Origin of the sequence: Oceaniglobus trochenteri (genome assembly GCF_020529025.1) — a bacterium.
GTDB classification, from domain to species: Bacteria; Pseudomonadota; Alphaproteobacteria; order Rhodobacterales; family Rhodobacteraceae; genus Oceaniglobus; species Oceaniglobus trochenteri.
Genome location: NZ_JACNMM010000008.1, coordinates 1 through 56,692 on the forward strand (window position 1 = coordinate 1; position 56,692 = coordinate 56,692).

A 56,692-nucleotide genomic window follows, 5' to 3' on the forward strand; every position below is an offset into this window, starting at 1 on the left:
TATCGCCGACGCGGCACATCCGCAGCAGAGAGGACTTCGATCTCGGGTCTGAACTTATGGTCGGCCATAAGGTCGGACTTAGCACCGACGCCGAAATCCCGTCAGACGGCCTCCGCCGCAGGGATACCCAGCAACTCGCGGGTGTGGCAGTCGATCACCAATGCCAGGGAAGCCCAGCCGTCCTTGCCCGTCCAGATACGGGCAAGATCGGTCGACCACCTCTCGTTCGGCGCAGCCGCAACCGACGGCACGGCCTGGATACGGGGCCGCATGCCCACGGCACGCTTGCGCACCTGCCAGCCTTTGATCTGGAAGATCCTCTGCACCGTGTTCTTGTTGAAGCCCAAGAGCCAGGCCACGGTTCGATAGCCGAAGGACGGCTCTTCCTCGATCAGCTTCTTGATCGGCTCGCAAAAGCGGGCCTCGACCTTAGGCGCAGCCTTCACCGGCTTGTAGTAGACCGTCCGCCTCGGGATGCCGAACCAGGCACACAGCTTGGCGACCGACACAACGACGCCCTCGGCAATGAGGCCCTGCTGGATGCGACGGATCAATTCCCGTCCTGCGCATCCAGCAGGGCCTGCAGCTTTTTTCGCGCCCGCAGCTCCAGCATGGCCTCTCCATAGGCTTCCTGCAGGTCCCGGAGCTGCTTCTCGTATTGCTCGCGGATGTCGAGCGGGTTGGCGCGCAGCGAGTTCTCCATGCCGCGCTTGGCATCCTCAACCCAGCCCTCGATCTCGGAGGGCGTCAGGTCGAAGGACCGGCTTGCCTCCGACACGGTCGTCTTGCCTTGGATGATCTCGATGACGAGCGCCGTCTTACGCTTCGCCGTCCACCGTTTGATGCTGTCGTCCATCATCTTACTCATGGCTACGTTCTCCCTTGTAGCATGAGCAGGTTTTCACTGGGTCGATACAGAACACCGCGCCGAAATGCGGCGCGATCTGGTCGCGCTGGTATTCCTGCCAGAGGATCAGACCTTTGCTCGGAGCGACCGGTGCAGGGGCTGCATCTTCGGCGGCTTTCGCCAGACCGGTGCCCTCGGGCATGTCATATGTCACATCCCGCGCCTGGAGATATCGCAGCAGCCGCCAGTCCACGAGTTCCGAGGCGAGCGCGGCGAGGGCCGCGGTCTCGCCCTCGGTAAACGTGGTCTCGAACGTGCCCGGCCCCAACTGGAACCACTCCGTCTCGGCCAGGATCTTCAGCGGTTGCTGCATCACGAGCGCGCGCAGCCGGGGCACGTCGTCGGGACCCGCGCTCAGGTCCGCCTTGATCTGCGGGTTGCGCCGGGCCAGACGGGCAACGCGCTCCACCAGATCGCTCAGCGCGATCCGGCCCGGGAAGGCGCCCGCTTCGATCATCGCGCGCAGGATCAGCATCTTGTAGCTGCGGGTCATGCGGGTTGTCTCGATCTCGTCTAAAAGCGCGCGATGCGCGGTCCATGCGCTTCGCTGCGCGTCCGACACGTCTCCCATGTCGGCAACGAACCCGAGCCAGCCCGCATGCCCCGTGCGGCCGGCGTTGAAGCCCGCGTGCTGCACCTCAGACGCTGTGGGCCGTGTGCCGTGGCGCTCGCGGAAATCGCGGTAGAAGGCGGCCAGTTCCTCGCCATCGCGTGGCTGGCGGATCAGGGACCGCAAGATGTCGAGCGCCTGCAGGTCATAGGTCACCTCGCAGCCTACGGGGAACTGGATCAGCTTGTCGGTCAGCCGCTCCAGCGCCAGACGCAGCGCGCCGTCGCCTGCGCCTAACTTAAGGAGCGTGCGGAACTTGGTCAGGAAAATCCGGTGGTTGCCGATATAGTCGATGACGGCCAGATGCGTTTTTCCCGCCGACCTGCGCAATCCACGCCCCAATTGCTGCAGCCAGATCACCGGGCTTTCGGTCGGGCGCAGCATCAGCACGGTGTCGATCGAGGGCACGTCCACGCCCTCGTTAAACATGTCGACGGCAAAGACGATGTCGAGATCGCCGTCCTCCAGCGCCTTCAGCGCGCTCGCGCGGGGGGCGGAGGTGTCGCCTGAATGGACCGCCACGGCGCGGAGCCCTCGGGCCTGCGCGAAATCGGCCATGAAATCGGCATGGCGGCGGGACACGCAGAAGCCGATGGTCTTCGTGCCGCCGCGCTTGGCAAGCTGCTCAAGGGCGTTTTCGGCGCGGGCCTGGGTGGCGACCGCTTCGGTCAGCGCGGCCTCGTCGAAACGCCCGCTGCGCCAAGGGATCTGGGAATACTCGACCGGGTCGGGCACGCCGAAATAGTGGAACGGCGCCAGAAGCCCCCGGTCGATCCCGGACCAGAGATCGCATTCGTAAACGAGGTTTTCTTCGCAGAGACCCAGAAGGTCGCCACCATCGCTGCGGTCGGGCGTGGCGGTCAGGCCTAGCAGGAAGCCGGGCTGGAAATGATCGATGATCCGCCGATAGGTGGCGGCGGCCGCGTGGTGGAATTCGTCCACGACGATGTAGTCGAAGGCCCGCGGATCGAACCGGGTCAGGTGCGCGGCGCGCGCGAGGGTCTGGACAGAGGCGAAGACGATGTCAGCCTCGGCCTCCTTCTCCTCACCTGAGTAGCGCCCAAGCCGGGCGCGAGGCCGGACAGCGCGGAAGGCGGCCATGGCTTGGGTCAGGATTTCCTCGCGATGCGCCACGAACAGAACGCGGGCCGCATCCGCGCTGTCGAAGGCCGCAAGGAAGGTCTTGCCCAGCCCCGTGGCCAAAACCACCAGCCCGGCACCATAGCCCTTCGCCCGGGTCGCGCGCAGGACCGCCAGCGCCTCGGCTTGAACCTCGTGCGGGGTGGGGGCGGTTTCCGGGGCTTCCACCGGTGCGCCGGTGGCCGTGGGCTGGGGTGCGATGCGGCGCGCCTCGTAGGCGTCAATCCAGGCGGGCGTCAGTTCGGTCACCTCGGGCCGGGCCAGCAGCGCCTCAAAGGCCTCGCGGGCGGCCAGAAGCGGGGCGGGATCGACCGGATCGACATGGCGCAAGTTCCATTCGATGCCGTCAGTCAGCGCCGACCGGGACAGGTTCGACGACCCGACGATTAGCGCCCTGCCGTCGCCTGTGAAGGTGAACATCCAAGCCTTGGGGTGGAACGGGATCTGTGCGGCCTGGAACACATGCAGCCTGCGCGCGCCCTCAAGGTCGGAAATCAGCCGAAGCGCCGCCGGTTCCGTCACGCCCAGATAATCGCCGGTCAAGAGCCGCTGCTCGCCGCCACGGTCTAGCAGATCGCGCAGATGCGGCAGCACCAGCCTGACGCCGGAGGTCATCAGGAAGGACACCGACAGATCGACGGCGCGCGCCCGGTCGATCAGCGGGCGCAGATGGGCATGCAGCGCATCCTCGCCGCCCGAGATCAGCGGGCGATCATGGGGCATGCCCGGCAAGGGGCCGGGTGCCGCCAATGGCGGATCGAGGCGCAGGTGGACATGGCCGCCGGTCTCGACCAGCGTCACCCGCGTGGCCGTGCCCTCGGTCTCGAGGAGGGCCTGCGCCGCCCCGATCCTGGCAGCAAGGGCCGCTTGATCTGCGGCGGAAAGCTCCCGCCAGCGGGCAACATGACGACGGGGCGCAAGGGCAAGACCCGCGCCGTAACGGATCAGGATGACCTGGGCGTCGCATTCCACGATGGCGCTGGCGGCGGCATCGCAGACAGCACAGCCTGGGTTGCTTGACCCCTCAGCATCAACACCCGATCCGCCGGTCACGTCTTCTTCACCACTGCATTTACCCACACCTCCGACGTCCGATCCGGGCGACAATCACGGCTTTCCCAGATGTCAGGTTCATTGAACGCGCCGCATCCGTCCAGGAGCGCATCCAGACTTTCCGCCGTGATGTCGGTGAAGCGCCGTCCGTCCTTCACCCGCTCGCCGGTGCCGCGCTTGAAGGACAGGTAGAGCGCGCCGCCGGGAACCAGATGGGCAGCAAGGCGGTCGACGACTCCGGGCAGGTCCGCATCGGCCACATGCAGCAGCGAGGCGCAGGCCCAGATGCACTCGAACGAATGTTCCCAGGCGAAATCCTCGAAACGCATCAGTCGGGTCTCGACTGCCGCATGCGCTTGCGTGGCAGCAACCATGGCGGGCGAAGCATCGAAGGCCTTCACATCGTTGCCCAAGACGCGGAAAGCCAGCGCATCGCACCCCGACCCTGATCCGGCATCGAGAATTCGTGCTGGACCTTCCGCACGCGCAGGCACAGCCGCCAGAAACCGCTCCCTTGCGTCTGACATGTCGACGTCGCGCGTGGTCGCGATGAAGGTGATGGCGTGGCGGTCGTAGTAGTCGGCCAAAATGGCGCTCCAATCGGTCTGATCTCATATCTTCGCCAGAAATCAGAGATTTGACCAGGTGTGGTGCAGCGGTTTTCTTATCAAGGCCGAGTGCCATGCGATTAGGGGCACAAATGGGCAAATATGCTCTGCGGGTCATAATCATGGTTTATGATCAAGACGACATGGGTGAGACCTGTATAGCCTAGCCTATCCGCGCCTAACGCTCAGGCCGATGATGCGCGCCCTCGCATCTTCGAAACAGGCCATTAGTGCTTCTTCCCGGCCACCAAGGCCCTGCGCGCAATAAGGATTCAGAAACTGCCGCCCGGCAAAGAGCTTGGCATCCACGGGGCTCAGCGCCGACTCGTCGCACAAAGCTGCCCAGTTTTCAGAAATGGTCTCGATCTGGCCTGCGATGATCGCGGCAGCATGGTCTTCGCTCAATTGGAAATCGGTTGCCGCCGACAGGCAGGCGGCGAGTGTGCTCATCCGCGCCTCGTCCTTGATCAGCATCGCTTGGGTCGCCTCGTTGCCTGCGCGGCCCTGGGGGCAGATGTCATAGGCGGGCGTCAGCGTCAGCATCCTGCCGTCCCAGAACGCGGCATGGTTGCGCGCGTGATCGTCGGTGTTCCCGCATAGCACGTTGAAACAGATCCGGCCGTAAAGCTCACGCAGCGTTTCCTTCGGATCGGTGAAGCGGTGGCGGATCAACTCGGCAAGGTCCTCGTAGGACGCATAACGCGCTTCCATTTCGCCCAGACCCAGAATGGTCAACGCCGAGACCATGGCGCGGCGGTGCCATCCGGCCCCCGCCTTGATCCGGTCGAAGCGTTCGATCAGCAGCACGTCCTTGCCCGCCGTCTCGAAAATCGCGACAGGGGCCACTTTCAGCCCGGACAGCGCCGCCAGACGCATGGCCATGAATTCCGCCTTCACGACGCTGTAGACGTCCTTGCTGGACGAGAATTTGGCGATCAGCTTGCGGTCGTTATCGTCGATCAGGGCTTTGGGTCGCGCGCCACCGATCGAGGTGCCATGATGGATCGCCTGGTCCAGCGTTGGCGTCAGGGGCAGGCCCTTTTCCACGCGGTCCGCAGCCTCAATCAGCTCCTGATAGCTCGCCTGCGTCGACAGGCGCGGGATGTATTCGCTGGCCGAGTGCTGGAAATCCAATGCGCCGATTCTATCGGAGCCGGACTCGAGCAGATAGGTAAGTTCGTTCAACTCGCCCGCGCCTTGATCAGCGGCTTTTGGGCCGACGAGCCGGTTGATGATCACACGGCGGCCCCAGGCGTCTGGCGATCCGTCGCGCAGGCAACTGGCCATTTCCATGTTCGGCGGCGGATCGATCCGGCCGCGCTGGAGGGGTAGCTCGGGCGTGTAAAGAGGGATGGCATTTGCTCGGTCCAGATAGCTGGCACCATAGTTGAAGGCGTAGCGGTCGCCCTCCAACATGATGCGACCGGCCACGACTGGCTCGGTCTCGCCCGACAACCAGACCCAGACGAAGGCGCTGTCGGGTGTCCTGCGGTCAGAAGTCATCATCGACCTCCGTACGGGAAGGGCGGACGCTCTTGGGCAGAAGGGTCAGCTTTTCGGCAAGCCGGGCGTTTTCCGTGCGCAGAGCCGTGTCGTCCTGGTCGAACAGGCGCACGCCTGACAATGCGGCGGCCTCGAACACGGTGCCGATCTCGGGCCCCGGCGCGCCCCTCTCAATGTTGTAAAGCGTTGTGCGGCTGATGCCGACGCGGTCGGCGAGTTCTTGCGCCGTCATCCCGCGCTCCATGCGGCCGATCCGGATCAACTTGCCCAGAACTGACAAGGCTTCACGCGTCTGGCGCGCGTAGGTTCTTTTGCGCTTCATAGTCGGCTCCGGACATACCGTTCAGTTTGATGGACGTGAGCTTTCCTCGTGTCCGCTTAATTGAACATCGTTGGCGGGACTTAATGCTATTGTCAAGGGCGTTGTTCGGTTAAATGAACATTTGGCATCTTTGTGTTTACTTAAATGGACGTCATCAGTCCATTTGGGTCGATAGAGGGCGTTGCGCGACTTCAAATTCCGACTTGGCCGTCCGAAGTGAGACATGTTCCTCGATGACCAAGGCAGGTCGGCATTCAATCACCTGCCTCGCCGACGCGACTGATCTCTGCTTCCAGTCCGTGGATTATATAGCTCGAGCGCTATATTCTCAGGATATAGCGCATGAACTATAGGTGCCGACCGATGGACTTGTCCTTGTTTCCGATCCGAAGCCTGCGCCAAGCAGGTGTTGCGCTCCGCGCCCGGCGGATCGCGCGGCAGCTCAGCCAGAAGGAGTTGGGCAAGATAACCGGCACCGCACAGTCTACCATTTCGGACGTCGAAAATGGCGTCTTGTCCGTTAGCCTTGATGTCTATCTGCGCCTTCTCGAGGCTCTTGGTGCCGAGCTGTCAGCCAAAGACCGTCAGGTTGGCGGGGCGAAGCCCTGATCGCGTAAATCGCCTTGATTTGCTGACATAGCTCAACAATCTTGGGTCCCGACCCCGGCGATCAATGGGACGCAGGCCCCTTCGATTGCAACCCCTCCAGCGCCTTGTCGACCTCGCACTTCTTTGCGGCCAACTGTGCCTCCCACAGGATGTGGAACGCGTCGGCGAATTCCTCCAAGCCCCCGGCGAAGGTGCGGATCGTGGTCATGTCGTCATCCGTGAAGGGTAGAGGGCGGCCGCGCAGCTTGGCCTCGTTCAGCTTGCGGGCGATGTGGTTGACCGCGGCGCCTTCGGTCGCGACCTGCGCGCCCCAGGCTTGCAGGTGGTCGAGCACGACCGGATCGACCGGGCGCAGCGGGATGTCGGCCGCCCCCATCAGACGGCGCAGGGCGGCGGGTTGGTCGGTGATGCCGCGACGTGCCAGTGCGGCCTGAAACCCTGCCAGCTGGCGCGCGCTCAGGCGGGTGCTGATTGTCGTGGTGGGGCCAGGGCGCGTGCCTTTGGCCCGGCTCAGCGTGCTGTAGATCGTCCGGGTCGAGACGCCGAAGCGGCGGGCCAGCACGGCGGCTGAGGTGCCCCCGGCGCGAGCCTCAATGATCTGACTGCGTTCGTCGTCGGTCAATTTGCGATGGTGGCGCATGTGAAGTTTACGTTCCTATTTCTTGCCAACTTCCTCCAAGCTCCACGTCTCCCAGCGTCAGCGGAGGCGGGTCAGGGGCTTGGAGTCTGTTTCAGTGGTTTTGCTAGGCGGGCTGGGCTGCGGGATGGGCGATGCTGGAAACGCGATCCGCGCAACACGGGGCGGGAAACGCGGCGCACAGGACGCGATGCGTGATGCAAAAGGCGCGGCGCAGGGGACGCGGGACACAACGCGCGGTCCAGAATCCGCGATGCACGGGACGCGATGCGCAATGCATCTCGCGGAAAACGCGCCGCTCATCCCGCCAAACCCGCCGCGCGAAGCTGGCCATCGGTCACCAGCCCCGCAGCCACCAGAGCCGTCACCTGCGGGGCGGTGATGTGCTTGCACATCGGGCTGCGGTCGCGGACCCACATGGCTAGCCGGGCGTGGTGATCTGCGGCCAGCGCCGTCCGCGCCTGCCGTTCCTCGGCCATCACCTCAAGGAAACGCTGCCAGCGCCGCGACTGAAACCAGTTGTCCGAAAAACAGACCTTGGAGCGGGTGAAGCCCGCGCTCTCGGTCGCATAGGCCTGCACGGCTCGTAGCAGGTCGTCCGGGTCGATCCCCTCCTGCGCGGCCTCAGCGATCCGAGCGAGAGACGCCTCTTTGCTGCGCTGCCGGTCCTTTGGGTACGCTGCCCAGATCTTCTCAAACCTTTCATCCTCAACCGCCGCCGCTTCCGCGCACTTGCGCGTAGGTGGTTTATGGATGGTTTCAGGGTGGTTTGGGGTCCACCGTGGACCCGGTACCCCGTCCACCCTGGACCCCCTACCCGGGTCACGCTGGGCGGGGTCCACTGTGGACCCCGTCCCCTCGTCGGGCTCAACCGAGCTTTCCAGCGCCATCACGCGGTCCAGCACGATCCGGTAGATCACCGTGAATCCGTTCTTGCAGGGCCGCCGCCCGGTCTCGACCAGGATGCCCTCGCGCAGGAAGTCGGTGATGGTCCGCTTGACCGTGCTTTCGCCCAGTTCGGTGTGGCGCTGGATCGTGCCCTTGGAGCACCAGATGCCCGAGCCGTCATCGCTCGCCTTGTCGGCAAGGAACATGATGATCTGCTTGCGCGCGGCGCTGCCGAAGATCCGGTCGGCGCAGAGATTGGCGACCTTCCAGCTCATGCGCAGGCCCCTGGAACGGGGAAGCGGCGGCGCGTCAAAGGCGGCGCATCATACCGCTTGACAGACCGGAAAACGCCGCCGCACCATCCGCCAAAAGCCCCTTTCCGGGCACGCAAATGGTTTGACAATCGGCTGCTAAGTGCCTGATTTTTCGTGGTGGGTTTGACAAAAATTTCGCCCGTAACCGCCTGATCTTCTATCCACAATTTGGGATTGAAAATCCTCGTGTCGGTGGTTCGATTCCGCCCCCGGGCACCACTTTTACAAGTCGGTAAAATCTAGTGAATCAGATTGCGATTGGGCTCTCGTCTCGCGCCGCTTTTCCAGCTGAGAGTGCGATGGCTTTGCGCGGCTGACTGTCGGGTGGGGCGGTGTGCCTTCACCGTCGTCAAGGCGCCGATGGCCATGTCCGATGCCGACGGCAGGGAGCGGCGGCGGAATTCTAGAAGTTTCACGGATAAAAACCAGCCTCTAAATGCGCAAAAAAGCCGTTGCGAAAGTGGGGAGTTTACGCAACGTTAAGCGGATAAGGCAGCTTTGCGGTTTGCCGATACGACTGGGAGGGTCGTGGCGAACCGGCGAAGCCTGCGTTGTTTTTGGGAGGTTTCTGCAATGAAAATCGCTGTAACGCGGCTGACGGCCGCTCTTCTGGGCTCGGCCATTGCCGTGCCTGCCCTGGCCGAGGAAGTGGAGGTCGTTCACTGGCTGACCGCGGGGGCCGAGTCGGCGGCCATTCAGGTTCTGGTGGATGGCGTCGAGGCGCGCGGGACGACCTGGATCGACCTTGCGACGCCGGGCGGCGGCAGCGATGCCCGCGCGCTGTTTTCATCGCGTCTTGCCGGGGGCGATCCGGTGGGCGCGCTGTTCATGTCGATCGGGCCCGAGGCGATCGAGCTGGGCGAACAGGGCGTCGTGCGCGATGTCGAGGGCTTCGCCCAGGAGAACGATCTGATCGCGAGCGTTCCCGATTTCGCGCTTGATATCGCCCGGGGCAGCGATGGCGAACTGTTCGCCCTGCCGGTCGCGCTCGAGACGCAGAACTTCATGTGGTATTCCCTCCCGGCCTTCGAGGCGGCGGGGATCGAACCGGCAACCACCTGGCAGGGCCTGATCGATGCCGCCCCGGCGCTGAAAGAGGCCGGGATCATCCCGTTGGCCATGGGCGCGCAGGGTTGGCAGATCGACATCCTGTTCACCGCCGTCATCGCCTCGGTCGCGGGGCCCGAGAAATACCTGGCCATCTACCGTGACCGCGATGCCGATGCCGCCGCCAGCGACGATGTGCTTGAGGCCTTCCGCATCATGCGCGCCCTGTCCGAGTTGCAGGACGAAGGGTCGTCCAACCGGGCCTGGAACGACACCCTGAACCTGGTGGCGCAGGACAAGGCGGCGGTGCAGGTCATGGGCTCCTGGGCGGGGGCCGAGCTTGCCTCGATGGGCGAAACCTATGGCACCGACTGGGGCTGTGCCCTGGCGGGGGGCGGTGGGGCCATCGTCGGTTCGACCGGCTTTGCCTTTCCGGTCCTGAGCGAGAACGAAGGCGGTCAGAACGATTTCATCCTCACGCTGATGGACCCGGCGGTGCAGACGGCCTTTTCGGTGCAGAAGGGCTCGATCCCGGCGCGCACCGATGCCAGCACCGAGGGGCTTTCGGAATGCGCGGTCGTCGCGGCCGAATCCGTCGCGGCCGGCAACGGGATGCCCAACGTGAGCGCGGTTCTGAACCCCGATTCCCGCGGGCAGATCAACGACATGATGGCCAACTTCTGGTCCAACCCGTCGATGAGCCCCGAGGACGCGGCCAAGACCTTTGCGTCGCTGATCGGCGGTTGACCGCATCCTGACGGCCGGTGATCCGCCCCTTGCACGGGGGCGGATCAGCCATGACGTTTTCCAACAGGTTTCCCCCATGCGTATCCGCCCCCAGACCCTTGCCCGCCTAGTCCTGGTGCCGACGATCCTGCTGACCGTGATCGGCGTCTATGGCTCGATCCTCTGGACCGTGAACATCTCGTTCACCTCGTCGGGTTTTTTGCCCACGGGCAAATATGTGGGGCTTGACCGCTATTACGAACTTTGGGGCCAGGCCCGCTGGCGGGTGGCCTATACCAACCTTTTCGTCTTCGGCGGGCTTTACATCTTCTTCTGTATCGGGGCCGGCCTTCTTCTGGCCATCGCGCTGGACCAGGGGGTCCGGGGGCGGAGCTTTTTCCAGACCATTTTCCTTTATCCCATCGCCTTGTCCTTCATCGTCACCGGCCTGGCCTGGCGCTGGATCCTCAACCCCACCACGGGGCTTGAGGCCTATGTGCGGGGCTTGGGCTATGAAGGCTTCAGCTTTGGCTGGCTGTCCGATCCCGACATGGCGATCTTCACGCTGGTCATTGCCGGGGTCTGGCATTCGGCGGGGCTGATGATGGTGATCATCTTTGCCGGGCTGCAATCCATCGACGGCGAGATCTGGCGCGCGGGGCGGGTCGACGGCATATCGCGGTTTCACATGTACCGCGGCGTGGTTCTGCCCATGCTGTTTCCGGTCTTCGTCACCTGCCTTGTGCTGCTGGCGATGAACGTCGTGCGCAGTTACGATCTGGTGGTGGCGATGACGGGCGGCGGGCCGGGGTATTCCACCGACGTTCCGGCGAAATACATCGTCGATCACCTGTTTGACCGGGCCAATATCGGACGGGCCTCGGCGGGGGCGACCATGCTCTTGCTGACCGTCATGGCGATCATCGCGCTTTCCACCTATCTCGGGCGGAAGGAGACCCGGCGATGAAGGACCAGAACGCCATCGCCATGGCCGCGATCTATGCCTTTCTGGCCATCGCGGCGGCCTTTTTCGCCATTCCGCTGATCATCATGCTGCTGACCTCGTTCAAGACCGCCGAAGAAGTGCGCGAGGGGTCGATCTTCTTCCTGCCCGAAAGCTGGAGCCTCGCGGCCTGGGGCAAGGCCTGGGGCGAAGCCTGCATCGGGCGGGTCTGCGAAGGGATCGGCGGCAATTTCTGGAATTCGGTGCTGATCACCGTGCTGGCCACGTCGATCTCGCTGCTCTTGGCCTCGCTCAACGGGTTCGCCCTGGCACAGTGGCGGCTGCGCATGTCGGGGCCGATTCTGGGGATGCTGCTGATCGGGGCCTTCATTCCCTACCAGATCATGATCTATCCGCTGGTGCGCCTTTTCGCGACGGGCGGAATGCACCAGACGCTGGGTGCCATCGTGACGGTGCATGTGCTGTTCGGCTTGCCGATCCTCACGCTGATCTTCCGCAACTTCTATATCGGTTTGCCCGAGGAACTGATCAAGGCGGCGCGGGTGGATGGAGCGGGCTTCTTCCAGATCTACGGCATGATCATCGTGCCGATGTCGGTCAACGTCTTCCTCGTCGCTGCGATCCTTTCGATCACCGGGGTCTGGAACGACTATCTGCTGGGGCTGATCTTCGCGGGCCCGAATTTCCAGCCGATGACGGTCAGCCTGCAGAACCTGGTGGGCACGCAGATGGGCCTGCCGGAATACAACGTCAACATGGCGGCAACGATCCTGACGGCACTGCCGCCCCTGGCGGTCTACCTGCTGTCGGGGAAATACTTCGTGCGGGGCGTGACCGCCGGCGCGGTGAAAGGGTAGGGCGATGACGAGGGTGGAAATCGACGGGGTTGAGCGCGCCTATGGTGCGGTGAAGGTGCTGAAGGGGATTCACCTCGATATCGAACCGGGCGAATTTGTCGTGCTGCTTGGCCCCTCGGGCTGTGGGAAATCGACCCTGCTTGCCTCGATCGCCGGGCTTGATCCGGTGCAGGGCGGCGAGATCCGCTTTGACGGGCGCGACGTGGCGCGTGACGAACCTTCGGACCGCGAGATCGGGATGGTCTTCCAGTCCTACGCGCTTTACCCGACGATGACGGTGCGCAAGAACATGTCCTTCGCGCTGCGCGTTGCGGGCATGGCCAAGCCCGAGATCGACGAAAGGGTGAACTGGGCGGCGGGCGTGTTGCAGATCGAACCGCTGCTTGAACGCAAGCCTGCCGCGCTTTCGGGCGGCCAGCGTCAGCGCGTCGCCATCGGGCGCGCGCTTGTCCGCAAGGCCAAGGTGTTTCTGTTCGACGAACCCCTGTCGAACCTCGACGCCAAGCTGCGCGGCGAAATGCGGGCCGAGATCAAGGCCCTGCACGAGAAGCTTCAGACCACCTTCATCTATGTCACCCATGACCAGATCGAGGCGATGACCCTGGCCACCCGCATCGCCGTCATGTCCGGTGGCGAGATCCAGCAGTTCGGCACGCCGGATGAGATTTATCGCTTTCCCCAAACCCGGTTCGTCGCCGATTTCATCGGTGCGCCGTCGATGAACTTTGTCGATGCGGTGCTGCGCGTCGAAGGCGGGCGCGCCAGCCTCGAGATGGGGCAGGTGCGGGTTGAACTTGACGATTATGCCTTCGCCGCACCGCCCCGCGACGGGCAGCCCGTGATCTTCGGCACCCGCCCCGAGCGGATCACCCTGCAGGGCGATCCTTCGCCCGGTGCCATTCCGGCGCGCGTCACGGGGGTCGAGCCGATGGGCGCCGATACGCTGGTCTGGCTTGATACCGATGGCCACCGCTGGTCGGCGCGGGTGTCGCCGGAAGAGGCAAACGCCCTTGGCCGCGAGGTGCACGCCCGCCCCGACCCGCAGGGCATATCGCTTTTCGAACCAGAGTCGGAACGGCGGCTGTAACCCGCCCGAAGCAGGAAGGATAATCGCGTGTTTATTGGCACAAATGTCTATGGCTGGACGCAATTGGCAAAGGAAGAGGGTCGGGAGTTCGACCGCACCCTTGCCATGAAGCAGGCGAAAGAGGCCGGTTTCGACGGATGGGAAGATATCTGCCGTTCGGCCGGGGATGTGGCCACGGTGGCCGCCGCCGCGTCCGGGGCGGGGATCGAAATGCGCTCGGCCTATGTGCCGGGCAACTATGTCGATGCGTCCACGGCAGGCGCGGCGATCGACAACACCCTGGCCGTGGCCGAGGCCCTGCGCGACATCGGCATCACACGGCTGGTGGTCAACCCCGATCCGCTTTCCGACAAGGGCCTGAAGTCCGACGCGCAGCTTGCCATTCAGGGCCGCGCGATGGACGATCTGGGCGCCGCCCTGCGCAAGGCGGGATCGACCCTCCAGTTCCATTCCCACGCCCCCGAGATGGCGGCGGGTGCGCGCGAATTCCACCATATGCTGGCAGGAACCGATCCGCGCAACGTGCGGCTGTGCCTTGATGTGCATTGGGTGTTTCGCGGTGCGGGCGACAGCCACATCGCGCTGGACGACATCATCCGCCTGTACGGCGACCGGGTGGACGAGGTGCACCTGCGCCAATCCGTGAAGGGTATCTGGAAAGAGAAGCTGGGCGAGGGCGATCTGGATTTCCCCCGCATCGCCGGCCTGGTGGGCCAGCGGGCGCAAAAGCCGCTGATGGTTATCGAACTGGCCTATGAACCGGGCATGACCCGCGAGCTTGACCCGGTCGAGGCGCACCGCCAGGCCGTGGCCGATGCCCGCCGTCATTTCGACGGTCTGGGGGAAGACTGACATGGCGCGCAGGGTTCATATCATCGGGGCGGGAGCCATTGCCCATCATCACGCCGATGCCGCGCGGCTTCTGGGGCTGCCTTTCGCCGCCTGCGATCCGGGCGCTTCTGCCCTTGAAGCCTTCGCCGCGGCCTTCCCCGAGGCGCGCACCTATGCGGATGTCGATGCGATGCTGGCCAACGCGCGGGATGGCGACATCGCGGTTGTCGCGGTGCCGCCGAAACTGCATGTGGCCATGGCGCAAAAGGCCTTTGCCGCCGGTCTGCACGTCGTCTGCGAAAAGCCGGTGGTGCGGGATGGTGCAGAGTTGGACGAACTGACCGGTGCCGCCTGCGCTGCCGACCGCCGGCTGGTGGATGCCAGCGTGCGTTTCACCGGCTTGCCCAGCCAGGAGCGCGCCCGCGCCCTGCTGAACGAGGGTGTCGTCGGCACACCCTATCTCGTGCGGATGGTGAACCGGCGCAACCGTGCCCGTCCGGGGGTCGAATACCAGCCGACCAGCCGCTGGTTCATCAATCGCGACGCGGCGGGCGGTGGGGTGCTGATGGATTGGGGCGTTTACGACCTTACGCAGCTTTTCCACGTCCTGCGCCCCGTCGCGGCCGAAGTTCTCTGCGCCACGGCGAAAAGCGTGCAGACCGGCGCCGACCCCGAGGATGTGGCGATCGAGGTGGAAAGCCATGTCGCCGCCACCCTGCGCCTGACGCTGCCGGGCGATGAGGCGGTCGATTTCATCTATGAACGGGCGAACGGGTGCCACGGGCCCGAGCTGTCGGAACTGACCGTCGAAGGCAACCGTGGCGCCCTGGCCTGGCAATGGCTGCCGCCCTATCCCGAGGGTGCGATCACCGTCGATCTCTGGCGCGATGACGCCGGGAAGATGATCCGCGAAACCGAAACCCTGCCCATGGGCGCGCATCCGCATTTCCACCACGTTCCCCTTCATGCCATGCACGACGCACTTGAGGGGGGCGCGCAGGACAGGGTGGATCTGTCGCGCATCGCCTTCAACTTCGCGGTGATCCAGGCCATCTATCGCACCGCCGAAAGCGGCAGACCGACGCAGGTGGCGCTGACCCCCGGCGGGGCGGGATGATGGCCTGGCCGGGTTCGGCCATCCCGACCGCCAGGCGCGACCCTTCGGCGCGCGAATAGATGCCGAAGCTGGCCTTGCGCCCGGTGGTGCGTTCGCGGCTGAGCTTGGCGATGGTGTAAAGCGGTTCGCGTGCCACTTCGGCGGTTTCGCGGCTGATGTTGGGCAGCACGCAGCGCACCGAGGCTTCCTTGAGGATCAGCCTGGTTTCGCCAAGGTCGATGCAATCGCTCTCTTCTTCCTGCCAGGCCCGTTCGGCCGAGAATATGACATTGGGGCGGAAACGCTCGATCTCGACCAGGGGCTTGCCCTCGTCGGCCAGCCGGGCGTTCAGGGCGGCGTGGGATTTGTCGGAAACGCTGTGCACCGGGTTGACCTTGGGCCACTGATGGGCTGAATCGCCGACCCGCACCAGGCGCACCGCATGGCCGATCCAGTCGGAAATCGCCTGCGCCATCTCGTCCCCCGCGTCCACGGCCGGGAAATCGAAGCCGTATTGCGTGACGACGCGCCGCGCGCCGTCATGGTCGGCGGGCACCGCCACACGTTCGCCCGCCTTGTTCGACAGGCCCAGAACGCCGCCGCCGTAATCCGCCGACAAGAGGGTAAGCTGCGGAATGTCACCCTGCCAGCGCATTTCCCCGGCGTCGTTCACCACGATCCATTCCCGGTCACCCTTCAGCGACCCGGTGGGCGTGATCTCGGCGCTGTCGATGGCGATTCCGCCCACCGATTTGACCGGGTAAAGATACATCGCTTCAATCTTCATGGCTTGTCTCCGGGGTTCGGGCCTTGTCGGTGCGAAAGAACTCGGCGTCGGGCAGCGTTTCAAGGATGCGCTGGTGGCAGGGGGCGCCGGTGCGGTCCCCGGTCAGGCGCAGCGCCATGGCCACCGCCCCGACGACCGGCACCGTGCGCTTCTCGATGCGGCGGGCGCCAGGGAAGCGGGCCGAGAAGATCTGCCAGATCCGGTCGGTCATGAGCGAGGAGTCGGCCTGGAACACCCCGCCGTTCATGATCAGCGCGACAGGCGCATCGGCCGGAAGCGACACCTTGCGGGCGGCCGCCACGGCATAGCCCGCCAGCGCCTCGGCGTGGTCCAGCACGATCCTGCGCGCCACGGCGTCGCCCGCATCGGCGCAGGCAATCAGCAGGGGGGTGAAGGTTCCCACGTTGCGGGTATTGCGCCGCTTGCGGGCCGTGAACAGATGCAGCAGGCCTTCGACATCGGGGCAGTCGAAATGGGTCACGGCGGCCTCGGTCAGGGCCGTGGCGGCGCCGATCCCGAGATCGGCCAGGTAGACGGCATCAAGCGCGGCCTCGGCCATTTCCAGCGACCCCTGGGTGCGCTGCCAGAAGCTGGAGTGCCAATAGGCGCCATCCGTGCCCCTTGCGCTGACCGCGGCGCCGGTGCCGCAGACGACAGCCACGGCGGCGCCGTCCTCGTCCAGCGCCTCAAGCCCGCCGATCCCGTCGTTGACCACGCGCCAACGGTCGTCGGGCAGATGGGCCAGCCCCAGGTCGGCGCGCCGGTTCAGCCAGTGGTCGATATCCTCGGGCCAGTCGGCGCCGATCAGGCTCAGCGCGGCCGCCTCGATCTGGCCGCCGGTTATCCCGGCGTCGGACAGGGCCCGGACGATGGCCGTCGCGACATGGCGTTCGGCGTCGGGCGTCTGGTAAATGTCGGCATTGTCCGACCGCCCGGCGCCGACAACGGTTCCGTCATCGGCCCGGGCGACAAGGGCGATGGTCTTGGAGGCGCCGCCATCGACACCCAGAACGTGACCGCCCGCCATCATTCGCCGACCCAGGCCGCCTTGTCGGCCAGCACCACGGTGCCCGGGTGCGACTGGAACAGCGAGGCCGGAACATCGGGGGTTGCCGGGCCTTCGACGGCGCGGCGCAGGATCTTGTGCTTGTGCGCGCCCGTCACCACCAGGATGACCCGCCGCGCGGCCAGAAGCGGCGCCATGCCCATGGTGACGCCATGGGCCGGCACCTGGTCAAGTCCGCCCCAATACCCGGCGTTGCTGTTCAGGCTTTCGGGCGTCAGGGCGACGGTGCGGGTGGGGGCATCGGCGGGCGAGGGCGGTTCGTTGAACCCCACATGCCCGTTCGGCCCCAGCCCCAGAATGGCCAGCCCCAGCCCACCAGCCGCCGCGATGGCGGCGTCGTAGCGGCGGCATTCTGCCGCGATATCGGGGGCCATGGCATCGATCTTCTCGACCCGGTCGGGGCTGATGCCCAGCGGGGTCACGAAGGCACGCTCCATCCAGCCCCAGAGCGAGCGGCGGTCGTCGTCCGGCACCCCGAGATAGGTGTCAAGCTGGAAGGCCCGCATCTGCCCGGTGTCGGCGCGCCCGTCCTGTTGCATCTGCGCCAACTGTTCGTACAGCGCGATGGGCGAGCGCCCGGTGGCGATGGCCGCCGCCATCGCCGGTTCCGCCGAAAGGGCATCGGCAAAGGCCTGCGCGCCCGCGACGGCAAGCTGTGCCGCGTCGGGCAGCACCCTGATTTCCATCAGCGGGGTTCCTTTTCGACAAGGCGGGCGGGCAGGTGGTCGCGATGGGCCTCGGCCATCTCGTCGTACAGCGCTTCGGCCACGGGCAGCGAGGGCACCAGCGGGTTTGACATCAGGGCCTGAACGGCATCGGCGCGGGTGCCGTCCCATGCGGCCTTGGCCGTCAACACCTGATAGTTGGCAAGCGCGGCGACAAGGCCCGCCACGTTCTGCGGCACGGCGCCCGAAACGATGGGCCGCGCGCCCTGCTTGTCGACAAGGCCCGGCACCTCGACCACAAGGTCGTCGGGCAGGCCGGCAATCGCGCCCTTGTTCGGCACGTTGACCGGCCAGACCTCGGATTTGTCGTTGGCGATGGCATCCATGACATCGACCGCGATTTCCAGCAGGTCCATGCCCCCCCGGCAGCGTTTCGGATCAAGCCGGGGCACATCGGCATCGGCCTGTTCGGCGTAGTGGGCCCATTGGTCGGGCACATCGGCCAGGATGTCGTCGGCGCGGGTGGTGTTGGCGGCCTTCAGTTCCTCGACGATCTCGTCGCGGAAATAGTAGTACTTGAAATACTGGGCCGGTACCGAACCGAAGGTCGCGGTCATGTGCATCAGGCGGCGTGACTGGGGCGACAGGTCGGCGTCTCCCTTGCGCTTGTCCCAGACGGCGCGAACCTTCTCGACGAAATCCTCGCCGTCGTGATCGTGGTGCACCGACCACGACCCGTGGTTCAGCCCCACCATGGTGACATCCAGCTTTTCCGGGTCCAGTCCCGCTGCTTCGGCCACTTCGCGCGGAAAGATGATCGGCCCTTCGCACAGCGAGATCACCTGCCGCTTGGCATGGCTGGCGATGGCCTGGGCCACGATGTTCACGGGGTTGGTATAGTTCAGCAGAACGGCGTTGGGGCAGACCTCGTCCATGTCGTCCAGCATCGGCTTGATCGCCTCGATGGCCCGCAGTGCCATGAAGAAGCCGCCGGGCCCCTGGGTTTCCTGACCGATCAACCCGTGGCGCAGGGGAATCGTCTCGTCCTGGCGGCGGGCCTCGAAACCGCCGGGGCGGAAGCTGCTCAGCACGATATCGGCATCCTTCAGTCCGGCGCGCCGGTCGGTGGTGGCGCTGAAGGTGATGTCGGCGCCCGCCGCCTGGGCCATCTTGCGCGACAGGCGCAGGATGATGTCGAGGTGCGCTTCGTCAAGGTCGATCAGCACGACCTGCGATCCGGCAAAGGCCTTGGCGCGTTCGATGATGCCCCGGGTGACGGCAGGCGCGCGGGTGCTTCCCCCGCCGATATAGGCGATCTTGATGGCGGTCATGGCTCGGATGTTCCTTTCCCCATTGGAAATGGTGGCACTATGCACTCTGGCCGTCCGGTGATGGCCGGGCAACCTTTCTTCGGTGGCGTCGCCCGGCGCAGCGGCCCGGCGTTCGCCCGTTCTTCCTGTCGGACTCACGGGTGGTTATAACAGGTTATGTCGGATGCGGTCAAGCTGGCCCCCACCGGGGCCGCCGCGCCCGGTCAGGCCAGTCCCAGTTCGGCCAGGACCGCCCCGCTGTCGTGTTCGGGGACATCGCCGATATCGGCCATCCGCCTGTCAAGCTTGCCCAGCATCCGGCGGAACACCTCGGCATGGGCGGGGTCTTTGGCCAGGTTCTGCATCTCGAAGGGGTCTTCCTGGCAATCGAACAGCTCCCATTCCGGCTGGGCGTCGTTGGGGCGGGCGCCAAGCTGGCCCAGGTCGTCGTTGTACCAGTGGATCAGCTTGTAACGGTCGTCGCGCACGCCGTAGTGCGCCCAGGCATGGTGGAAGATGTCGTTGTGCATCCAGTAGCGGTGATAGGCCAGATCGTCCCAATCCTCGCCCAGCCGGTCTTCGAACATGGGCCGAAGGCTGTTGCCCTGCATGTACGAGGGTACGGGAAGGCCGGCGTAATCCAGGAAGGTGGGCGCGAAATCGACGTTGCAGGCGATGCGCCGGGTCGTGGTTCCGGCGGTGATGCCGGCGGGATGGCGCACGAGGAAGGGCGCCTTGAGCGATTCCTCGTACATGAACCGCTTGTCGAACCAGCCGTGTTCCCCCAGGAAGAACCCCTGGTCCGACGTGTAGATCACCAGCGTATTCTCGGCCTGGCCTGTCTCTTCGAGCCGGTCCAGCAAGCGCCCGACGCTGTCGTCGATGGCCTGCACCGTGCGCAGGTAGCGCTTGATATAGCGTTGGTACTTGAACCGGGCCAGTTCGGCCGGATCGTCGAAATGGAAGATTTCCCCCGACTCGGCACAGAGAAGGTCGATGCTCTCGCCCTCGGCCAGGTCGGGGATCAGCCGCAGCCGCCCCTCGGACCACAGCAATTCACCCACTTCGGCGCCGCCCTCGGGCTGGACCAGGCCAAGATCCTCGTAGGTCATGTCGCGGCGCACCCGCATGCGGGCGGCCTCGGCTGCGGCGGCGCGGTTCGAATAGTCGTCGTCAAAGTTCTCGGGGATCGGCAGATCCTCGTCCTGCCACAGGTGGCGGTGGCGGGGGTGGCACTGGAAATGACGATGGGGCGCCTTGTGGTGGCACATCAGAAAGAAGGGCTGATCCTTGTCCTGCGCGCCGTGCCGGTCGATGAAATCGAGGCACTGGTCGGTGACGATGTCGGTGGCATAGCCGGGCACCGTGCGCGGGCCGTCGCGGTCGATCATCACCGGATCGAAATAGTCGCCCTGACCGGGAAAGACGCACCATTCGTCAAAGCCAACGGGTTCGTGCGCAGGGCCTTCGCCCAGGTGCCACTTGCCGAACATGCCCGTGCGATAGCCCCCGGCGCGCAGGTGGCGCGCGACATTGGGCAGGCGGTTGTCCATGTGGGTGTCCAGCGTCGTGACCAGGTTCACATGGTTGTAGGTGCCCGTCAGGATCGCGGCGCGCGCGGGCGTGCAGATGGAGTTCGTGACATAGCAGGCGTCATGGCGCAGGCCGTCCCGGGCCAACCTGTCGATGTTGGGCGTATGGTTCAGACCCCCGCCATAGGCCGAAATCGCGCGGAAGGCGTGATCGTCGGACATGATGAACAGGATGTTGGGGCGGTCGGTGGTCGGCATGGTTCAGTCCTTGGCGGGGGCGATGGACACTTCGGGCAGGGCGATGCCGTCGGCGTCGAAGAAATGGGTCCGGCCCGACAGGCGCAGCGCCAGCGGTTCGTCCGGGTCGGGCGTGGTGCCGCCGGGAAAGCGCACCGCGATCTCCTGGCCCCATTCGGTGCGCACCCAGGCGAAATCGGCGTCGCCCAGCCGTTCGACCACGGCGACGACACCCGTCAGCGGCGCATCGCCCTGGGCGCGCTCCAACTGGTCGGCGCGCAGACCCAGGGTTTTCACCTGGTTGGCCTGGGCCCCGGAAAGACGCAGGGTGCGGCCATCGGGCAGGGTGGCCACGGTCTCATCGCCCTGACTGCGGGTTTCCACGGTGATGAAGTTCATCTTCGGGCTGCCGATGAAACCGGCCACGAACAGGTTTGCCGGCCGATGGTATAGGTCCATCGGCGTGCCCACCTGCTCGATCCGTCCGGCGCGCAGCACCACGATCTTGTCGGCCAGGGTCATCGCCTCGACCTGGTCGTGGGTGACATAGATCATCGTCGCGCCGTCAAGCTGGCGGTGCAGCTTGGCAATCTCAAGCCGCGTTGCCACCCGCAGTTCGGCGTCGAGGTTGGACAGCGGTTCGTCGAACAGGAACACCTCGGGGTCGCGCACGATGGCACGGCCGATGGCGACACGCTGGCGTTGCCCGCCCGAAAGCGCCTTGGGCTTGCGCTTCAGCAGGTCTTCGATCTGCAGGATGCGGGCCGCCTCGCGCACCCGCTTGTCCACCACGTCGCGGGGGACGCCGTTCATCCGCAGCCCGAAGCCCATGTTCCGCGCCACGGTCATGTGGGGATAAAGGGCGTAGGTCTGGAACACCATCGCGGCGCCCCGTTCCGAAGGATCGACATCGTTCACGACACGTCCGCCGATCGAAAGCTCGCCGGCGCTGATCTCTTCCAGGCCGGCGATCATGCGCAGCAGGGTGGATTTGCCGCAGCCCGACGGCCCGACGAAGACGCAGAATTCGCCGGGGGCAATGTCGATGTCCACGCCCTTGATCACCTCGGCGCTGCCGAAGTTCTTTCGTATACCCTTCAGGCTCAGTCCGGCCATGGCGTTATCCTTTCACAGCGCCCGCAAGGCCGGCGATGAAATAGCGTTGAAGAAACAGGAACAGGATCACCACCGGCAGGATGCTGATCGTCGAGGCGGCGGTCATGCCGCCCCAGTCCACGAAATTCTCGCCCTTGAAGGCATAGACCCCGACCGAAAGCGTGCGGATCGCAGGGTTGGCCAGGGTCACGACCAGCGGCAGAAGAAAGTCGTTCCAGGCATAGAGCGTCTGCATCACGATGACGGTGACGATGATCGGTTGCGACAGGGGCAGCATGACGAACCAGAAGGTCTTCACCATGCCCACGCCGTCCATCCGCGCCGCCTCTTCCAATTCGTCGGGCATCTGGTTGAAATAGCCGGCGAATAGCATGACGAAGATCACGAAGGACCCGCCGCAGGTGGCCAGCATCACCCCCCAGAGCGACTGGCCCAGCCCGACCGCGCTGAGCAGGCCCAGCACCGGGATGATCGTATAGCCCTGGGGCACGAACAGCGTGAAGACCAGCAACCCGAAGATCAGACCGCGCCCCGGAAACTGGCGCCGCCCAAGGACATATCCCATCATTGCCGCCGCGACGGTGACGATGATCACCGACCCGATGGTCACGAACAGGGTGTTGAAGAAATAGGCCCCGATCCGGGCCTCGGTCCAGGCGCGGAAGTAGTTCTCGATCGTGGGTTCCGAGGGGATCAGGCCCGGGTCGGCAAAGATCGCCGCATTGGTCTTGAGCGAGGCCGAGACCATCCAGAGCATGGGATAGATCCAGGCCGCGCAAAGCGCCGCCAAGAGGATCGACACGACAAGGCGGCGGCGACGCGGTGACAGCAGCGAAGGCCGCCGCCGGCGCATGGGTGTGCGGGATGCCGTGGTCATTGGTCACCTCCCTGCCGCCGGGCCTGCCGGAGTGCGAGAATCTGGAACACGGTCAGCACCATGATCGACAGGCCGAAGAAGACGCCCGCGGCGCTGGCATAGCCGAGGCGCGGCACGGTTCCGGCGGCCGAGGCAAAGGCGGTGCGGAAGATGTAAACTTCCATCACCTCGGAGGAATAGAAGGGCCCGCCCTGGGTCATCGCCTGGACCAGCGGAAAGACGTTCATGGCGGAAATCGCCGAGATCAGCGCGATCACCACGGCGAAGGGCGCGATCATCGGCAGAACGATATACATCGTCACCTGCCGCCCGGTTACGCCATCCAGACGCGCCGCCTCGAACAGTTCGGCAGGCACGGTCTGCAGCGCGGCCAGCCAGTACACCATGGTGACCCCGACCCATTTCCAGATATAGATCACCGCCAGCGTCCAGAGGACAAGGCGCGGCGAGCCGAGGAAATCGATGGTGCGCTGGGTCAGGCCCCAGTCAAGCAGCGCCATGTTCACCGGGCCGTTGAACGGGCTGAGCATCAATGTCATCACGATGCCGATCACCGCCACCGGGGTGACCACGGGAAGAAAGATCAGGGTCCGGTACAGCGACGACAGCTTCAGCAGCTTGTCGTTCAGCATCACCGCCAGAACCAGAGAGATTGCCATCTGTGCCGGCACTGTCGCCAGCATGAAGATGAAGGATCGGCGGAAGGCATCCCAGAAATAGGAATCGCCCAGCAACTCGCGATAGTTGGCCAGCCCGACAAAGACCGGGTTGGCATCGAACCCCGACCAGTCCAGCAGCGAGTACCACTCGGAGGCGACCAGGGGCCACAGGATGAAGGCCCCGAAAACCATCATCCCCGGAACGAGAAACAGGTAGACCAGCGCCGTCTGGCGCATGCGGCGGGCCTTGCGATGGGGGCGTGCCGGAAGGGCGGCGTCAGTCATCGGAGAATCCTCGCAACGTCATTGTCGCGGCACCCGGCGGGCGGCCGACGGTGATGGGCAAATGGGCGCCATGAAGGCGCCCATCCAGATCAGAGTTCGGCGTAGTCGGCGGCGACGTAGTTGCGCGCCGGATCCCAGTTCGGAAACACCATGTCGTCGCGGCTGACGTTGGCGCCATTGGCGCGGGCCTCGTCGAAGGCCTTGTCCAGCGCGGCCTCGGTCGCCTCGGTCAGGATGTCGAGGTTCTCGCGCACGCCGGTCAGCTGGCCTGCGAACAGGCCCTGGACGGTGCTGGCAAGGCTCGGTGTCGGTTCGACATAGGCCTTTGCCACTTCCGAAAGTTCGGGGTTGCGGGCAAAGGGGTTGGGCCCGACGCGGACGATGTCGCGGAACATGGACAGAACCGCCGTCGACCGCTTCGACATGCTGGAGCGCTCCAGCGCCTCGGGGAAGAGCGGCGGGTCCGACGGGCCGACGACATTGGCCCAGGCGGTCTGGCCCTCGACCGTGCCGAGGTAGTGAACCACATCGGCCACCGCCAGCGGGTTCTTGGCCTTGGCATTGATGAACATGGTATTGCCCGGTTCGGCCAGTTCGCCGGTGATGATCTTGCCCGTCGCGCCTTCGGGGGCGGGGGGCGGGGCGATGCCGAAGTTGAAATCGGGGTTCTCGCGTTCCCACACGGGGATGTTCCATGGCCCCTGCAGGATCATGCCCGCCGCGCCCTGGGGCATGAAGGCCCGCGCCTGGGGGGCGGTCATGCTGAGCGATCCGGGGAAGACGCTGCCATCGTCGTTCATCGCCAGCAGCAGTTCGACGGCGGCGACGAATTCGTCGGCGTTCCAGATCACCTTGCCGGTGCGGAAATCCACCCCCGCGGCGATCGACACCTTGCCGCAGGCCGCGCCGGCCATCTGGCCCAGCGTGCGCACCACTTCTGACCAGCGGCCCACCTGGGCGCCGCCGATGATGAAGCCATAGGCCCGACCGCCGGCGCTTTCGGTGATCTTGCGTGCGGCCTCGCGGAAGCCGTCCCATGTCAGCGGCTGCGCTTCGGGGTCAAAGCCCGCATTGGCCATCATGTCGCGGTTGAACAGAAGGTGCGCGCCGCTGACCAGGGCGCTGGTATAGGGCACGCCATAGGTCTTGCCCTCGAAGACGTTCAGCCCTTCGATGAACGAACCGTCGGGGAAGTTGCCCTTCCAGGCTTCCAGATCGGGGATCAGCCCGTCGTAGGGCTGCACCCAGCCGTCGCGCACGGCAAAGGCGGGCGGAACGCTGGAGGGCAGGACGAAGGCATCCTGCGCCGTGCCGTTGCGGATGCCCAGCGGCACCACGGTGTTCAGTTCCGACCAGGGCAGGCCGTCGTAAACCACGTCGACGCCGCGTTCGGCGGTGTAGCGGGCAAAGAAATCGCGGTAGAAAACCGCCTTCTGATCGCCCGTGTCGATCCAGCGCATGGGCGCATCGGTGGGAATGTCGGCAATCGGCGCCGGAATCGTGATGTCCTGCGCGCGGGCCGCGCCGGTAATTCCCAGCGCGCCAAGCGCGGTGGTTCCGGCAAGGAACGTTCGCCTGTTCATGGTCGTGATGTCGGGCATTTCTGTCTCCTCCACAGTTGGGTCGTGCTGGCCGGGTGCGGTGCCGGCCTTCGTCCGGTGTCGCGGCAGGAACCTGCGGTGGGTCCGATCCGCATCCGGTGGTGCGGGGCGCAGCGCTTTCCTTGCAACTTGGTCCGTGCTAGTATCAGGCATTACTGGTCATAACAAGTGGTATCATCCAGACCGCTTGGCTTTGCGTGGAAAGGTGGGTCGGAATGCCGTCATCGAAACTCGAAAATTCCTCGGGTGCTCAGGCGCTTCCGCTGCACCTGCGCCTACGCCAGGCGATCCTGGATGAAATCGCGGCGGGCACCTGGAAACCCGATCAGCAGATCGCGTCCGAGCGGGAACTTTGCGAACGCTATGGCATCAGCCGAATCACGGCGCGACGGGCAATCGCCGACCTGGTGAACGACGGGGTTCTGGTGACGGCCAGCGGCAAGGGCACCTTCGTGGCGGGCAAGCCGCTGAAGCAGGAGTTGCAGCCCCTTGTCGGTTTTGTCGACGACATGCGCGAACAGGGCTTCGAGGTGCATTCGCGCCTCTTGGACCTGCGGCGCATCGAGGCTTCGCCCGACCTGGCCGAGGCGCTTGAAATCGGGGAATATTCGCCGGTGGTGCACCTGAAGCGGCTGCGCATGTCGGGCGCGCATCCCTTGGTGATCCAGTCATCCTATCTGCCTGAACATCTGTGCCCCGGCCTGCTGCGGTTGGAGTTCGACAACCGTTCGCTTTACCAGACGCTGCGCGACGACTACGGCCTGCATCTTGTCAGCGGCTCGACCACCATCGAGGCGGCCATCGCCACCGACGACGAGGCGGGCCTTCTTGGGTTGAAACCGGGCGGGGCCGTCCTGCGCACGGCACAGACGACCCGGCTGGAGGGCGACGAGGTGATCGAGCTGTGCAGGGCCAGCTTCCACGGCGGGCGGTTTCAGCTGACTGTCGGCGGCAAGATGCGGACCGGGCTGCACCACGTGGAATAGCCGCCGGGCGCCAGCCCGGCGGCCCGGCGATCAGAGGATGCGCTTTTCGGTTTTCGGATCGAACAGCATCACGTCCCCCGGCAGCGCCGACAGGCCCGTCTTGTCTCCGGGTTCAAGCGTGGTGCGATCACTGACCGAAATGGTGATCTGAACCTCGCCCGCCTGAAGCATCAGCATGGTTTCCGCGCCGGTGGGTTCAACCTCCAGCACGTCCCATTCAGAGCCGCCGGGGGAAAGGCCCAGCTTGTTGGGCCGGATCGCCGCCACGGCGTCGCCTTCGGGGCCGTCGCTGGCAAAGCTCAGCCCGCCGATGCCATGGAAGGTGCCATCCTTCAGGGTGCCGGGAATGAAGTTGATCGAGGGGCTGCCGATGAACCCGGCCACGAACATCGACTGCGGGTTGTCGTAAAGTTCAAGCGGCGTGCCGATCTGCTGGATGTGGCCATCGCGCATGATGACGATGCGGTCGGCCATGGTCATCGCCTCGACCTGGTCGTGGGTGACATAGACAGTGGTGGTTTTCAGCCGCCGGTGCAGCGCCTTGATCTCGGCGCGCATCTGCACCCGCAGCTTGGCGTCGAGGTTGGACAGCGGTTCGTCGAACAGAAACACCTTGGGGTCGCGCACGATGGCGCGGCCCATGGCGACGCGTTGCCGCTGTCCGCCCGAAAGCTGCCCGGGATAACGATCCAGCAGGGCGCCCAGCCCGAGGATGTCGGCGGCGTTCTCGACCTTGGCCTTTGCCTCGTCCTTCGATACCCGCGACAGGCGCAGCGAGAACCCCATGTTTTCCGCCACGGTCATATGCGGGTAGAGCGCGTAGTTCTGGAACACCATGGCGATGTTGCGCTCTTTCGGCTCCAGGTCGTTCACCACCTCGTCCGCGATGCTGATGGTGCCGCCGGAAATCTCCTCCAGCCCCGCGATCATCCGCAAGAGGGTGGACTTACCACAGCCCGAAGGCCCCACCAGCACGACGAATTCGCCGTCTCCAACGTCGATATCCACGCCGTGGATAACCTGCACTTCGCCGTATTTCTTGACGGCGTTCCTGATCTCGACCGATGCCATCTCAGCTTTGCGCCTTCTTCCGGGCCTGTTCCATGTCCTGGAAGGGGCGGCGGAACAGGGGGATGCGGTCGGTGACCGGGGGCAGGGGTGTTTTCAGCGGGCGCGCGGCATCGCCGTACCAGAAGGCCACCGACGACATCGCGTCACTGCGCCGGTTGGCGTGGCCGCGCTCGATGGTGGCGCGGATGTACTTGTGAAACACCACCGGATCTTCGATGTGCCAGCGGTAAAGGCAGACCGGATCTGTCCAGTTCGGACCGCCCCCCGCTATGATGCCGTGATAGGGCGCCGAATAATCCTGGGTCGGGCACCAGGCGGTGTTGAAGTAATCCTCGGTTCCGGTGCCGTGCAGGGTGGGGGGCCAGGCGTCGTTGGCGCCGGGGGCGGATTCGGGGCGGGGTTCGATATAGGGGGCCAGTTCACCCACCTGCACCACGCCTTCGGGGCGGTTCGGCACCTCGAAACCCTGTTCGCCGTCAATGAAGAACATGTCGTCGCCCTCGCCGTACCAGTCCCATTCGTTTGACCGGCGCCGGGAAAAGACGTTGTGGATCACGCCGATGTAATGGCCGTGACCCTCGGCCTCCATGAAGGTGTAATTGTCGGCGCCATCGGTGGTTTCGCCGCCGAACAGAACCTCTTCGTTGGTCAGGCCGGTTTCATCGAAGGCCTCGGGGATGTCCTGGCGGTACTGGGCGTGCAGGCGGCCCATGTCATCGTCAAGCTGGGCGTGCATCTCGAAATCGACGTAGTAGTAGAACAGAAGTTCGTCCTCGGCCTCGTTGGTGACGGTGAACTTCATCCCCTTGGCGAAGGGCATGGGCAGATAGCAGTTGAAGGCCTTGCCGTCCTGGGGACTGGCCTGCATCGGCAGGCTGGCATAGTTCCGGGTCAGCCCGTTGCCCATGCCGAAGAAATCGCCCAGCGGCGCCTCGATCGAGGGGTGATCGGCGCCGTCCCAAAAGGCGCGCAGCACGATCTTGCGCAGGGCGTGCACGCTGTTGCAGGCCACGGTTACCCAGATGTGGGTGACGATGCCCGCGCCGTCGTAGTCGGCGATCACCGCCGTCTTGCCCGGCGCGATGTGCAGACGGTCGTCGTTGCCGCCGGTCGGATCGAAGCTGGAGAAGCGGCGCGTCTTGCACTGGCGCAGTTTCGCCAGGCCGCGCAGGGGAGAGTTCGTGTCGTTGGTCATGTCTGTCACCTGTGGATTACTTGAGACCCGACGTCTTGAGCGAGTCCATGATCTGTTTCTGGAAGACGATGAACAGCACCAGCGTCGGGATCGCCACGACGGTCGAAGCCGCCATCATGTAGTTCCAGGACGCCGCGTACTGGCTTGAGAAATTCGCGATCCCCACCTGCACCATCCACAGCGACGGGTCCGACGCGATGGTCAGCGGCCAAAGGAAGGAATTCCAGTTGGTCAGGAAGAACAGGATCGCCAGCGCCGACATGATCGGCTTGCTCAGCGGCAGGATGATGCTGAGGTAGATCCGCCAGTAGGACGCGCCGTCGATAAGTGCCGCCTCTTCGATCTCGCGCGGGATCGACAGGTAATACTGGCGCAGCAGGAAGATGCCGAAGGCGTTGAAGATCGCCGGGATGATCAGGCCGGCATAGCTGTTCAGCATGCCCATGGATTTCACGATCACGAAAAGCGGCACGATGATCACCGGCAGCGAGACGAGGAAGGTGGAAAAGATCGCAAGAAAGATGAACTCGCGCCCCGGAAAGCGCAGCCGCGCCAGCGCGTAACCGGCCATGGTGTGAAAGAACAGCGCGATCACCGTGACCATGGTGGACACGAAGAAGCTGTTCCACATGTAAAGAAGGAAGGGCACTTCGGTGAAGACGTGAACGAAGTTCGCCAGCGTCGCATCGGGGGCGATCAGTTGCGAGGTGAAGGTCTGTTCGCTGGTGCGAAAGGCGATCGACACCATCCAGAGCAGCGGAAACAGGATGAGAATGCCCAGGATGCCCGAGACGATCATCCAGATGATCCGAACCGTGGTGGCCTGGCCCTTGGTGACGGGAATGTGCTTGTTCCGTTTACTCATAGGTAAACCTGCCTCCGCGGGTCATGGCATAGAAAACCACGGTGAAGGCCATCAGGAACACCACCAGCGTCGAGGCGATGGCGGCGGCATATCCGAAGGCGCCAAAGCCGAAGGCCTGCTGATAGACATAGATGATGAGAACCGAGGTTGAATTCGACGGCCCGCCCTGGGTCATCACGTAGATGATGTCGAAGGCCTGCGCGCCGGCGGTGGCGGCCACGGTCGACACCAGGATGATGAAGAAACTGGTGGGCTTCAGCAGCGGCAGGGTGATGAACCAGAACCGCGCGATCGGCCCCGCGCCATCCACGCGGGCCGCTTCGTAATACTCCTTCGGGATGTCCTGAAGCCCGCCAAGGAAGATCAGCATGTAATAGCCCATCAGGAACCAGACGCTGACGATCACGACGGTGAACAGCGCGAAATCGGGGTTGCCCAAAAGCGACACGCCCGACAACCCGATAGCCGAAAGGAAGCGACTGACGATGCCAATCTTGTCGATGACCATGAACTGCCAGACCAGCGCCACCACCACGAGGCTGACCATGTGGGGCGCAAAATACATCAGCCGCACCACCGAATTGTACCGGTTCGTGCGCTGCACCAGCAAGGCCAGGCCAAGCCCGGTCACATAGGTCAGCGGCACCAGGAAGACCGCGTATTTCAGCGTGACCCAGGTGGATTGCCAGAACACCGGGTCGGCCAGCATCTGGCGGTAATTGGCCAGCCCGATGAACTGATAGCCGCCAAAGCCGTCGACGCGGAACAGGGCGATGACAAAGGACATCGCCATCGGGATGCCCAGGAAGATCAGCAGCCCAAGGGCATCGGGCAGCACAAAGAGATAGCCCGACAACCACTCGCGATGTTTGGCCGACAGTCTTGGCCGCTTGCGTGGCGGGCTTGGGGTGGCTGCCATGTTTCATGCCTCGTCATGGTCGGAAGAATGGAAGAGGCCGAAGCGCAGGCTAGCGCTTCGGCATAATGCCCCGGCAGGGCGATCAGAGGATCGGCGCGCCCCGGTAGCTGGCCAGGAAGGCGTCGATCTGTTTGGAGGCGGAAGAGGCCACGTCCTGCGGGTTCTGCCCGCCCAGTTGCGCGGCCTGGATGGCGTCGGAAATGATCTTGTAGACCTGCGGCGGCATCCGCGGTTCGGCCCGCATCGATGTGGCGATCTCGTTGGCGAAGGTGCCAAGGGTGCCCTGCTGGAACAGATCGCCCCCCACCTCGAACCCCGAGGTGCGCGGCGGCATGTTGGATTTCGCCTTGGTCACCCAATCGACCCCGCGCTGCACCGATGCCTCGTCTTTGGCCGCCAGGGCCCAGGCACAGAATTCGGCCGCGGTTTCCGGGTCTTTTCCGCGCGAATTCGCCGCGAAGGCCCAGCCGCCGCCGACGGTCACGTATTTGCCGCCCTCGGGCACCGGCAGGCGGAACACCCCGTATTCGAAATCGGGCGCATTGGCGCGCATCTGCGAAATGCCCCAGACGCCGCAGTTCTGGATCGCGCAATAGCCCGAGGCCAGGTTCGCGGTCAGATCGTTGGCACCGCCACCCAGCATCTGGCGCGGCGCGATGCCGGTTTCGATGGCGTCCTGCCAGAACTTCAGCGCCTGCACGGTGCCGGGCGAATCGAAGGCGCTTTTGCCGTCCTTCTGGAAATCGGCCCCCGTCTGCCAGAGGAAGGGATACCAGGTGAAGTTCTGGTAATATCCGGGCGCCGTATGGAACATCGCGCCGAAGCGGTCGCCATTGGTCAGCTTTTTGCCCAGCTCCAGGAATTCGTCCCAGGTTTTCGGGATGTCGTTCTCGTTCAGGCCGGCATCGTCGAAGGCCTTGACGGAATAATACATCGCCATCGGATCGACTTCCATCGGGATGGCATAGATCTTGTCGTCCACCTTGCGCGAGGCCATGACCTCGGCGGGGTAATCGGCCTGCACGGCGGGGTCGATATGCGGGGTCAGATCCTGCAGCACGCCGCCGTTGTAATAGCGCAGGAAATCACCCGGCGAGATGATGAAGATATCGGGGCCCTCACCCGAGGCAAAGGACGTCGCCAGCTTGGTGCCGTTCATGTATTCGGTGTTCGGCACATATTCGAGCTCGATCTGCTTTTCGTGGCTGGCGTTCCAGTCGGCCACCAGCTGGGTGAACCAGTTCACCTGTGATTCGACGCTGCCGCCCGGCGCGTAGAACTGCCAGAACTTCAGCGGCGCGCCCTGCGCATGGGCCATGCGGTTGATGTAGGGAAATCCCGAAACCGTGGCCGCCGCCGCGCCTGCGGCGATGATCCCGCGCCGGGTTGGCCCGCGCGATCCCTTGAAACCATTACTCATGCTATCTCCTCCTCCACAGATTGTCGGCAACGCCCCAGGTGTCGCGCATAACATCCTAATGTTAGGAACTTTGCAGGTTGCCAGATACGAGTCAAGCCTGCCGGGCAGGGCAGGCGCGCTTTCGTTGTCTTGTGGTGGGCAGTTAAATCGCAGGGCCAAGGTATCCCGATTGCCGGGATGGCACTTCTGTCAGGGGCGCATGTTCATGTCGAAGCGGATGCAATCGCCACGATAAGTTACTTTGGCGAAATACACCGCCCGCCCGTCCGGCCCGATCAGGGTGCGCCGGACATTGGCAACCGGATCGCCCATTTCATACGACAGCAGCCCGGCCAGTTCGGCGGTGCATTTGCCGATGGTGACGCTTTGGCGCCCATCGACGATCGGCACCTCCAGTTCAATCAGCAGCGGCAGGACAAGCTGCTTGCGAAACCGCTCGGGCGCCTGGTCATAGATGCCCTTCTCGATGAAAAGGTCGATCTGGCAGTAGGGCACACCGTCGCGGGTATGGACGCGGCGCATGTGGAAATAGGCCTCGGCGGCCCCGGCCTCGTCCGGGTTCAGATCGGGCTGGGCGAATCCCTCTTGCAGGTTGCTGATGTCGGGGATGTCGCCGCGATAGGTTTCGATCAGGTCGTGCAGCGATCCTTCGACGCGCAGGGGCCGGGTGGCGATCGACCCCTTCACGATGGTCCCCCGACCGCGCTGGGGCGATACCAGGCCGTCCCGGCTCAGCAGTTTGATCGCGTCGCGCACCGTCACCCGCGAAACGTGGAAATCGTCCATGAGTTGTTCGATGGGCGGCAGGAAATCGCCCTCGCGCCAGTCGCCGGCGGCAATACGGGCGCGCAGCAGATCGGCCAGCTGACGATAGAGCGGAGCGCCACCGGAGCGAATGAACGGGTCCGGATTCATGCAGGGGCTCCTTCGTGAACGGGTTCGGGACGGCTGTGGCGCCATGCAATAGCCGCTGAAACCGCCATGGGCCAACACAGATTGCACGGTTGACGAAAGGAAATCAACACATATACGTTCTAACATTAGAACTATTGATAGGATTGGCGGTGGCCGAATATGACTATGTGATCGTCGGCGCAGGATCGGCGGGGTGCCTTCTGGCCAACCGCCTGTCCGCCGACCCCGCGATCCGCGTTCTGCTTCTGGAGGCGGGGGGCGATGACCGCAACCTCTGGCTGCGCCTGCCGGTGGGGTATTTCCGTTCGATCAACGATGCCCGGTTCTCGCGCCATTTCCGCACCGAACCCTCGGAAGGCTCGGGGGGGCGGGCCATCGACTGGCCGCGCGGGCGGGTTCTTGGCGGCTCAAGCTCGATCAACGGCCTGATCTTCATTCGCGGCCAGCAGGGCGATTTCGACCGTTGGCAAGAGGCGGGCGCCGATGGCTGGGCCCATCGCGACGTCCTGCCCCATTTCCGCGCGGTCGAACGCTACGACGGCCCGCCCAGCCAGTCGCGCGGCGCGCATGGAGAATTGAGCGTGTCCGACCTGCGCAACGACCATCCCTTCTGCGCGGCCTGGTTGGCCGCCGCAGGGCAGGCCGGTTTGCCCGCGAACCCCGATTTCAACGGCCCGCAGGCCGAAGGCGTGGGCGCCTACCAGTTGACCATCGGCCGACGATGGCGCGCCAGTGCGGCGCGGGCCTTTCTGAAACCGGCGCAGGACCGGGCCAACCTGACGGTAAAAACCGGCGTCCAGGTTCAGCGCCTGCTTATCGAAGCCTCCGCCGGGGGCAGGCCCCGGGCGCGCGGGGTGATCTGGCAGAACGGCGAGGCGACAGCGCGCCACGAGGTCATCCTCTGCGCGGGCGCGATCCAGTCGCCGCAGCTTCTGCAACTGTCGGGAATCGGCCCCGGGGGCCTTCTGCGCGATCACGGGCTGAAGGTCTGGGTCGATCGCCCGGATGTCGGGGGCAATCTTCAGGATCACTACCAGATGCGCACCATCGTGCGGATGAAGCAGCGCCTCTCGCTGAACGACGAATTGCGCAACCCCCTGCGGGTCGCGGCCATGGGGCTGGATTGGCTGCTCCGCGGACGCGGGCCGCTGACCATCGGGGCGGGGCAGGTGGGGGGCGCCGCCTCGACGCCGCTGGCCGACCCGGGGCGCCCGGACGTGCAGTTCAACGTCATGCCCCTGTCGGTGGATAAGCCGGGCGAGCCGCTTCACCGCTATTCGGGCTTCACGGCGGCCGTCTGGCAATGCCACCCGGAATCGCGGGGCCGGGTCGATATCGCCTCGGCCGATCCTGCCGCCGATCCGGTGATCACGCCGAACTACCTGTCGACCCCGCGCGACTGTGCCACCCTGGTCGAGGGCATGAAGCTGTTGCGCCGGATCTATCGCCAGCCGGCCTTTCGCGACCTGTGGGAGGAAGAGATCGTTCCCGGCCCCGCGGCCCAGAGCGACGCCGAATTGCTTGACGCCGCGCGCCAAGGCGGCGGCACCGTCTATCACGCCTCCTGCACCTGCCGTATGGGATCGGACTCCGGGGCCGTTGTTGATCCGGCGCTGCGGGTGCGCGGCGTCGATGGGTTGCGGGTGGCCGATGCCTCGGTCATGCCGCTGATCACTTCGGCCAACACCAATGCCCCCACCCTGATGATCGCGCAAAAGGCCGCCGCCATGATCCTGCAAGACCGAACGGAGCACCGATGACCAACCCTTATGAACCCCTTGAACTTCTGATCGACGGCGCGTGGACTGCCGGAACCTCGGGCCGGACCGTGCCGGTGCTGGACCCGGCCACGGGCCAGGCCCTGGGCGCGCTGCCCCTTGCAGCCCCCGCCGATCTGGACCGCGCCCTTGCCGCCGCCGAACGTGGCTTTCAGACCTGGCGCAAGACGCCGCCCATCGAACGCCAGCGCATCTTGGAAGGCGCAGCGCGGCTTCTGGACGAACGGCTGGAGCCCATCGCCCGCAACCTGACCCGCGACATGGGTAAACCCCTGGCCGAGGCGTGGGCCGAGATGCAGTTCGCCATCGACGTGCTGCGCTGGTACGCCGAAGAGGGCAAGCGGATGTATGGCCGTATCGTGCCCGCCCGGGTGCAGGGCCTGCGCCAGATGGTGATGAAGGAACCGGTCGGCCCGGTGCTGGCCTTCGTGGCGTGGAATTTCCCGGCCAACAACGTCATGCGCAAGGTGGCGGGGGCCCTTGGCGCCGGCTGTTCGATCATCATCAAGCCCTCCGAGGAAACGCCATCGACGGCCATCGCCATTGCCCGGGCGTTGCAGGATGCCGGTCTGCCCGATGGCGTGCTGAACGTGGTCTTCGGCGATCCGGCCGAGGTTTCGGCGCATCTGATCGCCTCGCCTGTGGCAAAGAAGGTATCCTTCACCGGGTCGGTCGAGGTGGGCAAGCATTTGCAGAAGCTGGCCGCCGACACGCTGAAGCGCTGCACGCTGGAGCTGGGCGGCCATGCGCCGGTGCTGGTCTTTGCCGATGCCGATGTGGAACGGGCCGCGAAGCAAAGCGCGGCGGCCAAGTTCCGCAATGCCGGACAGGTCTGCATTGCGCCCAGCCGCTTCCTTGTCGAACGCGCGGCAGTCGGCCGTTTCACCGATGCCTTCGTGGCCGAGGCCGAGGCGCTGCGCGTGGGCCACGGGCTTGACGATGGTGTGACAATGGGCCCGCTGATCGGGGAACGGCGCATCGCGGTGATGGAGGATTTCGTATCCGATGCCGTGAGCCATGGCGCCAAGGTTCTGACCGGCGGCGCGAGGATCGGCAACCAGGGCTGTTTCTTTGCGCCGACCGTTCTGGGCGATGTCATCGACGCGGCCCGGATCATGAACGAAGAACCCTTCGGCCCCGTCGCCCCGATCTCGGCCTTCGACACGCTGGACGAGGCGATCACCCGCGCCAACCGGTTGCCCTTCGGGCTGGCCGCCTATGCCTTTGCGCGCGATGCGGGCACCCTGCGCGCCCTGTCGGACGGAATCGAGGCGGGGATGGTCGGCATCAACTCGCCCGTGATCTCCACCCCCGAAACCCCATTCGGCGGGATCGGCGATTCCGGCTATGGCTCGGAAGGCGGGATCGAGGGGTTGGAGGTGTTCACCCGCACCCGACTTGTCACCGAAATGCAGGGATAAGGGGCGTCAGGCCGGGGTGGCCATCGCCGGCCCGGCACCGCTGATGGTCCAGTAATCCGCCTCGTGCTCAAGGGGGAAAAGCGCGCTGAACCGGATGCCGGGTTTCAGGTTGACGGCCAGCCCGGCGGCAATGCTAAAGACGCGCGGCCGGCTGTCGCGCCCGCAGGCGACGGTCAGGGCGTGATCCTGCACCGTGGCGGGCACAAGGATCGTCCTTTCCCAGGGGTGCGAGGCCAGGGCGCGCGTCGCGGTGGCCGGGTTGAAGGGCTGCGCGCGGCACCGGCGCAGCCCGGGTTCGCCCAGCGTGACCCACCCGCGCCGCCGGATGCGGTTCTGGATCGAACGGAAGATGCGCGCATCCATGAGGTGATCGTCAACCGGCCCGGCCGGGATCAGTTTCCCGTAGGGTTCGAAGATCTCGGGGCAGGTGGTGCCCGGCTGCGCGGGAAGGTGTCGCCGTATCGAAGGTGTCATCGGTCATCCATCTGGTGGGGTCCGATTGCCGAGGCTAACCGCCGATCCGACGATCCATTACCCACAATTCATTGAAAGCATTTCGCCAAGGCGGGGCGTTTCATGGGAATTGGAGATGGCGTAGGTGACGCTAGGGCAGCGCCGGGCGGGTCTGTTCGGCGGCCAGCTTCCTGCGGCAGCGTTCCAGCAGAAAATCTATGAACAGCCGCACCTTGTTGTCCTGAAGCCGCCGGTGCGGATAAAGGCAGCCGAACATCGCCGGTTCGGGCGGCGTTTCGGCCAGAACCTCGACCAGGGCGCCGCTTTGCAGGTGGTCGGCGATGTCGATACGGGGCTTGTTCACGATCCCGCGCCCGGCCAAGGCCCAGTTGGTCAGCACATCGCCATCGTCGGAATCGTAGCTGCCGGAAACATCCATGCGCATCGGCCCCTGCGCCGTCGAAAGGGTCCAGAACCATTCGGGCGAACGGGGATAGCGCAGCAACAGGCAGTTGTGGCGGCGCAGATCGTCGGGCGCTTGCGGGGTGCCGCGCCGTTCCAGGTAGGCGGGCGCGGCACAAAGCACGCGGGGGGTATCCATGATCTTGCGCAGCTTCAGGTTCGAATCCGGCGGCCGCCCGATGAACAGCGCAACGTCCAGCCCATCCTCAAGCAGGTCGACCTTGCGATCCGACAGGCGCAGCCGCACCGACACCTCGGGGTATTGATCGACGAATTCGGGGATCAGCGGCGCAACCAGCCGCTTGCCCACCCCGAGGGGTGCCGTCACCTGCACCGTGCCGTGCGGGTTCTTCGAGAAATCCGAGATCGCCGCCTCGGCATCCTCCAGCGATTGCACGACCTGGCGGGCATGGTCATAGAAGGCATGGCCCACCTCGGTCGGGGAAAGCTTGCGGGTGGTGCGGTTGAACAGGCGCACGTCCAGCCGCCGTTCCAGCTCTTTTATCCGGTTGCTGGCGACGGCGGGCGTCAGACGCAGATCGCGCCCTCCAGCGGTGATGCTGCCAAGCTCCACCACCCGGACAAAAACCTTGAGGCTTTCGAGATAGGGCATCCTGCGCTCCGATTATCAACGATCCGTTGAAATAGAATAGCCGACTGCGCCGTATTTCAACAGTCGTGTTTGAGTCATAACGGCGCTGCCGACAGATTCATGACGGAGGCGTGGGAGGACACATGACAGCCAGATCCGAAATTCGATTTGTTCTGAACGATCGCGACATCGTGCTGGACAGCGTCGGGGCAAGCGATACCTTGCTGGATTTTCTGCGCATCGACCGGCGCTTGACCGGCACCAAGGAAGGCTGCGCCGAGGGCGATTGCGGCGCCTGCACCGTGCTTGTCGGCCGGCTGCGCGATGGCGCGCTTCGCTATGAGCCGGTGAATGCCTGCATCCGCCTGCTGGCCTCGCTGGATGGCTGTCACGTCGTATCCATCGAATATCTTTCCGGCCCGGATGGGCGGTTGCACCCGGTGCAACAGGCCATGGTCGAACACCACGGCAGCCAGTGCGGCTTTTGCACGCCGGGGTTCGTCATGTCGCTTTATGCCCTGTGGATGGGCAATGCCGCGCCCACGGAAACCGAGATCGAGACGGCGCTTCAGGGCAACCTCTGCCGCTGCACCGGCTATGAACCCATCATCAAGGCCGCAAAGGCCATGACCGCGCTGGGCAGCCCCGCCGAAGACACCCTGACCCGCGAGCGCGAGGCGATGACCGCCCGGTTGCGCAGGTTCCAGGACGGCGCGCGCGTCGTCGTGGCCAAGGGGCAAAGCCGCTGCATCCTGCCCGGGTCGGTCGATGACCTGGCCGAGGTTCTGGTGGAAACCCCGGGTGCGACCATGGTGGCCGGCGCGACGGACGTGGGCCTTTGGGTGACGAAGTTCCTGCGCGACATCTCGCCCGTGGTCTTCCTTGGCCATCTGGACGAACTGCGCCGGATCGAAACGCGCGACGGTGCCATCCGCATCGGGGCCGGTGTCAGCTATACCGACAGCCGCGCCGCGCTGGTGGCGGATTATCCGCACCTTGGGCCCTTCTGGGACAGGATCGCAGGCTGGCAGATCCGCAGCATGGGCACCATCGGCGGCAATATCGCCAACGGATCGCCCATCGGGGATACACCCCCGGTGCTGATCGCGCTGAACGCGACGATCACCCTGCGCAAAGGCGCTGAGCGGCGGACCCTGCCGATCGCCGATTTCTTCATCGACTACGGCAAGCAGGACATCGCCGCCGGCGAATTCCTGGAAAGCATCACCGTGCCGCGCCCGGGCGAAGGGGGGCGTCATGCCGCCTACAAGATTTCCAAGCGTCGCGACGAGGATATCTCATCGGTCTGTGCCGCCTTCAACGTGACGGTGGCCGAGGGGCGCATCACTGCCGCCCGGATCGCCTTTGGCGGCATGGCCGCCACGCCCAAGCGCGCCGCCCGGGCCGAAGCCGCCCTTGTGGGCGCCCAGTGGAGCGAGGCCGCGCTGATGAACGCCGCCGCAAAGCTGGGCGAGGATTTCAGCCCGCTGACCGATTGGCGGGCCTCGTCGGAGTATCGCCTGCAGGTGTCACGGAACCTGTTCCGCCGCTTCTGGCTGGAACAGCAGGGCAGCGGCGCGCCCGTACGTCTGAGCGCATGAGGGAGGAGAGCATCATGGATACCGGCAAGACCATCGAAGCCCCGATCGAAACCGACAAGCGGAAGGACCCGCCCGTCGCCCAGCACCTGGCGCGCGCCCAACAGGGCCGCGCCACCATCAGAGGCGGCGTCAACACCGACCTGCGCCACGACAGCGCGATCAAGCATGTGACCGGGCGGGCCGAATACTGCGATGACATCGCCGAACCCGCCGGCACGCTGCACGCCTATCTGGGCCTGTCGACCCGCGCCCATGCAAGGCTGCGCCAGGTCGATCTTGACGCGGTGCGCGCCGCCCCCGGCGTGGTGGGGGTGCTGACGGCGGCGGATATTCCCGGCGTCAACGACGTGTCGCCCACCGGGCGCGACGACGAACCGATCTTCGCCACCGACAAGGTGGAATTCTGGGGTCAGCCGATGTTTGCCGTCGTGGCCGAAACCCGCGACGCCGCCCGCCGCGCGGCCAAGCTGGCACAGGTCGATTATGACGATCTCCCCCACGCGCTTGACCCCGAGGCGGCGCAGGCGGCCGGCATGGGATATGTTACGCCGCCGCTGACCCTGAAACGCGGCACGGCGCAAGAGGCCATGGAAAAGGCCCCCCACCGCATCAAGGGCAAGCTGCGCGTCGGCGGGCAGGATCACCTGTATCTGGAAGGGCAGATCGCCTTTGCCATCCCCGGCGAGGATGAGGACGTGATGGTGCATTCCAGCACCCAGCACCCCAGCGAGGCCCAGCATATGGTCGCCCACGTTCTGGGCGTACCGTCCAACGCGGTGACGATCAACGTGCGCCGCATGGGGGGAGGGTTCGGGGGCAAGGAAACCCAGATGAACCTGTTCTGCGCCGTCGCCGCCGTGGCCGCGAAGAAATGGAACCGCCCGGTCAAGATTCGCCCCGACCGCGACGACGACATGTCGGCCACCGGCAAGCGGCACGATTTCGTCATCGACTACGAGGTGGGCTTTGACGACGAAGGCCGGATCACGGCGGTGACGGGCGAATTCGCCGCGCGCTGCGGGTTTTCGTCCGATCTGTCGGGCCCGGTTACCGACCGGGCGCTGTTTCATGCCGACAACGCCTATTACTATCCCAATGTCCTGCTGAATTCGCATCCGATGAAGACGAACACCGTCTCCAACACCGCCTTTCGCGGGTTCGGCGGCCCCCAGGGCGTGATCGCCGCGGAACGGATCATGGAGGAGATCGCCTATCACCGGGGGCTAGACAGCCTCGAGGTTCGCAAGCGCAACTTCTATGGCGACGAGGGGCGCGATCTGACGCCCTATCACCAGACCGTCGAAGACAACATCGCCCCCCGCATCGTGCAGGAACTTGAGGACAGCGCCGATTACCAGGCGCGCCGCAAGGCGGTGCTGGAGTGGAACGCCCGGGGCGGCACCATCCGCAAGGGCATTGCCCTGACCCCGGTGAAGTTCGGCATTTCCTTTACCGCCACCTGGTACAACCAGGCGGGGGCCCTGCTGCACATCTATTCCGACGGGTCGATCCACCTGAACCACGGCGGCACCGAAATGGGGCAGGGGCTGAACACCAAGATCGCCCAGGTGGTCGCGGACGAGCTCCAGGTCGATTTCGAGCGGATCAAGATCACCCGGACCACGACCGAGAAGGTGCCCAACACCTCGGCCACGGCTGCCTCGTCCGGGTCCGACCTGAATGGCATGGCGGCCCAGGATGCCGCGCGCCAGATCAAGGCGCGGCTGGTGGACTTCGCCGCCGAACGCTGGGCGGTCGATGCCGGGCAGGTGCGTTTCGTGGCCAATGCCGTAGAGGTGGGCGACAAGACGATCCCCTTCGCCGATTTCATCCGCGAAGCCTATATGTCGCGGGTCCACCTGTCGGCGGCGGGGTTCTACAAGACGCCGAAGATCCACTGGAACCGCGACACCGGCAAGGGGCGGCCCTTCTACTATTTCGCCTATGGCGCCGCCTGTTCCGAGGTGTCGGTCGATACGCTGACCGGCGAATACCGGGTTGAACGGACCGACATCCTGCACGATGTGGGCAAATCCCTGAACGCGGTGATCGACAAGGGCCAGGTTGAAGGCGCCTTCATCCAGGGCATGGGCTGGCTCACCACCGAGGAACTGTGGTGGGACAAGCAGGGGCAGCTGCGCACCCATGCGCCCTCGACCTACAAGATCCCGCTGGCGTCCGACCGGCCCCGGGTGTTCAACGTCGAACTGGCCAAGTGGTCCGAGAACCGCGAGAACACCATCAAGCGGTCAAAGGCCGTGGGCGAACCGCCCTTCATGCTGGGCATTTCCGTGTTCGAGGCGCTGAGCCATGCTGTGGCCAGCGTCGGCGACTACAAGGTCTGTCCGCGTCTTGACGCGCCGGCCACGCCCGAACGGGTGCTGATGGCCATCGAACGGCTGCGGGGCTGATCCGATGACGCTTTCGCGGTTCCTTGCCGATGAACGGGACGTCGTGAAACTGTGCCTGAGCGGCGTGCGCGGATCGTCCCCGCGCGAGGTGGGGGCCGAGATGTTCGTTTCGCCCCGGGGGCTGCATGGCACCATCGGGGGCGGGCAACTTGAATACATGGCCATCGACACCGCCCGCGCCATGCTGCGCGCCGGGCGGCGATCAGAAAGCATGGACGTGCCCCTTGGCCCCGAGATCGGGCAATGTTGCGGAGGGCGTGTCACCATCGACCTTGCGGTGATGACCGGGGCCGACCGTGACGCCGCGCTTGCCGCCGAAAGCGCCCGGCAGGCGGCGCGCCCCCAGGTGCAAATCCTTGGCGCGGGACATGTGGGGCGGGCGCTGGCGCGGTTCTTCCAGTTCCTGCCGGTGCGCTGCGTTCTGATCGACGGGCGCGCGCCGGAACTGGCCCTGGCCGATGCCGGGGTGGAAAAGCGCATCTCGGCCATGCCCGAGGCCGATATCCGCGCCGCCCCGGCGGGCAGCGCCTTCATCGTGCTGACCCACGATCACGCGCTTGATTTCCTGCTGACGACCGAGGCCCTGGACAGGGGCGATGCCGCCTATGTCGGGCTGATCGGATCGGCCACCAAGCGGGTGAAATTCGAACGATTCCACAAGGAACACGCCAGGCAGTCGGACTGCGCGGCGCTGGTCTGCCCCATCGGGGCGGCGGGCAGCACCGACAAGCGGCCCGAGGTCATTGCCGCCCATGTGGTGGCCGAGGTGATGACCGCCCTTGCCAGGGTACACGACACAGTCGGCGCCACCACGCGCTGATCCGCGAACGGCCCGCGCAACCGCCTGAGGAGAGCGGCGCGGGAAACGACATTTCCAGGGAGGAAAAACCAATAATGTCAGACACGACCTACAGTTACAGATTGTTCGCGCGAAGCGACTTCAACGCCTTCTGGGCGCTGTTCACCGACAACCTCGTCAATCTTCTCATCCTTTCGGGGGTGTGCCAGTTCGTCTTCCAGATGCCCGCCGAAATCGTCTTTGGCCGCATCGTGCCGGGGGCGGCGGTGGCGATCGTCGCCGGGGTCGTTGTCTATACGCTGATGGCGAAATGGGTGGCCAACCGGCAGGGCAAGGACGTGACGGCCCTGCCTTACGGCATCTCGACGCCGGTGATGTTCGTCTATCTCTTCGGGGTGATCGGGCCCATCTACTGGGTCACGAACGATCCGGTCCTGGCCTGGCAGGTCGGCATCGGCGCGGGCTTCATGGGGGGGATCGTCGCCGCACTGGGGGCCATCGTCGGCCCGTTCCTCAAGCGGATCACGCCGCGCGCGGGCATGCTGGGTACGCTTTGCGGGATCGCGCTGGTCTTCATCGGGTCGGTGCCCCTGGCCGAGATATTCGAGCATCCGCTGATCGGCTTCACCTCGCTCATGTTCATCCTCTGGGGGCTGATCGGGCGGTTCCGCCTGCCGGGCAACGTGCCTGCGGGCCTTGTGGCCATCGGCGTGGGGACGGTGATTGCCATTGCCCTTGGCAAATCCACCTTCGACACCGGCGGCATCGGGTTCTATCCGCCGGTGCCCTATTTCGGCGACATGATCGCCGGGGTGCAGTATCTTTTCGCCAATCCTGAACTGTTCCTGGTGCTGATCCCGGTGCAGATCTACAATTTCATCGAAACCATGAACAACGTGGAATCCGCCGAGGCCGCGGGCGACAGTTACCCGGTGGCGGTCTGTCAGGTCACCGACGGGGCGGGAACGATGATCGGGGCGCTGTTCGGGTCGCCCTTTCCCACCACCGTCTATATCGGCCATCCGGCCTACAAGCGGCTGGATGCGCGGGCGGGCTATATCGTCGGCGTGGCGCTTGTGATTGCCGCGGCGGCCTTCCTGGGGTTCCTGTCGCTTCTGGCGGGGCTGATCCCCATCGCGGCGGCGGCGCCGGTGCTGGTCTTCGTGTCGGTCAGCCTGATCACCAACACCGCCTTCGCGGTGAAGCCGGCCCACATGGCCGCCGTGACCTTCGCGATCCTGCCGCATATCTCGGGCTTCCTGATGACGAAGTGGGGCTCGATGATGAACGCCCTGCGCTCGGTCGGGGTCGAGGGGCTTCCGCCGCTGGGCGACGGCGAGTTGACGGCAGCCCTGCTGATGGAGGGCGCGCACTATGAGGGCCACCTGGCCCTGTCGCAGGGCGCGATCATCACCGGCCTGGTCTGGGGGGCCATCGTGGCGGATGTGATCGACGGGCGGTTCCGCACTGCCGGTGGCTTTGCCATCGCGGCGGCGGCGATGTCCTCGGTCGGGATCATCCACAGCTACACGCTCCAGCTGCCGCAGCTTGACGGCATCACCATCGGCTATCTGCTGATCGGGGCCTTCATGATCGTTTATCCGATGATCGCACCGAAAGAAGACCTGGAGCATCGGATCATCGTGCCGGACGAGCCCGATTTCCTGGACGACAACCTGCCCGCCTACGACCGGGCCTGACCCCCAGCGGCGGGGTGGCACATGGCTGCCCCGCCGAACCGACACCCCCAACAAAGGCAGTTCCCATGACCGAAACCCTGCTGCGCGGCCGCGTGCTGACGTTTCACCGCGAACCGACCGGCGCCGACGACACCGGGGCCTTCAGCTTTACCGAGGATGGCGCGGTCCTGATGCGCGACGGGATGATCGCCGCCTCGGGCGAATACGCCCAGGTGGCACAGGCAGCGGCGGGGGTGCGGGTCATCGACCACCGCCCGAACATCTTGATGGCGGGCTTCATCGACACGCATATCCACTTTCCGCAGGTGCAGATCGTGGCCAGCTGGGGCAGCCAGCTTCTGGACTGGCTGAACGGATATACCTTTCCGGCGGAAGCGGAATACGGCGATGCGCAACACGCCCGCGCCATGGCCGGGCGGTTCTGTTCCCTGCTGACCGATCACGGGACCACCACCGCCGTGGCCTATTGCTCGGTCCACAAATCCTCGGCCGAGGCGCTGTTTTCCGAAGCCTCGGACCGCAACATGCGGATGATCGCGGGCAAGACGATGATGGACCGCAACGCGCCGGATGCGGTTCTGGACACCGCGCAGTCAAGCTATGACGACAGCAAGGCGCTGATCGCGGCCTGGCACGGCAAGGGGCGTGCCTCTTATGCGATCACCCCGCGCTTTGCCATCACCTCGACCCCCGAACAGCTGCGCGCCGCCGGGGCGCTGGCGGCGGAACATCCCGACTGCCACATCCAGACCCACCTGTCGGAAAACCACGACGAAATCGCCTATACCGCCGAACTCTATCCGCAGGCGCGCGATTACCTCGACATCTACGAAGGGTTCGGCCTGCTGTCGGACAAGACGCTTCTGGGGCATTCGATCCACCTGAAACAGCGCGAAATCGGCGCCATCGCCGAATGCGGCGCGCATCCGGTGTTCTGCCCCACGTCGAACCTGTTTCTGGGCAGCGGATTGTTCGACGATGCGGGGCTGCGCGCCCGGGGCATCGCCAGCGGCATCGCCACCGACATCGGCGGCGGCACCAGTTTTTCCATGCTGCAAACCCTGAATGAAGGGTACAAGATTCTGCAGCTTCAGAACCAGTCGCTGCACGCCCTGCGGGCCTTCTACTGGATCACGCGCGGCAATGCCGAGGTGCTGGGCATGGCCGACAGGATCGGCACGCTGGAACCGGGAACCGAGGCCGATGTCGTCGTACTGAACGCGCGGGCGACCCCGGCCATGGCCCTGCGCATGGGGCGGGCCGAAACCCTGGCCGAGGAACTGTTCGCGCTGCAGATCATGGGCGATGACCGGGCCATCGCGCAGACCTATGTTGCGGGCCAGCCCCAGAAGGGCGGGGATCAGGCGCCGCTGTCGTAGACCCGCGAAAGCGCCTGTTCCAGATCCCAGATCAGATCGTCGACATCCTCGATCCCGATGGACAGGCGCAGAAGGCAGGGATGCACCGGGAAATCGGGGCCTGATACCGTCTTGCGATGCTCGATCAGGCTTTCGACCCCGCCAAGAGAGGTGGCGGGATAGAACACCTGGCAGAATCGCGCCACGTCGATTGCATTCTGTTCGCTTCCCTTCACGATCAGCGACATCATTCCACCGAAGCGCCCGTTGGTCTGGCGGCACGATACCTCGTGGCCCGGATCTTCGGGAAGGCCGGGATAGAGCACCGACTCGATGTGGCGGTGGCCCTGGAAATGGCGGGCGATGGCCATGGCGTTGTCGCTGGCCCGCTCGACCCGCAGGAACAGCGTGCGCATCCCCCGGATCAGCAGCCAGGCGTCGAAGGAATGCAGCACCGTCCCCTGCGAGGTGCGCAGGGTGGCGATCGCCTCCCACATCTCGTCGGGATTGCGCACCGCAAGAACCCCGGCTGTCACGTCGGAATGGCCGTTCAGGTATTTCGTCGCCGAGTGGAACGAAAGATCGGCCCCGTGGTCCAGCGCGCGGGTCAGGCAGGGCGGCGTGCCGGTGCAATCGGTCAGCAGAAGCGCCCCGGCGTCATGGGCGATCTTGGCGGCACCGGCGATATCCGTCACCTCCCAGTTGGGGTTGTTCGGCGTCTCGACCCAGACCAGCGCGGTTTCACCGGGGCGCATCGCTGCGCGCATCTCGTCCAGATCGCCGGCGGCGTAATCGCTGACCGAAAGGCGGCCCTGTCCTTCGTAGCGGCGGAACAGCGCCAGCACGCCATGATACATCACCCGCGGAATGACCACATGGGCGCCGGGCGGCAGGGTTTCGACCAGGGCAGTGCAGGCCGACATCCCCGAGGCAAACAGCATCGCATCCTCAGCGCCTTCCAGGTCGGCGATCACCGCTTCGGCGTGGGCGGTCGTCTGGCTGCCGTCGCGGCGATAGAAATAGGGCTTGCGCACCGCGTAGTTTTCATCGCGGGCATAGGTTGCCGTCGGCTGGATCGAGGGCACGACGGCGCCGGTTTCGGTTTCGACGAAATGCAGCGCCTGCACGGTCCGTGTCACGGACGAAGCCTTGCGGTTGGTGGTATCGGTCATTCGGGGTCTTTCGGTTTGGTGGCCGCCAGGCCAAGCCAGCGGCGGGCGTCGTCAAAATGGTCTTCGTCGAAATACCGGGTTTCGGCGCGCACGAAACGCGACATGACGCGTTCGGCCAGCTTCTGCCAGCCCTCGCTGCCCACCACCGCCACCTTGTCGGGGATGCGATAGTGATCGCGCACCAGCGACAGGTGGTCGCCAAGGGCCGAAAGCCCCTGCCAGCCGTCGAATTCGCGCAGGTCCAGCAACAGCTTCAGCCCGGCGTGGCCGTCGATGAAGCCGTCGATGCCCTCTTCGGCGCGGTCATAGGCGGCGCTGTCCAGCTTGCCCAGCAGGCGCACCTGAAGCGTGTCGTCGCCCAGGTCGTCAAGATGGATGCTGCCCAGGGATTCGCGCAGCCACCGGCGGGCCTCGTCCAGCTCGTCCAGATCGAAGACCTTGACGGGGCAGGGCAGGGTGAAGCCGAAGATCCTGATGCCATTGGCGATCCAGTCGGTATCGGTGACGACGGCCATCCTGTCGAAACCGCCCCAGTGGCGTATCCCCAGGCGGGCATCGTCGAACATGGCGCCGGGGGCATATCCTTCGAATCCCGGGCCGATCTGGGCCAGGCAGCGGATCTTGCCGCCGTCGGCCAGGGCCTCTTCGATGGCGGGCGAAAGGATGTTCTCATAGTCGCCGCCGGTGATCTTTCCGGTCATCCGGAATTCGAGCGGTTCGTTGCCTTTACGGGGTTCGATCTCGATCATGGGGGGGCTCCTTCTGGGTGCAGGCGCAGGGTATGAGAGTTTTGCAGCCGGTGGCAAGGTGGCGCAGTCCCACTTTGCCTTGGGGCGCCGGGCGGCTAGCATGGGGGCGACCAACCGCAAGAGGTGCGCCATGTCCAACGCCGATCCGATCGTCATCACCGGGATGGCCCGCACCCCCATGGGCGGCTTTCTCGGTGACCTGAAAGACGCCCGTGCCGCCGATCTGGGTGCCGCCGCGATCCGCGCCGCCGTGGCACGCAGCGGGATTGCACCCGAGACGGTGGGCGAAACGCTCTTCGGGTGCGTGCTGCCTGCGGGGCAGGGGCAGGCCCCCGCCCGTCAGGCCGCGCTGGGGGCCGGGCTGTCGCTGGCCTCGGGGGCGACGACGGTGAACAAGATGTGCGGTTCGGGCATGAAGGCGGCGATGCTGGCCCATGACCTGCTGATCGCGGGCAGCGCCGATGTGGCCGTGGCCGGCGGGATGGAGGCCATGTCGCGCGCCCCCTACCTGATGGAGCGGGCGCGCGAGGGGCTGCGCATGGGGCACGACCGGGTCATCGACCACATGTTCCTTGACGGGCTGGAAGATGCCTATGAGCGCGACGAAAAGGGCGGGGGCCGCCTGATGGGCACCTTCGCCGAGGATTGCGCCGAGGCCTATGGTTTCACCCGCGAGGCGCAGGACGATTTCGCCATCGCATCGCTGACCCGCGCGCAGCAGGCCATCGAAAGCGGCGCCTTCGACGCCGAGGTGACGCCGGTGACGGTGACGGGCCGCCGGGGCGACACCACCGTCGCCACCGACGAACAGCCCGGCAAGGCGCGGATCGACAAGATACCGCACCTGCGCCCGGCCTTCCGCGCGGGCGGCACGGTGACGGCCGCCAATTCCAGCAGCATCTCCGACGGCGCCGCCGCGCTGATGCTGATGCGGCTTTCCGAGGCGGAACGGCGCGGGCTGACCCCGCTGGCGGCACTTCGCGGCCACACCACCTTTGCCGACAAGCCCACCCTTTTCCCCACCGCCCCCATCGGTGCCCTGCGCCTTTTGCAGCAAAAGACCGGCTGGGCGCCCGGCGATGTGGACCTGTTCGAGCTGAACGAGGCTTTCGCCGTGGTTGCGCTGGCGGCCATGCGCGATCTGGACCTGCCCCACGACAAGGTGAACGTGCACGGCGGCGCCTGTGCGCTTGGCCATCCCATCGGCGCCTCGGGGGCGCGCATTCTGGTCACGCTTCTGGCGGCGCTGCAACGTCACGAACTGAAGCGCGGGGTCGCCGCGATCTGCATCGGCGGGGGCGAGGCGACGGCCATGGCCATCGAACGGCTGACCTGAGCCGTTGCTTTCACGGCCCGCGCCGCTAAAAGGGGCCGGTCTTAACCTGCGCGAAAGGCCCGCGATGACCGCCCCCGACCTGTCCATCGTCACCCCGGTCTTCAACGAACAGGACAGCCTCGCGCCGTTCTTCGACCATCTGCTGCCCTGCCTGCACGCCCTTGGAAAATCCTTCGAGGTGATCGCGGTGGACGACGGGAGCAGCGACGACAGCAGCGCCATTCTTGAGGCTCTGGCCGCCCGCATCCCGGAACTGACGGTCGTGACCTTCCGGCGCAACTTTGGCCAGACGGCGGCGCTGATGGCCGGGATCGACCATTCGCGCGGCGCGGTGATCGTCACGCTGGATTCGGACATGCAGAACGATCCGGCCGATATCGGCGCGCTTCTGGACAAGCTGGACGAAGGGTTCGACGTGGTCAGCGGCTGGCGCAAGTCGCGTAAGGATGCCGCGATCCGGCGCAACATGGTCAGCCGGGTGGCCAACCGCCTGATTTCAAAGGTGACGGGCGTGCATCTGCACGACTACGGCTGCACGCTCAAGGCCTATCGGCGCGAGGTTCTGACCGGCGCGCGCCTTTACGGCGAAATGCACCGCTTCATCCCCATCTACGCCGCGCAGATCGGGGCGAAGGTGACGGAGATTCCCGTGACCCACCACGCCCGCCAGTTCGGCGCGTCGAAATACGGGCTGGAACGCATCTTCAAGGTGATCCTGGACCTGATGGTGGTCAGCTTCCTGTCGCGGTTCTTTGCCCGGCCGATGTATATTTTCGGCGGCTTCGGGCTGGTGTCGCTTGTGGTCAGCCTGTTCTGTTTCATCTGGATGCTGGCGCTGAAGATCGGCTGGGGCGTGTCGATGATCCTCACGCCGCTGCCGGTGCTGGTCAGCATGACCTTCCTTGTCGGCATCATGGGGCTTTTGATGGGGCTTCTGGCCGAGGTTCTGGTGCGCACCTATTTCGAAAGCCAGGATCGCAAATCCTATGTCGTCTCGCGGGTCACGCCGCCGCGCGAATAGCTGTATTGCAGCGCCAGCCAGGCGAACAGGAACAGCCGGTGATCCGCCTTTCCGGCGCGATGGGCGGCGAAGTACTCCTGCGCCAGCGCCGGGTCCAGCCTGCCGATGGGCGCATCCGGCACCACCTTGGGCGTGTCGCGCAGCCAGCGCGCCACCGGAATGCCGAACCCCTTCTTGCTGCGATGCACAAGGTCGCGGGGCAGGTGGCGTTCGGCGACCTTCTTCAGCAGGTATTTCTGCACCCCGCCGCGCATCTTGAACCGCATGGGTAGGCGTTCGGCGAAATCGGCAAGGTCGTTGTCCAGAAACACCGCCCGGCTTTCCAGCCCGTGCGCCATGGCGGCGCGGTCGGTCTTCATCAGGATGTCGTCGGGCAGGTAGAAGCGGGTGAAATAATCGACCATGCGTTCTTCATCGCTGAGGTCGGGGCGGGCGTTCCAGGCGCTGATCGCCTCGGAATAAAGATCCTCGGCCCGCCATTCGCGCCCGGTGAGGCGTGAAATCTCGTCCGGTTGCAGGGGGGCCATCCAGGCGGGGGTGCGGCAGGCCATGGGCTGCATCTGGCCCAGAAGGAACCGCCGTGCCTTGAAATCCAGGCTCATGTAGCGGGCCGAGGCAGGCAGGCGCCCCGTGGCGCGGGCCATGGCACCGATCAGCGCGCCGGGCAGCCTGTTCAACCGGCGCGCGGTGGCCAGCGCGCGGAAGGGCGCGTATCCGGCGAACAATTCGTCGCCACCATCGCCCGAAAGCGCCACCGTGACGTGGCGGCGCACGAAGCGCGACAATTGCCATGTGGGCAGGATCGACGCATCGGACAGCGGTTCGGACATGCCACGCAGCACCGGTTCGATCAGATCGCGGGCGTCGTCCACCGAAAACACCTCAAGCCTGTGGGACGCGCCCAGATGGCGGGCCGCCTGTTCGGCAAAGGCGCTTTCGTCAAAGCTGGGTTCGTTGAACCCGATGGTGAAGCTTTCCACCGCCCCCGCACCCGCCCGCCCGAGACAGGACAGGATCAAGGAGGAATCGAGCCCCCCCGACAGGAACATCCCCAGCGGCACATCGGCCATGAGGCGGCGGCGCGTGGCCTGCACCAGAAGATGGTCAAGCTCGTCAATCAGGTCGGATTCGGGGCGGTCATCGACGGGGGCGAGCGTGAAATCGCGGTACTGCGATTGCTGGCGCTGGCCGGTGGCCAGATCGAACGTCATCTGGCATCCGGCGGGCAGCTTCTTCACCCCGGCAAGATGGGTGAAGGGCGCGGGGATGAACCCATGCGCCAGGTATTTCGCCAGCCCGGTATCGCAGGGCGCATCGCCGACGCCGGGGTGGGCCAGCAGGGCGGCAACTTCGCTACCGAAGGCGAAACCGCCGGGCAGATCGGCCAGGTACAGGGGCTTTTCCCCGAACCGGTCGCGCGCGAGAAACACCTTGCCCGCCGCCAGGTCGGTTATGGCAAAGGCGAACATGCCGTTCAGATAGGTGGGCAGCGCCTCGCCCCATTCGGCCCAGCCGTGAATCAGCACCTCGGTGTCGGAATGATCGCTGGCGAAACGATGGCCCTTCGCCTCAAGCTGCGAACGCAACTCGGCGTGGTTGTAGATTTCGCCGTTGAAGACGACGCCCACGGTGGCCTGCGCGTTCCACATCGGTTGCGCCCCGGTGGCGATGTCGATCACCGACAGGCGGGCATGGCCCAGGGCGACGCGGCGTTCGGGGGCGCGGAATGTGCCGGTGCCGTCGGGGCCGCGGTGGGCGATGGCCGCGATCATGGCGGCAAGGGTTTCGGGCGGGCAATCGGCCCCGATCACGCCGGTGATGCCGCACATGGCGCTACCTCGCGTCGCTGAAGGCAAAGGCGCGCGATCCGGCAAAGACCAGCGCGCTGAAGGTTACCATCGCGGCGATCTGCGCCCAGAGGAAGGCCACCTCAAGCCCCAGCAGAGCATAGAGCACGACCAGGTTCGCCAGGTATCCGGTGCCCAGAACCATCGCGTAGCGCGGCAGAGACCGGGCGGCGGGGGCGGCGCTGCGAAAGGTGAAGAACCGGTGCATCACATAGCTGAACACGAAACCGGCGGCATATCCGGCGCCGTTCGCGGGCAGCGGCCCCCAGCCCAGCAGGTGAAACGCCGCCATGGTCGCGCCGACACCCATCACGGTGTTCGCCACCCCGACAACGCCAAAGCGCAGCACCTGGCCGACCAATCCCTGCGTGTTCACGCGCATTGAAACATCCAAACCGACGCCCTATTCATCTGCCCGACGTGGCCCCCATACAATCATGGCCGGGGCGGGCATAGGGGAAAACGGGCGATGGATCGAGGCCGGCTTTGGTTTGCCGCACTTCTGGCGGTGAAATACCTGGTGCCGCTTGCGGTTCTGGGGGGTATCTATGCCTCGGCCCATGACAACCTGGACGGCGATGTCGTCTATTCCATCGTCATCGGGCGGTTCCTGGCGGGGGATGCGCAGGCCTTCGACGTTTTCCTGAACGGCGCGGTGGATTGGACGTACTTCATGCGGTCGTTCCAGCCGATCAGCCTGATTTACGCCGCGCTCCCACCCCAGCCCGCCTATGCCCTGACCGAGGCGTTCTTTCTGTCCCTCGCGTTCTTCGGGATGCGGCGGCTGATCCGCGATCTGGTGCCGGGGCAGGGCGATACGCTGATCCCGCTGGTCTATGCCTTCGGGCTGTCCTTCACGTCGTTCGGCCTTGGGCTGGCGGCGGCGCCCTGGGTGGTCTGGCTTGCCGGGCGCGACAAGGCCTTCGGCGGCTGGGCGGCCGTTGCGGTGTTCCTGATCGGGCTGAATTCGGCGCTGGCGCTGCATTCGCTGTTCCTGCCGGTGGGCACGCTTGTGTGCCTGCTGGTGCTGGGCTGCGGGGTGCGCTGGGGGCGGTTCATCCTGCTGCACGGCGTGCTTTACGCGGGGGCGGCGCTGGGATCGGTCGGGGTGCTCTACAACCTGGCCTTCGGGCCGCCCAGCCACCGTTCGACCTGGCCCGCCCCCGAGCCCGAGGGCATGGTTGGCCAGTTCATCCAATCGACTCTGGGCGATCTGTTCTTCATGAGCAGCCAGTACCACGCCACGGTCGTTCCCGCGCTTTACACCGCCTTCGTGATCGGTGCCGGGCTGTGGGCGGCGCGGGCGCGGGCCTGGCCGGTGCTGGCGCTGATCGCGGGGGGCGCGGCGCTGGGGGCGTTTCAGCCGGCCTATGACGCGCTGATGGTCGGCCCGCTGGGCAGCGTGCAGTTCGACCGGATCGGGCTTTATGCCCCGCTGGCCTGTCTGACGCTGGCGGCGGTGGTGGGGGCGCGCTGGTTGCGCTGGCCGCTGGGGATCAGCCTTGCGATGTTCGTTCTGGCGGGCATTGGCCTGTCGCCCTACACGCTGAAGCCGCTGTTGCCGCCCACCGCCCGCGAGGTCCTGCGCGAGGTGAAGGCATCGGGCGATTACGCCGCCCTGTTCGGCCCCCGTGCCATTGGTGGCATCGACCTGAGCCGTGACGCCCTGTTTCACGCGGCAACCGTCGCCGGGTATTACCGCGCGCCGGAATATGCCTGCCTGAAGACGGTGATCGGGGATGCGCGGGTTCTGTCCATGGGGCCGGACCCGATGATCGCCCCGGCCAACGACATTGCCGCGCTTGAGGGGTATCACAACCTTTATCCGCTGGCCTATCGGCAGGCCTTCCGCCCGGTGATCGCGGCCAAGCTGGCGGCAGATGCCGACCTGCGCGCCTATTACGACGACTGGGGCAACCGGGTTTACGCTTTTGGCGACCGGGCGCGCGACGTGGCGCCCGATTATGCCGCGGCGGCGCGTCTTGGTGCCGATTTCGTTATTGCCGACCGGGCGCTGGACGATCCGGCGCTGGCCGATGCCACGCCCGATTGTGCCGGTGACCTACGGCTTTACCGTATCGTCAGCCGCTGACCGATTTCATGAACCTGTCGCGGATCACCACCGGGTCCATGGTGATGACGGGCATCTTCGCGTTGCCGCTGTCGCATTTGCAGACGATCACGGTCATCTGGCCGCTGTCCAGCGCATCCCGCAACGCGTCGCGGGTTTCATGGCCGTGGCATTCCACCACGTTGTAACAGCCGCAGGCCGCCGCCACGGCGGCAAGCGATGTCTTGCGCCCGGCATAGGTGGGCTGGTCGCCGGTCGAGCCATAGCTGCCGTTGTCGATGATCAGCAGGATGAAATTATCGGCCACGTTGTTGGCGATGGTGGCCAGGGTGGCAAGGTTGGTCAGGACCGAACCGTCGCCGTCGATGGCGATCACCGGCTTGGGCTGTGCCAGCGCCAGGCCCAGCCCGATGGATGAGGCAAGGCCCATGGTGCCCAGCATGTAGAAATTGCTGGGCTGGTCGTCGATGGCGTGCAGTTCCTGGCTGGGAATGCCGATGTTGCAGACCACCAGCCGGTCACGCAGGACCGGAGCGATCTCGCGCAGGATTTCCGAACGGATCATTCGCCGTAACCTCCCCAGAAGCTGGCATCGGTCAGCACGGCGACCGGCTTGTTGCACATGAAGGTATATTTCAGGATCGCGTCGAACTCATCCGCGTCCGAAGGCTTGTGGAAATGGTAGGTGGGGATGTTCATCTGCGCCAGGATCGCCTTGGTATGCACCGCCATTTCCACCTGACAGGCGACAGGCTCGCGCAGCTCTCCGCGATAGGAAATCAGCATCGGCAGGGGCAGGCGGTAATACTGGATCAGGGTGGCCAGCGTGTTCACCGTGACCCCCAGCGCCGTGTTCTGCATGATGATCGCCGCCCGCTTGCCCCCCATGTAGGCGCCGGCGCAAAGGCCCATGCCCTCGTCCTCCTTGTTGGCGGGCACATGCATGAGGGCATCGCGCGTCTCGATCTCGTCTATGACGCCTGCAAGCTGCTTGCAGGGAACGGTGGTGATGAACTCGACCCCGTTGGCGACGAAATCATCCACAAGCCTTGCGCTGATCGACATTTCCGGCCCTTTCAGAAGCTGAACGGCGCGCAATCCACCCGGCGCCCCAGGGTCAGCGCGTCGGCGATATGCACCATGGGCGACAGATCGACATCGCTTTCGCCGTCGGCGACAAGCCGCGTCATCCGTTCGTAAAGCGCGGGGTATTCGCGGTTTTCGCCCACGTCCTGCGTGGCGCCGTCAATGGTCAGCGTCGCGCCGCCATCGGACAGAACCAGCGTCCCCGCCTCGGTTTCCAGCGCGATGTCCCAGGTTTGCGGGCCCGTCTGACGCCAGTCGAAATCGCCGCTGACGTTGTCGCTGAACTGCACCTGCGCGGCAATCGGGGTCTGGCGGCCTTGGGGGTATTCCAGCGTCGCCGCCGTCACATGCACCGGGCGGGGCAGGATGTGGGTAAGGATGGAAAGGGCGTTGCTGCCCGGATCGAAGACGCCCATGCCGCCGGGTTCGAACACCCACTCCTGCCCCGGGTGCCACTTCTTCACGTCTTCCTTCCAGGTGATGTGGGCCTTGGCAATGGTCTTGCCGGCAAGCCAGGCGCGCGCCTGTTCCACGCCCGCCGCCATGCGGCTGTGCCAGGTGGCAAACAGGGTTACCCCCTGCTGCGCCGCCAGCGCCGAAAGCGCGTGAACCTCGGCCAGGGTGGCGCCCGGGGGCTTTTCCAGCATCACGTGCCGACCGGCCAGAATGGCCTTGCGGGCATAGTCAAAGCGCGGCACCGGCGGCAGGCACAGCGAGATCACGCGCACATCGTCCCGCTGGGCCAGCATTTCATCCAGATCGGTGAAGGCCGGAACGCCATCGACAGTGCCCGAACGGCTGACCGTGGCGGCCAGTGTCCAGTCGGGGCTGGCGTTGATGGAGGGGACGTGCTGGTCCTTGGCGATCTTGCCGATGCCGACCAGGGCGATCTTCTGAGTCATGCGTGGGATTCCCTGCCGCTGTGGGTTTGCGGCATTTCAACAGATATTTCCGCCCTGCGCCAGAGCGTGCCGTCAGAGCGTTTCGCCCGGCAGCTGCGCGGCCTGTCCGATCCATCCGCGCAGACGATCAAGGTCGAATCCGCCGTCATCGCCCCAATCGCCCTCGTGGATGTGGAAATAGCGCGTGTCGCCCGATTTCGAGGCGACGGGCGGCACCGGATCAAGCGCCGCGCCGCGAAAGAAGGTGACCTTGACGTATCTGGCGAAACAGTGGAACGCCATGAACCAGCCATCCCCGGTCCTGCCATAAAAGGGCGTGTTCCATTTCACCGCCTTTTGCACATCTGGCACCACATCGACGATCAGGCGATCCAGCCGTCGCCCCACATCCTGCTTCCAGCCGGGCATTGCCGCGATATAGGCTTGCACCGGCGCGTCGCCATCGCCCTTGGGGATCTGCGGGTTGCCGCCGGACAGAAGCCGGGGGGCGTCGTTCGGGCGGTCGCTCATCCTCGGCTCCTCTGCTTGCGCCACAGCGACAGGATGGCGCGCGCTGGGGGCGGTTGGCAAGCTCTTGCAAAACCGCCTTCTGCCCCGGGGCGACTTGGGCTAAGACGGAACGGGGGCACCGGATGGCAAAAGCCGGGCCGTGGCTTCGGGAACGGAAAGGGAGAGAACCGGAATGACACTGAAAACACTCGCGCTGGCCATGGGATTGGCGGCAACCTCGGGCGCCGCTTGGGCCGAACCGGTCAAGGTGGGCATGATCACCACGCTTTCGGGCGGGGGTGCGGGCCTTGGCATCGACGTGCGCGACGGTTTCCTTCTGGCGCTCAAGCAATCGGGCAACACCGACGTGGAACTGGTGATCGAGGACGATCAGCAGAAGCCCGATGTCGCCGTGCAACTGGCCGACAAGATGATCCAGAGCGAAAAGGTGGACGTGCTGACCGGCATCATCTGGTCGAACCTGGCCATGGCCGTGGTTCCGGGCGCCGTGGCGCAGGGCAAATTCTATCTTTCGCCCAATGCCGGGCCTTCGGCGCTGGCGGGCAAGGGGTGCAATCCGAACTATTTCAACGTCGCCTGGCAGAACGACAACCTGCACGAGGCGGCGGGCGCCTATGCCAACTCGGCCGGGCTGAAGAACAGCTTCATCCTCGCCCCGAACTATCCGGCCGGGCAGGACGCCCTGACCGGTTACAAGCGGCAGTACAAGGGCGAACTG

General features: G+C 65.3%; 52 protein-coding genes (1 of these 52 cut by a window edge). 19 read left to right on the top strand and 33 right to left on the bottom strand.

The annotated features are described in order from the left end of the window. Nucleotides 1-101: 101 nt before the first annotated feature. The 6 genes from H7828_RS14055 to H7828_RS14080 all read right to left on the bottom strand — a co-directional run bounded on the left by H7828_RS14055 (nucleotide 102) and on the right by H7828_RS14080 (nucleotide 6,143). Nucleotides 102-554 (bottom strand): hypothetical protein, encoded by a 453-nt coding sequence (locus H7828_RS14055; protein ID WP_226781688.1) that lies wholly within the window; start codon nucleotides 552-554, stop codon nucleotides 102-104. Next, complete coding sequence (locus H7828_RS14060) at nucleotides 551-868, bottom strand: DUF1153 domain-containing protein (protein ID WP_226781689.1); 318 nt, start codon at nucleotides 866-868, stop codon at nucleotides 551-553. Before H7828_RS14060 ends, H7828_RS14055 begins: the two co-directional genes overlap by 4 nt. Then, nucleotides 861-3,710: a DEAD/DEAH box helicase family protein gene (locus H7828_RS14065; RefSeq protein ID WP_226781690.1), complete on the bottom strand. Its 2,850-nt coding sequence runs from the start codon at nucleotides 3,708-3,710 to the stop codon at nucleotides 861-863. The genes H7828_RS14060 and H7828_RS14065 overlap by 8 nt, the downstream gene beginning before the upstream one ends. Next, on the bottom strand, nucleotides 3,707-4,297 hold the full coding sequence (locus H7828_RS14070; RefSeq protein WP_226781691.1) for a class I SAM-dependent methyltransferase: 591 nt from the start codon (nucleotides 4,295-4,297) through the stop codon (nucleotides 3,707-3,709). Before H7828_RS14070 ends, H7828_RS14065 begins: the two co-directional genes overlap by 4 nt. Nucleotides 4,298-4,486: 189 nt before the next feature. Then, complete coding sequence (locus H7828_RS14075) at nucleotides 4,487-5,821, bottom strand: type II toxin-antitoxin system HipA family toxin (protein WP_226781692.1); 1,335 nt, start codon at nucleotides 5,819-5,821, stop codon at nucleotides 4,487-4,489. After that, nucleotides 5,811-6,143, bottom strand: coding sequence for a helix-turn-helix transcriptional regulator (locus tag H7828_RS14080; protein ID WP_226781693.1), 333 nt, complete (start codon nucleotides 6,141-6,143; stop codon nucleotides 5,811-5,813). The genes H7828_RS14075 and H7828_RS14080 overlap by 11 nt, the downstream gene beginning before the upstream one ends. 363 nt (nucleotides 6,144-6,506) lie before the next feature. Here H7828_RS14080 and H7828_RS14085 point away from each other — a divergent pair, with 363 nt between their 5' ends. After that, nucleotides 6,507-6,752, top strand: a complete 246-nt coding sequence (locus H7828_RS14085; RefSeq protein WP_226781694.1) for a helix-turn-helix domain-containing protein — start codon at nucleotides 6,507-6,509, stop codon at nucleotides 6,750-6,752. Nucleotides 6,753-6,813: 61 nt separating this feature from the next. Here the strand turns inward: H7828_RS14085 and H7828_RS14090 are convergent, their stop codons facing one another. Together H7828_RS14090 and H7828_RS14095 are read right to left on the bottom strand one after the other, a co-directional pair. Then, entirely contained in the window at nucleotides 6,814-7,392 is a 579-nt protein-coding gene (locus H7828_RS14090; RefSeq protein WP_226781695.1) for a helix-turn-helix domain-containing protein, read from the bottom strand. 296 nt (nucleotides 7,393-7,688) lie between these two features. Further along, the gene (locus tag H7828_RS14095) at nucleotides 7,689-8,552 is read right to left on the bottom strand and encodes a hypothetical protein (RefSeq protein ID WP_226781696.1); all 864 of its coding nucleotides are present in this window, start codon (nucleotides 8,550-8,552) and stop codon (nucleotides 7,689-7,691) included. Between the two features lie 612 nt (nucleotides 8,553-9,164). Here H7828_RS14095 and H7828_RS14100 point away from each other — a divergent pair. The 6 genes from H7828_RS14100 to H7828_RS14125 all read left to right on the top strand — a co-directional run bounded on the left by H7828_RS14100 (nucleotide 9,165) and on the right by H7828_RS14125 (nucleotide 15,220). Then, nucleotides 9,165-10,385, top strand: a complete 1,221-nt coding sequence (locus tag H7828_RS14100) for an ABC transporter substrate-binding protein (RefSeq protein WP_226781697.1) — start codon at nucleotides 9,165-9,167, stop codon at nucleotides 10,383-10,385. 76 nt (nucleotides 10,386-10,461) lie between these two features. Further along, nucleotides 10,462-11,331 (top strand): carbohydrate ABC transporter permease, encoded by an 870-nt coding sequence (locus H7828_RS14105; RefSeq protein WP_226781698.1) that lies wholly within the window; start codon nucleotides 10,462-10,464, stop codon nucleotides 11,329-11,331. Further along, complete coding sequence (locus H7828_RS14110; RefSeq protein ID WP_226781699.1) at nucleotides 11,328-12,185, top strand: carbohydrate ABC transporter permease; 858 nt, start codon at nucleotides 11,328-11,330, stop codon at nucleotides 12,183-12,185. Before H7828_RS14105 ends, H7828_RS14110 begins: the two co-directional genes overlap by 4 nt. 4 nt (nucleotides 12,186-12,189) lie before the next feature. Continuing rightward, entirely contained in the window at nucleotides 12,190-13,272 is a 1,083-nt protein-coding gene (locus H7828_RS14115; protein ID WP_226781700.1) for an ABC transporter ATP-binding protein, read from the top strand. Between the two features lie 27 nt (nucleotides 13,273-13,299). Further along, entirely contained in the window at nucleotides 13,300-14,124 is an 825-nt protein-coding gene (locus H7828_RS14120; RefSeq protein WP_226781701.1) for a sugar phosphate isomerase/epimerase family protein, read from the top strand. Between the two features lies 1 nt (nucleotide 14,125). Beyond that, the gene (locus tag H7828_RS14125; RefSeq protein ID WP_226781702.1) at nucleotides 14,126-15,220 is read left to right on the top strand and encodes a Gfo/Idh/MocA family protein; all 1,095 of its coding nucleotides are present in this window, start codon (nucleotides 14,126-14,128) and stop codon (nucleotides 15,218-15,220) included. Here H7828_RS14125 and H7828_RS14130 read toward each other — a convergent pair. The 9 genes from H7828_RS14130 to H7828_RS14170 form a co-directional block, all read right to left on the bottom strand. Then, a complete protein-coding gene (locus H7828_RS14130; protein WP_226781703.1) occupies nucleotides 15,132-15,986 on the bottom strand; it encodes an MOSC domain-containing protein in 855 nt (284 codons plus the stop codon). The genes H7828_RS14125 and H7828_RS14130 overlap by 89 nt on opposite strands. Then, nucleotides 15,976-17,016, bottom strand: coding sequence for an N-acetylglucosamine kinase (locus H7828_RS14135; RefSeq protein ID WP_226781704.1), 1,041 nt, complete (start codon nucleotides 17,014-17,016; stop codon nucleotides 15,976-15,978). Before H7828_RS14135 ends, H7828_RS14130 begins: the two co-directional genes overlap by 11 nt. Continuing rightward, a complete protein-coding gene (locus tag H7828_RS14140; protein WP_226781705.1) occupies nucleotides 17,013-17,738 on the bottom strand; it encodes a glucosamine-6-phosphate deaminase in 726 nt (241 codons plus the stop codon). Before H7828_RS14140 ends, H7828_RS14135 begins: the two co-directional genes overlap by 4 nt. Next, nucleotides 17,738-19,048: a family 4 glycosyl hydrolase gene (locus tag H7828_RS14145; protein ID WP_226781706.1), complete on the bottom strand. Its 1,311-nt coding sequence runs from the start codon at nucleotides 19,046-19,048 to the stop codon at nucleotides 17,738-17,740. Before H7828_RS14145 ends, H7828_RS14140 begins: the two co-directional genes overlap by 1 nt. Nucleotides 19,049-19,251: 203 nt before the next feature. Beyond that, nucleotides 19,252-20,817: a sulfatase family protein gene (locus tag H7828_RS14150; protein WP_226781707.1), complete on the bottom strand. Its 1,566-nt coding sequence runs from the start codon at nucleotides 20,815-20,817 to the stop codon at nucleotides 19,252-19,254. A 3-nt stretch (nucleotides 20,818-20,820) separates the two neighbouring features. Beyond that, complete coding sequence (locus tag H7828_RS14155) at nucleotides 20,821-21,912, bottom strand: ABC transporter ATP-binding protein (RefSeq protein WP_226781708.1); 1,092 nt, start codon at nucleotides 21,910-21,912, stop codon at nucleotides 20,821-20,823. A 4-nt stretch (nucleotides 21,913-21,916) separates the two neighbouring features. Beyond that, on the bottom strand, nucleotides 21,917-22,789 hold the full coding sequence (locus H7828_RS14160; protein ID WP_226781709.1) for a carbohydrate ABC transporter permease: 873 nt from the start codon (nucleotides 22,787-22,789) through the stop codon (nucleotides 21,917-21,919). Further along, the gene (locus H7828_RS14165; protein WP_226781710.1) at nucleotides 22,786-23,733 is read right to left on the bottom strand and encodes a carbohydrate ABC transporter permease; all 948 of its coding nucleotides are present in this window, start codon (nucleotides 23,731-23,733) and stop codon (nucleotides 22,786-22,788) included. Before H7828_RS14165 ends, H7828_RS14160 begins: the two co-directional genes overlap by 4 nt. Nucleotides 23,734-23,822: 89 nt before the next feature. Then, entirely contained in the window at nucleotides 23,823-25,334 is a 1,512-nt protein-coding gene (locus tag H7828_RS14170) for an ABC transporter substrate-binding protein (RefSeq protein WP_226781711.1), read from the bottom strand. 215 nt (nucleotides 25,335-25,549) lie between these two features. Here H7828_RS14170 and H7828_RS14175 point away from each other — a divergent pair, with 215 nt between their 5' ends. Further along, nucleotides 25,550-26,320: a GntR family transcriptional regulator gene (locus H7828_RS14175; protein ID WP_226781712.1), complete on the top strand. Its 771-nt coding sequence runs from the start codon at nucleotides 25,550-25,552 to the stop codon at nucleotides 26,318-26,320. A 30-nt stretch (nucleotides 26,321-26,350) separates the two neighbouring features. On the opposite strand, the gene H7828_RS14180 is transcribed toward H7828_RS14175, so the two are convergent. The 6 genes from H7828_RS14180 to H7828_RS14205 all read right to left on the bottom strand — a co-directional run bounded on the left by H7828_RS14180 (nucleotide 26,351) and on the right by H7828_RS14205 (nucleotide 32,705). Continuing rightward, nucleotides 26,351-27,391, bottom strand: a complete 1,041-nt coding sequence (locus H7828_RS14180) for an ABC transporter ATP-binding protein (RefSeq protein WP_226781713.1) — start codon at nucleotides 27,389-27,391, stop codon at nucleotides 26,351-26,353. Between the two features lies 1 nt (nucleotide 27,392). Next, complete coding sequence (locus tag H7828_RS14185; RefSeq protein ID WP_226781714.1) at nucleotides 27,393-28,586, bottom strand: glycoside hydrolase family 172 protein; 1,194 nt, start codon at nucleotides 28,584-28,586, stop codon at nucleotides 27,393-27,395. A 16-nt stretch (nucleotides 28,587-28,602) separates the two neighbouring features. Then, complete coding sequence (locus tag H7828_RS14190) at nucleotides 28,603-29,451, bottom strand: carbohydrate ABC transporter permease (protein WP_226781715.1); 849 nt, start codon at nucleotides 29,449-29,451, stop codon at nucleotides 28,603-28,605. After that, nucleotides 29,444-30,370, bottom strand: coding sequence for a carbohydrate ABC transporter permease (locus tag H7828_RS14195; protein ID WP_226781716.1), 927 nt, complete (start codon nucleotides 30,368-30,370; stop codon nucleotides 29,444-29,446). The genes H7828_RS14190 and H7828_RS14195 overlap by 8 nt, the downstream gene beginning before the upstream one ends. An 82-nt stretch (nucleotides 30,371-30,452) precedes the next feature. After that, nucleotides 30,453-31,790, bottom strand: coding sequence for an ABC transporter substrate-binding protein (locus H7828_RS14200; RefSeq protein WP_226781717.1), 1,338 nt, complete (start codon nucleotides 31,788-31,790; stop codon nucleotides 30,453-30,455). 189 nt (nucleotides 31,791-31,979) lie between these two features. Next, nucleotides 31,980-32,705 (bottom strand): GntR family transcriptional regulator, encoded by a 726-nt coding sequence (locus H7828_RS14205; RefSeq protein WP_226781718.1) that lies wholly within the window; start codon nucleotides 32,703-32,705, stop codon nucleotides 31,980-31,982. Between the two features lie 143 nt (nucleotides 32,706-32,848). Here H7828_RS14205 and H7828_RS14210 point away from each other — a divergent pair, with 143 nt between their 5' ends. Both H7828_RS14210 and H7828_RS14215 read left to right on the top strand, forming a co-directional pair. Next, nucleotides 32,849-34,465, top strand: a complete 1,617-nt coding sequence (locus H7828_RS14210; protein WP_245398727.1) for a GMC family oxidoreductase — start codon at nucleotides 32,849-32,851, stop codon at nucleotides 34,463-34,465. After that, nucleotides 34,462-35,904, top strand: a complete 1,443-nt coding sequence (locus tag H7828_RS14215) for an NAD-dependent succinate-semialdehyde dehydrogenase (RefSeq protein ID WP_226781720.1) — start codon at nucleotides 34,462-34,464, stop codon at nucleotides 35,902-35,904. Before H7828_RS14210 ends, H7828_RS14215 begins: the two co-directional genes overlap by 4 nt. A 6-nt stretch (nucleotides 35,905-35,910) precedes the next feature. Here the strand turns inward: H7828_RS14215 and H7828_RS14220 are convergent, their stop codons facing one another. After that, entirely contained in the window at nucleotides 35,911-36,378 is a 468-nt protein-coding gene (locus tag H7828_RS14220; protein ID WP_226781721.1) for an ureidoglycolate lyase, read from the bottom strand. A gap of 130 nt (nucleotides 36,379-36,508) precedes the next feature. Then, on the bottom strand, nucleotides 36,509-37,432 hold the full coding sequence (locus H7828_RS14225; protein ID WP_226781722.1) for a LysR family transcriptional regulator: 924 nt from the start codon (nucleotides 37,430-37,432) through the stop codon (nucleotides 36,509-36,511). Nucleotides 37,433-37,554: 122 nt separating this feature from the next. Between H7828_RS14225 and xdhA the strand changes: the two genes are divergently transcribed. The 5 genes from xdhA to guaD all read left to right on the top strand — a co-directional run bounded on the left by xdhA (nucleotide 37,555) and on the right by guaD (nucleotide 45,301). Then, nucleotides 37,555-39,012 (top strand): xanthine dehydrogenase small subunit, encoded by a 1,458-nt coding sequence (gene xdhA, locus H7828_RS14230; RefSeq protein ID WP_226781723.1) that lies wholly within the window; start codon nucleotides 37,555-37,557, stop codon nucleotides 39,010-39,012. Nucleotides 39,013-39,026: 14 nt separating this feature from the next. Continuing rightward, the gene (gene xdhB, locus H7828_RS14235; protein ID WP_226781724.1) at nucleotides 39,027-41,423 is read left to right on the top strand and encodes a xanthine dehydrogenase molybdopterin binding subunit; all 2,397 of its coding nucleotides are present in this window, start codon (nucleotides 39,027-39,029) and stop codon (nucleotides 41,421-41,423) included. A gap of 4 nt (nucleotides 41,424-41,427) precedes the next feature. Next, a complete protein-coding gene (gene xdhC / locus H7828_RS14240; RefSeq protein ID WP_226781725.1) occupies nucleotides 41,428-42,243 on the top strand; it encodes a xanthine dehydrogenase accessory protein XdhC in 816 nt (271 codons plus the stop codon). A gap of 74 nt (nucleotides 42,244-42,317) precedes the next feature. Then, a complete protein-coding gene (locus H7828_RS14245; protein ID WP_226781726.1) occupies nucleotides 42,318-43,922 on the top strand; it encodes a xanthine/uracil/vitamin C permease in 1,605 nt (534 codons plus the stop codon). 65 nt (nucleotides 43,923-43,987) lie between these two features. Further along, nucleotides 43,988-45,301 (top strand): guanine deaminase, encoded by a 1,314-nt coding sequence (gene guaD, locus H7828_RS14250; protein WP_226781727.1) that lies wholly within the window; start codon nucleotides 43,988-43,990, stop codon nucleotides 45,299-45,301. On the opposite strand, the gene H7828_RS14255 is transcribed toward guaD, so the two are convergent. Together H7828_RS14255 and H7828_RS14260 are read right to left on the bottom strand one after the other, a co-directional pair. Next, nucleotides 45,283-46,452, bottom strand: a complete 1,170-nt coding sequence (locus H7828_RS14255; protein ID WP_226781728.1) for a trans-sulfuration enzyme family protein — start codon at nucleotides 46,450-46,452, stop codon at nucleotides 45,283-45,285. The genes guaD and H7828_RS14255 overlap by 19 nt on opposite strands. After that, complete coding sequence (locus H7828_RS14260) at nucleotides 46,449-47,201, bottom strand: SpoIIAA family protein (protein ID WP_226781729.1); 753 nt, start codon at nucleotides 47,199-47,201, stop codon at nucleotides 46,449-46,451. The genes H7828_RS14255 and H7828_RS14260 overlap by 4 nt, the downstream gene beginning before the upstream one ends. A 130-nt stretch (nucleotides 47,202-47,331) precedes the next feature. Here H7828_RS14260 and H7828_RS14265 point away from each other — a divergent pair, with 130 nt between their 5' ends. Then, on the top strand, nucleotides 47,332-48,537 hold the full coding sequence (locus tag H7828_RS14265) for an acetyl-CoA C-acyltransferase (RefSeq protein WP_226781730.1): 1,206 nt from the start codon (nucleotides 47,332-47,334) through the stop codon (nucleotides 48,535-48,537). Nucleotides 48,538-48,601: 64 nt separating this feature from the next. Then, a complete protein-coding gene (locus tag H7828_RS14270) occupies nucleotides 48,602-49,558 on the top strand; it encodes a glycosyltransferase family 2 protein (RefSeq protein ID WP_226781731.1) in 957 nt (318 codons plus the stop codon). On the opposite strand, the gene asnB is transcribed toward H7828_RS14270, so the two are convergent. Continuing rightward, complete coding sequence (asnB, locus tag H7828_RS14275) at nucleotides 49,522-51,387, bottom strand: asparagine synthase (glutamine-hydrolyzing) (protein WP_226781732.1); 1,866 nt, start codon at nucleotides 51,385-51,387, stop codon at nucleotides 49,522-49,524. The genes H7828_RS14270 and asnB overlap by 37 nt on opposite strands. A 4-nt stretch (nucleotides 51,388-51,391) precedes the next feature. Further along, nucleotides 51,392-51,787 carry a GtrA family protein gene (locus tag H7828_RS14280; protein ID WP_226781733.1) on the bottom strand — a complete coding sequence of 132 codons (396 nt, stop codon included), beginning with the start codon at nucleotides 51,785-51,787 and terminating at the stop codon, nucleotides 51,392-51,394. Between the two features lie 87 nt (nucleotides 51,788-51,874). Here H7828_RS14280 and H7828_RS14285 point away from each other — a divergent pair, with 87 nt between their 5' ends. Next, nucleotides 51,875-53,497, top strand: a complete 1,623-nt coding sequence (locus H7828_RS14285; RefSeq protein WP_226781734.1) for a DUF6044 family protein — start codon at nucleotides 51,875-51,877, stop codon at nucleotides 53,495-53,497. Here H7828_RS14285 and comE read toward each other — a convergent pair. From comE to H7828_RS14305, 4 genes are all read right to left on the bottom strand, one after another. Continuing rightward, on the bottom strand, nucleotides 53,487-54,041 hold the full coding sequence (gene comE, locus H7828_RS14290; RefSeq protein ID WP_226781735.1) for a sulfopyruvate decarboxylase subunit beta: 555 nt from the start codon (nucleotides 54,039-54,041) through the stop codon (nucleotides 53,487-53,489). The genes H7828_RS14285 and comE overlap by 11 nt on opposite strands. Beyond that, nucleotides 54,038-54,541, bottom strand: coding sequence for a sulfopyruvate decarboxylase subunit alpha (gene comD, locus H7828_RS14295; protein WP_226781736.1), 504 nt, complete (start codon nucleotides 54,539-54,541; stop codon nucleotides 54,038-54,040). The genes comE and comD overlap by 4 nt, the downstream gene beginning before the upstream one ends. A gap of 11 nt (nucleotides 54,542-54,552) precedes the next feature. Further along, entirely contained in the window at nucleotides 54,553-55,464 is a 912-nt protein-coding gene (locus H7828_RS14300; protein ID WP_226781737.1) for a Gfo/Idh/MocA family protein, read from the bottom strand. Nucleotides 55,465-55,536: 72 nt separating this feature from the next. Next, a complete protein-coding gene (locus H7828_RS14305) occupies nucleotides 55,537-55,974 on the bottom strand; it encodes a DUF1801 domain-containing protein (RefSeq protein ID WP_226781738.1) in 438 nt (145 codons plus the stop codon). A 172-nt stretch (nucleotides 55,975-56,146) separates the two neighbouring features. Between H7828_RS14305 and H7828_RS14310 the strand changes: the two genes are divergently transcribed. Continuing rightward, nucleotides 56,147-56,692 carry the start of an ABC transporter substrate-binding protein gene (locus H7828_RS14310; protein ID WP_226781739.1) on the top strand. Its footprint extends 591 nt past the window's final position, so the window shows 546 of its 1,137 coding nt (coding positions 1-546); its start codon is at nucleotides 56,147-56,149; its stop codon lies off the right edge, out of view.

Bases quoted from the DNA above. Each gene is read 5' to 3' on its own strand.
- H7828_RS14170 (WP_226781711.1), bottom strand. From the start codon at position 25,334: ATGCCCGACATCACGACCATGAACAGGCGAACGTTCCTTGCCGGAACC.
- comD (WP_226781736.1), bottom strand. From the start codon at position 54,541: ATGTCGATCAGCGCAAGGCTTGTGGATGATTTCGTCGCCAACGGGGTC.
- H7828_RS14270 (WP_226781731.1), top strand. From the start codon at position 48,602: ATGACCGCCCCCGACCTGTCCATCGTCACCCCGGTCTTCAACGAACAG.
- guaD (WP_226781727.1), top strand. From the start codon at position 43,988: ATGACCGAAACCCTGCTGCGCGGCCGCGTGCTGACGTTTCACCGCGAA.
- H7828_RS14305 (WP_226781738.1), bottom strand. From the start codon at position 55,974: ATGAGCGACCGCCCGAACGACGCCCCCCGGCTTCTGTCCGGCGGCAAC.
- H7828_RS14110 (WP_226781699.1), top strand. From the start codon at position 11,328: ATGAAGGACCAGAACGCCATCGCCATGGCCGCGATCTATGCCTTTCTG.
- H7828_RS14225 (WP_226781722.1), bottom strand. From the start codon at position 37,432: ATGCCCTATCTCGAAAGCCTCAAGGTTTTTGTCCGGGTGGTGGAGCTT.
- xdhB (WP_226781724.1), top strand. From the start codon at position 39,027: ATGGATACCGGCAAGACCATCGAAGCCCCGATCGAAACCGACAAGCGG.
- H7828_RS14080 (WP_226781693.1), bottom strand. From the start codon at position 6,143: ATGAAGCGCAAAAGAACCTACGCGCGCCAGACGCGTGAAGCCTTGTCA.
- H7828_RS14190 (WP_226781715.1), bottom strand. From the start codon at position 29,451: ATGAGTAAACGGAACAAGCACATTCCCGTCACCAAGGGCCAGGCCACC.
- H7828_RS14100 (WP_226781697.1), top strand. From the start codon at position 9,165: ATGAAAATCGCTGTAACGCGGCTGACGGCCGCTCTTCTGGGCTCGGCC.
- H7828_RS14160 (WP_226781709.1), bottom strand. From the start codon at position 22,789: ATGACCACGGCATCCCGCACACCCATGCGCCGGCGGCGGCCTTCGCTG.
- H7828_RS14155 (WP_226781708.1), bottom strand. From the start codon at position 21,912: ATGGCCGGACTGAGCCTGAAGGGTATACGAAAGAACTTCGGCAGCGCC.
- H7828_RS14265 (WP_226781730.1), top strand. From the start codon at position 47,332: ATGTCCAACGCCGATCCGATCGTCATCACCGGGATGGCCCGCACCCCC.
- comE (WP_226781735.1), bottom strand. From the start codon at position 54,041: ATGATCCGTTCGGAAATCCTGCGCGAGATCGCTCCGGTCCTGCGTGAC.
- H7828_RS14300 (WP_226781737.1), bottom strand. From the start codon at position 55,464: ATGACTCAGAAGATCGCCCTGGTCGGCATCGGCAAGATCGCCAAGGAC.
- H7828_RS14095 (WP_226781696.1), bottom strand. From the start codon at position 8,552: ATGAGCTGGAAGGTCGCCAATCTCTGCGCCGACCGGATCTTCGGCAGC.
- H7828_RS14085 (WP_226781694.1), top strand. From the start codon at position 6,507: ATGGACTTGTCCTTGTTTCCGATCCGAAGCCTGCGCCAAGCAGGTGTT.
- H7828_RS14135 (WP_226781704.1), bottom strand. From the start codon at position 17,016: ATGATGGCGGGCGGTCACGTTCTGGGTGTCGATGGCGGCGCCTCCAAG.
- H7828_RS14215 (WP_226781720.1), top strand. From the start codon at position 34,462: ATGACCAACCCTTATGAACCCCTTGAACTTCTGATCGACGGCGCGTGG.
- H7828_RS14145 (WP_226781706.1), bottom strand. From the start codon at position 19,048: ATGACCGCCATCAAGATCGCCTATATCGGCGGGGGAAGCACCCGCGCG.
- H7828_RS14185 (WP_226781714.1), bottom strand. From the start codon at position 28,586: ATGACCAACGACACGAACTCTCCCCTGCGCGGCCTGGCGAAACTGCGC.
- H7828_RS14075 (WP_226781692.1), bottom strand. From the start codon at position 5,821: ATGACTTCTGACCGCAGGACACCCGACAGCGCCTTCGTCTGGGTCTGG.
- xdhA (WP_226781723.1), top strand. From the start codon at position 37,555: ATGACAGCCAGATCCGAAATTCGATTTGTTCTGAACGATCGCGACATC.
- H7828_RS14140 (WP_226781705.1), bottom strand. From the start codon at position 17,738: ATGGAAATCAGGGTGCTGCCCGACGCGGCACAGCTTGCCGTCGCGGGC.
- H7828_RS14125 (WP_226781702.1), top strand. From the start codon at position 14,126: ATGGCGCGCAGGGTTCATATCATCGGGGCGGGAGCCATTGCCCATCAT.
- xdhC (WP_226781725.1), top strand. From the start codon at position 41,428: ATGACGCTTTCGCGGTTCCTTGCCGATGAACGGGACGTCGTGAAACTG.
- H7828_RS14130 (WP_226781703.1), bottom strand. From the start codon at position 15,986: ATGAAGATTGAAGCGATGTATCTTTACCCGGTCAAATCGGTGGGCGGA.
- H7828_RS14255 (WP_226781728.1), bottom strand. From the start codon at position 46,452: ATGACCGATACCACCAACCGCAAGGCTTCGTCCGTGACACGGACCGTG.
- asnB (WP_226781732.1), bottom strand. From the start codon at position 51,387: ATGTGCGGCATCACCGGCGTGATCGGGGCCGATTGCCCGCCCGAAACC.
- H7828_RS14200 (WP_226781717.1), bottom strand. From the start codon at position 31,790: ATGAGTAATGGTTTCAAGGGATCGCGCGGGCCAACCCGGCGCGGGATC.
- H7828_RS14150 (WP_226781707.1), bottom strand. From the start codon at position 20,817: ATGCCGACCACCGACCGCCCCAACATCCTGTTCATCATGTCCGACGAT.
- H7828_RS14285 (WP_226781734.1), top strand. From the start codon at position 51,875: ATGGATCGAGGCCGGCTTTGGTTTGCCGCACTTCTGGCGGTGAAATAC.
- H7828_RS14105 (WP_226781698.1), top strand. From the start codon at position 10,462: ATGCGTATCCGCCCCCAGACCCTTGCCCGCCTAGTCCTGGTGCCGACG.
- H7828_RS14115 (WP_226781700.1), top strand. From the start codon at position 12,190: ATGACGAGGGTGGAAATCGACGGGGTTGAGCGCGCCTATGGTGCGGTG.
- H7828_RS14090 (WP_226781695.1), bottom strand. From the start codon at position 7,392: ATGCGCCACCATCGCAAATTGACCGACGACGAACGCAGTCAGATCATT.
- H7828_RS14205 (WP_226781718.1), bottom strand. From the start codon at position 32,705: ATGAATCCGGACCCGTTCATTCGCTCCGGTGGCGCTCCGCTCTATCGT.
- H7828_RS14165 (WP_226781710.1), bottom strand. From the start codon at position 23,733: ATGACTGACGCCGCCCTTCCGGCACGCCCCCATCGCAAGGCCCGCCGC.
- H7828_RS14175 (WP_226781712.1), top strand. From the start codon at position 25,550: ATGCCGTCATCGAAACTCGAAAATTCCTCGGGTGCTCAGGCGCTTCCG.
- H7828_RS14060 (WP_226781689.1), bottom strand. From the start codon at position 868: ATGAGTAAGATGATGGACGACAGCATCAAACGGTGGACGGCGAAGCGT.
- H7828_RS14260 (WP_226781729.1), bottom strand. From the start codon at position 47,201: ATGATCGAGATCGAACCCCGTAAAGGCAACGAACCGCTCGAATTCCGG.
- H7828_RS14195 (WP_226781716.1), bottom strand. From the start codon at position 30,370: ATGGCAGCCACCCCAAGCCCGCCACGCAAGCGGCCAAGACTGTCGGCC.
- H7828_RS14280 (WP_226781733.1), bottom strand. From the start codon at position 51,787: ATGCGCGTGAACACGCAGGGATTGGTCGGCCAGGTGCTGCGCTTTGGC.
- H7828_RS14220 (WP_226781721.1), bottom strand. From the start codon at position 36,378: ATGACACCTTCGATACGGCGACACCTTCCCGCGCAGCCGGGCACCACC.
- H7828_RS14180 (WP_226781713.1), bottom strand. From the start codon at position 27,391: ATGGCATCGGTCGAGATCAGGAACGCCGTCAAGAAATACGGCGAAGTG.
- H7828_RS14245 (WP_226781726.1), top strand. From the start codon at position 42,318: ATGTCAGACACGACCTACAGTTACAGATTGTTCGCGCGAAGCGACTTC.